The sequence below is a fragment of the Janthinobacterium sp. GW823-FHT06H09 genome (assembly GCF_058794735.1).
The window spans coordinates 1-55525 of sequence record NZ_JBXAHC010000012.1; the positions used below are offsets into that span (position 1 = coordinate 1).

General features: G+C 64.3%; 57 protein-coding genes (1 of these 57 cut by a window edge). 22 read left to right on the forward strand and 35 right to left on the reverse strand.

Annotated features, from left to right (window positions below; genetic code table 11):
- From AC1Q6X_RS20410 to AC1Q6X_RS20490, 17 genes are all read right to left on the reverse strand, one after another.
- On the reverse strand, positions 1 to 224 hold a 224-nt coding region (locus tag AC1Q6X_RS20410; RefSeq protein WP_492498257.1), incomplete at its 3' end, for a 5-deoxy-glucuronate isomerase.
- A complete protein-coding gene (gene iolE / locus AC1Q6X_RS20415; protein WP_492498258.1) occupies positions 221 to 1135 on the reverse strand; it encodes a myo-inosose-2 dehydratase in 915 nt (304 codons plus the stop codon). The genes iolE and AC1Q6X_RS20410, both read right to left, overlap by 4 nt.
- 1 nt (position 1136) lies before the next feature.
- Positions 1137 to 2966, reverse strand: a complete 1830-nt coding sequence (gene iolD, locus AC1Q6X_RS20420) for a 3D-(3,5/4)-trihydroxycyclohexane-1,2-dione acylhydrolase (decyclizing) (protein ID WP_492498259.1) — start codon at positions 2964 to 2966, stop codon at positions 1137 to 1139.
- A complete protein-coding gene (locus AC1Q6X_RS20425; RefSeq protein WP_492498260.1) occupies positions 2963 to 4909 on the reverse strand; it encodes a bifunctional 5-dehydro-2-deoxygluconokinase/5-dehydro-2-deoxyphosphogluconate aldolase in 1947 nt (648 codons plus the stop codon). Before AC1Q6X_RS20425 ends, iolD begins: the two co-directional genes overlap by 4 nt.
- Positions 4910 to 4921: 12 nt before the next feature.
- The gene (iolG, locus tag AC1Q6X_RS20430; RefSeq protein ID WP_492498261.1) at positions 4922 to 5911 is read right to left on the reverse strand and encodes an inositol 2-dehydrogenase; all 990 of its coding nucleotides are present in this window, start codon (positions 5909 to 5911) and stop codon (positions 4922 to 4924) included.
- A gap of 70 nt (positions 5912 to 5981) precedes the next feature.
- Positions 5982 to 7082, reverse strand: a complete 1101-nt coding sequence (locus AC1Q6X_RS20435) for a porin (RefSeq protein WP_083287339.1) — start codon at positions 7080 to 7082, stop codon at positions 5982 to 5984.
- Between the two features lie 110 nt (positions 7083 to 7192).
- Positions 7193 to 8026, reverse strand: a complete 834-nt coding sequence (locus AC1Q6X_RS20440; RefSeq protein WP_070290420.1) for an inositol monophosphatase family protein — start codon at positions 8024 to 8026, stop codon at positions 7193 to 7195.
- On the reverse strand, positions 8023 to 9108 hold the full coding sequence (locus AC1Q6X_RS20445) for an ABC transporter ATP-binding protein (protein WP_121670419.1): 1086 nt from the start codon (positions 9106 to 9108) through the stop codon (positions 8023 to 8025). Before AC1Q6X_RS20445 ends, AC1Q6X_RS20440 begins: the two co-directional genes overlap by 4 nt.
- Positions 9105 to 11279 (reverse strand): ABC transporter permease, encoded by a 2175-nt coding sequence (locus AC1Q6X_RS20450; protein ID WP_492498262.1) that lies wholly within the window; start codon positions 11277 to 11279, stop codon positions 9105 to 9107. The genes AC1Q6X_RS20445 and AC1Q6X_RS20450 overlap by 4 nt, the downstream gene beginning before the upstream one ends.
- A gap of 203 nt (positions 11280 to 11482) precedes the next feature.
- Entirely contained in the window at positions 11483 to 12502 is a 1020-nt protein-coding gene (locus AC1Q6X_RS20455; RefSeq protein ID WP_099410802.1) for an ABC transporter substrate-binding protein, read from the reverse strand.
- A gap of 247 nt (positions 12503 to 12749) precedes the next feature.
- Positions 12750 to 14036: an MFS transporter gene (locus AC1Q6X_RS20460; protein WP_070290424.1), complete on the reverse strand. Its 1287-nt coding sequence runs from the start codon at positions 14034 to 14036 to the stop codon at positions 12750 to 12752.
- A gap of 585 nt (positions 14037 to 14621) precedes the next feature.
- Positions 14622 to 14945 carry a thioredoxin family protein gene (locus AC1Q6X_RS20465; RefSeq protein WP_121670421.1) on the reverse strand — a complete coding sequence of 108 codons (324 nt, stop codon included), beginning with the start codon at positions 14943 to 14945 and terminating at the stop codon, positions 14622 to 14624.
- A gap of 18 nt (positions 14946 to 14963) precedes the next feature.
- Positions 14964 to 15659, reverse strand: coding sequence for a fumarylacetoacetate hydrolase family protein (locus tag AC1Q6X_RS20470; RefSeq protein WP_492498263.1), 696 nt, complete (start codon positions 15657 to 15659; stop codon positions 14964 to 14966).
- Positions 15660 to 15750: 91 nt separating this feature from the next.
- Positions 15751 to 17046, reverse strand: coding sequence for an MFS family transporter (locus tag AC1Q6X_RS20475; protein WP_492498264.1), 1296 nt, complete (start codon positions 17044 to 17046; stop codon positions 15751 to 15753).
- Positions 17047 to 17199: 153 nt separating this feature from the next.
- Positions 17200 to 18402 carry a 3-oxoadipyl-CoA thiolase gene (gene pcaF, locus AC1Q6X_RS20480; protein ID WP_492498265.1) on the reverse strand — a complete coding sequence of 401 codons (1203 nt, stop codon included), beginning with the start codon at positions 18400 to 18402 and terminating at the stop codon, positions 17200 to 17202.
- Positions 18403 to 18436: 34 nt separating this feature from the next.
- Positions 18437 to 19078 (reverse strand): 3-oxoacid CoA-transferase subunit B, encoded by a 642-nt coding sequence (locus tag AC1Q6X_RS20485; protein WP_492498266.1) that lies wholly within the window; start codon positions 19076 to 19078, stop codon positions 18437 to 18439.
- Between the two features lie 10 nt (positions 19079 to 19088).
- Positions 19089 to 19787 carry a 3-oxoacid CoA-transferase subunit A gene (locus AC1Q6X_RS20490; protein WP_034746807.1) on the reverse strand — a complete coding sequence of 233 codons (699 nt, stop codon included), beginning with the start codon at positions 19785 to 19787 and terminating at the stop codon, positions 19089 to 19091.
- Positions 19788 to 19952: 165 nt separating this feature from the next.
- Here AC1Q6X_RS20490 and AC1Q6X_RS20495 point away from each other — a divergent pair, with 165 nt between their 5' ends.
- The gene (locus AC1Q6X_RS20495; protein ID WP_121670424.1) at positions 19953 to 20780 is read left to right on the forward strand and encodes an IclR family transcriptional regulator domain-containing protein; all 828 of its coding nucleotides are present in this window, start codon (positions 19953 to 19955) and stop codon (positions 20778 to 20780) included.
- A gap of 17 nt (positions 20781 to 20797) precedes the next feature.
- On the opposite strand, the gene AC1Q6X_RS20500 is transcribed toward AC1Q6X_RS20495, so the two are convergent.
- From AC1Q6X_RS20500 to AC1Q6X_RS20515, 4 genes are read right to left on the reverse strand one after another with little or no spacing between them, the layout of a single operon-like run.
- Positions 20798 to 21655, reverse strand: coding sequence for a ChaN family lipoprotein (locus AC1Q6X_RS20500; RefSeq protein ID WP_492498267.1), 858 nt, complete (start codon positions 21653 to 21655; stop codon positions 20798 to 20800).
- A 42-nt stretch (positions 21656 to 21697) separates the two neighbouring features.
- Positions 21698 to 22129 (reverse strand): YeeE/YedE family protein, encoded by a 432-nt coding sequence (locus tag AC1Q6X_RS20505; RefSeq protein ID WP_230502148.1) that lies wholly within the window; start codon positions 22127 to 22129, stop codon positions 21698 to 21700.
- A gap of 8 nt (positions 22130 to 22137) precedes the next feature.
- Positions 22138 to 22563, reverse strand: coding sequence for a YeeE/YedE family protein (locus AC1Q6X_RS20510; RefSeq protein WP_492498268.1), 426 nt, complete (start codon positions 22561 to 22563; stop codon positions 22138 to 22140).
- A gap of 7 nt (positions 22564 to 22570) precedes the next feature.
- A complete protein-coding gene (locus AC1Q6X_RS20515; protein WP_034746789.1) occupies positions 22571 to 22924 on the reverse strand; it encodes an ArsR/SmtB family transcription factor in 354 nt (117 codons plus the stop codon).
- 333 nt (positions 22925 to 23257) lie between these two features.
- Between AC1Q6X_RS20515 and AC1Q6X_RS20520 the strand changes: the two genes are divergently transcribed.
- On the forward strand, positions 23258 to 23662 hold the full coding sequence (locus AC1Q6X_RS20520) for a PEP-CTERM sorting domain-containing protein (protein ID WP_409027864.1): 405 nt from the start codon (positions 23258 to 23260) through the stop codon (positions 23660 to 23662).
- Between the two features lie 71 nt (positions 23663 to 23733).
- Here the strand turns inward: AC1Q6X_RS20520 and AC1Q6X_RS20525 are convergent, their stop codons facing one another.
- Genes AC1Q6X_RS20525 through AC1Q6X_RS20540 form a run of 4 tightly spaced genes read right to left on the reverse strand, consistent with a single transcriptional unit; the run spans position 23734 to position 26477 of the window.
- Positions 23734 to 23913 (reverse strand): hypothetical protein, encoded by a 180-nt coding sequence (locus AC1Q6X_RS20525; RefSeq protein WP_121670428.1) that lies wholly within the window; start codon positions 23911 to 23913, stop codon positions 23734 to 23736.
- A complete protein-coding gene (locus AC1Q6X_RS20530) occupies positions 23910 to 24311 on the reverse strand; it encodes a DUF3224 domain-containing protein (protein ID WP_492498269.1) in 402 nt (133 codons plus the stop codon). The genes AC1Q6X_RS20525 and AC1Q6X_RS20530 overlap by 4 nt, the downstream gene beginning before the upstream one ends.
- Positions 24311 to 24898 (reverse strand): DUF1697 domain-containing protein, encoded by a 588-nt coding sequence (locus AC1Q6X_RS20535; protein WP_070221000.1) that lies wholly within the window; start codon positions 24896 to 24898, stop codon positions 24311 to 24313. Before AC1Q6X_RS20535 ends, AC1Q6X_RS20530 begins: the two co-directional genes overlap by 1 nt.
- Before the next feature lie 13 nt (positions 24899 to 24911).
- Positions 24912 to 26477: a sensor histidine kinase gene (locus tag AC1Q6X_RS20540; protein ID WP_099410792.1), complete on the reverse strand. Its 1566-nt coding sequence runs from the start codon at positions 26475 to 26477 to the stop codon at positions 24912 to 24914.
- Between the two features lie 207 nt (positions 26478 to 26684).
- Here AC1Q6X_RS20540 and AC1Q6X_RS20545 point away from each other — a divergent pair, with 207 nt between their 5' ends.
- Positions 26685 to 27023 (forward strand): hypothetical protein, encoded by a 339-nt coding sequence (locus AC1Q6X_RS20545; protein WP_070221004.1) that lies wholly within the window; start codon positions 26685 to 26687, stop codon positions 27021 to 27023.
- Positions 27020 to 27865 carry an HDOD domain-containing protein gene (locus tag AC1Q6X_RS20550; protein WP_121670431.1) on the forward strand — a complete coding sequence of 282 codons (846 nt, stop codon included), beginning with the start codon at positions 27020 to 27022 and terminating at the stop codon, positions 27863 to 27865. The genes AC1Q6X_RS20545 and AC1Q6X_RS20550 overlap by 4 nt, the downstream gene beginning before the upstream one ends.
- A 166-nt stretch (positions 27866 to 28031) precedes the next feature.
- On the opposite strand, the gene AC1Q6X_RS20555 is transcribed toward AC1Q6X_RS20550, so the two are convergent.
- Complete coding sequence (locus tag AC1Q6X_RS20555) at positions 28032 to 28358, reverse strand: hypothetical protein (RefSeq protein WP_034746769.1); 327 nt, start codon at positions 28356 to 28358, stop codon at positions 28032 to 28034.
- A 650-nt stretch (positions 28359 to 29008) separates the two neighbouring features.
- Here AC1Q6X_RS20555 and miaB point away from each other — a divergent pair.
- From miaB to AC1Q6X_RS20610, 11 genes are all read left to right on the forward strand, one after another.
- Positions 29009 to 30376: a tRNA (N6-isopentenyl adenosine(37)-C2)-methylthiotransferase MiaB gene (miaB, locus tag AC1Q6X_RS20560; protein ID WP_492498270.1), complete on the forward strand. Its 1368-nt coding sequence runs from the start codon at positions 29009 to 29011 to the stop codon at positions 30374 to 30376.
- On the forward strand, positions 30373 to 31437 hold the full coding sequence (locus AC1Q6X_RS20565; protein WP_034746759.1) for a PhoH family protein: 1065 nt from the start codon (positions 30373 to 30375) through the stop codon (positions 31435 to 31437). Before miaB ends, AC1Q6X_RS20565 begins: the two co-directional genes overlap by 4 nt.
- A complete protein-coding gene (gene ybeY / locus AC1Q6X_RS20570) occupies positions 31421 to 31891 on the forward strand; it encodes an rRNA maturation RNase YbeY (RefSeq protein ID WP_099410789.1) in 471 nt (156 codons plus the stop codon). Before AC1Q6X_RS20565 ends, ybeY begins: the two co-directional genes overlap by 17 nt.
- 171 nt (positions 31892 to 32062) lie before the next feature.
- A complete protein-coding gene (locus tag AC1Q6X_RS20575) occupies positions 32063 to 32488 on the forward strand; it encodes a DUF4259 domain-containing protein (RefSeq protein ID WP_492498271.1) in 426 nt (141 codons plus the stop codon).
- 117 nt (positions 32489 to 32605) lie between these two features.
- Entirely contained in the window at positions 32606 to 33484 is an 879-nt protein-coding gene (locus tag AC1Q6X_RS20580) for a CorC family transporter (protein ID WP_034746750.1), read from the forward strand.
- Between the two features lie 79 nt (positions 33485 to 33563).
- Positions 33564 to 35090 carry an apolipoprotein N-acyltransferase gene (gene lnt, locus AC1Q6X_RS20585; RefSeq protein ID WP_492498272.1) on the forward strand — a complete coding sequence of 509 codons (1527 nt, stop codon included), beginning with the start codon at positions 33564 to 33566 and terminating at the stop codon, positions 35088 to 35090.
- 146 nt (positions 35091 to 35236) lie between these two features.
- The gene (glyQ, locus tag AC1Q6X_RS20590; protein WP_070290459.1) at positions 35237 to 36151 is read left to right on the forward strand and encodes a glycine--tRNA ligase subunit alpha; all 915 of its coding nucleotides are present in this window, start codon (positions 35237 to 35239) and stop codon (positions 36149 to 36151) included.
- 37 nt (positions 36152 to 36188) lie between these two features.
- A complete protein-coding gene (glyS, locus tag AC1Q6X_RS20595; protein ID WP_492498273.1) occupies positions 36189 to 38291 on the forward strand; it encodes a glycine--tRNA ligase subunit beta in 2103 nt (700 codons plus the stop codon).
- On the forward strand, positions 38291 to 38878 hold the full coding sequence (gene gmhB / locus AC1Q6X_RS20600) for a D-glycero-beta-D-manno-heptose 1,7-bisphosphate 7-phosphatase (protein ID WP_083287342.1): 588 nt from the start codon (positions 38291 to 38293) through the stop codon (positions 38876 to 38878). The genes glyS and gmhB overlap by 1 nt, the downstream gene beginning before the upstream one ends.
- Before the next feature lie 16 nt (positions 38879 to 38894).
- Positions 38895 to 39635, forward strand: a complete 741-nt coding sequence (locus AC1Q6X_RS20605; protein ID WP_034746739.1) for a lysophospholipid acyltransferase family protein — start codon at positions 38895 to 38897, stop codon at positions 39633 to 39635.
- A 44-nt stretch (positions 39636 to 39679) separates the two neighbouring features.
- The gene (locus tag AC1Q6X_RS20610; protein ID WP_492419812.1) at positions 39680 to 40600 is read left to right on the forward strand and encodes a M48 family metallopeptidase; all 921 of its coding nucleotides are present in this window, start codon (positions 39680 to 39682) and stop codon (positions 40598 to 40600) included.
- A gap of 59 nt (positions 40601 to 40659) precedes the next feature.
- Here the strand turns inward: AC1Q6X_RS20610 and waaA are convergent, their stop codons facing one another.
- The 4 genes from waaA to AC1Q6X_RS20630 form a co-directional block, all read right to left on the reverse strand.
- Positions 40660 to 41937: a lipid IV(A) 3-deoxy-D-manno-octulosonic acid transferase gene (gene waaA, locus AC1Q6X_RS20615; protein WP_492498274.1), complete on the reverse strand. Its 1278-nt coding sequence runs from the start codon at positions 41935 to 41937 to the stop codon at positions 40660 to 40662.
- Between the two features lie 32 nt (positions 41938 to 41969).
- Positions 41970 to 42992, reverse strand: a complete 1023-nt coding sequence (gene waaC, locus AC1Q6X_RS20620) for a lipopolysaccharide heptosyltransferase I (RefSeq protein ID WP_492498275.1) — start codon at positions 42990 to 42992, stop codon at positions 41970 to 41972.
- Between the two features lie 4 nt (positions 42993 to 42996).
- Complete coding sequence (locus tag AC1Q6X_RS20625; protein WP_492498276.1) at positions 42997 to 44379, reverse strand: phosphomannomutase/phosphoglucomutase; 1383 nt, start codon at positions 44377 to 44379, stop codon at positions 42997 to 42999.
- A gap of 90 nt (positions 44380 to 44469) precedes the next feature.
- Positions 44470 to 44778 carry an H-NS histone family protein gene (locus AC1Q6X_RS20630; RefSeq protein WP_070290469.1) on the reverse strand — a complete coding sequence of 103 codons (309 nt, stop codon included), beginning with the start codon at positions 44776 to 44778 and terminating at the stop codon, positions 44470 to 44472.
- 410 nt (positions 44779 to 45188) lie between these two features.
- Here AC1Q6X_RS20630 and AC1Q6X_RS20635 point away from each other — a divergent pair, with 410 nt between their 5' ends.
- From AC1Q6X_RS20635 to AC1Q6X_RS20665, 7 genes are all read left to right on the forward strand, one after another.
- Positions 45189 to 46028, forward strand: a complete 840-nt coding sequence (locus tag AC1Q6X_RS20635) for a symmetrical bis(5'-nucleosyl)-tetraphosphatase (protein WP_070222106.1) — start codon at positions 45189 to 45191, stop codon at positions 46026 to 46028.
- Positions 46029 to 46121: 93 nt separating this feature from the next.
- Positions 46122 to 47042: an AraC family transcriptional regulator gene (locus AC1Q6X_RS20640; protein ID WP_070222108.1), complete on the forward strand. Its 921-nt coding sequence runs from the start codon at positions 46122 to 46124 to the stop codon at positions 47040 to 47042.
- 129 nt (positions 47043 to 47171) lie between these two features.
- Positions 47172 to 47726, forward strand: a complete 555-nt coding sequence (locus tag AC1Q6X_RS20645; protein WP_070222110.1) for a carboxymuconolactone decarboxylase family protein — start codon at positions 47172 to 47174, stop codon at positions 47724 to 47726.
- Between the two features lies 1 nt (position 47727).
- Positions 47728 to 48807, forward strand: a complete 1080-nt coding sequence (locus AC1Q6X_RS20650; RefSeq protein ID WP_492498277.1) for an acyl-CoA dehydrogenase family protein — start codon at positions 47728 to 47730, stop codon at positions 48805 to 48807.
- Positions 48804 to 49592, forward strand: coding sequence for an ABC transporter ATP-binding protein (locus AC1Q6X_RS20655; RefSeq protein WP_070310174.1), 789 nt, complete (start codon positions 48804 to 48806; stop codon positions 49590 to 49592). The genes AC1Q6X_RS20650 and AC1Q6X_RS20655 overlap by 4 nt, the downstream gene beginning before the upstream one ends.
- A 20-nt stretch (positions 49593 to 49612) precedes the next feature.
- Positions 49613 to 50857, forward strand: coding sequence for an ABC transporter substrate-binding protein (locus AC1Q6X_RS20660; protein WP_492498278.1), 1245 nt, complete (start codon positions 49613 to 49615; stop codon positions 50855 to 50857).
- Positions 50858 to 50859: 2 nt separating this feature from the next.
- A complete protein-coding gene (locus tag AC1Q6X_RS20665; protein WP_070222119.1) occupies positions 50860 to 51624 on the forward strand; it encodes an ABC transporter permease in 765 nt (254 codons plus the stop codon).
- On the opposite strand, the gene AC1Q6X_RS20670 is transcribed toward AC1Q6X_RS20665, so the two are convergent.
- The 5 genes from AC1Q6X_RS20670 to ruvX all read right to left on the reverse strand — a co-directional run.
- On the reverse strand, positions 51621 to 52367 hold the full coding sequence (locus tag AC1Q6X_RS20670) for a lysophospholipid acyltransferase family protein (protein WP_070290477.1): 747 nt from the start codon (positions 52365 to 52367) through the stop codon (positions 51621 to 51623). The genes AC1Q6X_RS20665 and AC1Q6X_RS20670 overlap by 4 nt on opposite strands.
- A gap of 147 nt (positions 52368 to 52514) precedes the next feature.
- Positions 52515 to 53816 (reverse strand): dihydroorotase, encoded by a 1302-nt coding sequence (locus AC1Q6X_RS20675; protein WP_409027851.1) that lies wholly within the window; start codon positions 53814 to 53816, stop codon positions 52515 to 52517.
- Between the two features lie 24 nt (positions 53817 to 53840).
- Positions 53841 to 54806, reverse strand: coding sequence for an aspartate carbamoyltransferase catalytic subunit (locus tag AC1Q6X_RS20680; RefSeq protein WP_034746695.1), 966 nt, complete (start codon positions 54804 to 54806; stop codon positions 53841 to 53843).
- Positions 54799 to 55323 (reverse strand): bifunctional pyr operon transcriptional regulator/uracil phosphoribosyltransferase PyrR, encoded by a 525-nt coding sequence (pyrR, locus tag AC1Q6X_RS20685; RefSeq protein ID WP_121670442.1) that lies wholly within the window; start codon positions 55321 to 55323, stop codon positions 54799 to 54801. The genes AC1Q6X_RS20680 and pyrR overlap by 8 nt, the downstream gene beginning before the upstream one ends.
- Before the next feature lie 39 nt (positions 55324 to 55362).
- Positions 55363 to 55525 carry the 3' end of a Holliday junction resolvase RuvX gene (gene ruvX / locus AC1Q6X_RS20690; RefSeq protein WP_227742041.1) on the reverse strand. 236 nt of this gene lie beyond the right edge of the window, so 163 of the gene's 399 nt are visible here — the last part of the coding sequence; the start codon falls outside the window, past its right edge; it ends in the stop codon at positions 55363 to 55365.

The following is a 55525-nucleotide window of genomic DNA, read 5'->3' on the forward strand; positions in this document are numbered from 1 at the left end:
GCGCGCTTGCCGATGCCTTCCCATATCTGCCCGCCCGCCTGCACCGTGACCGTGCCCGTCAGCACGACGAGGCACAGTTCGCGGCGGCCCGTCTCCAGCGTCAAGACCTCGCCCGCTGCCAGGCGGTGGGCGGCAAAGCCCACGTGCGTCCAGCCGGCCGATGCGGGCGTGACTTCCACAATCTTGCCGCCGGCCTTGCCTGCTTTGACCAGCAGCGGGCTCATGCCGCCTCCCGGCCCAGGCGCGGGATGGCCTCGACCAGGCGCGCCAGGTAATCGTGGCCCATCTTCGCGTATTGATAGCTGGGAGCGACGGCCGGGTCCTGCTCCGCTTCCACCACCAGCCAGCCCGCGTAGCCGTGCAGATACAGGCGTGTGAGGATGGCCGGAAAGTCGATGCAGCCGTCGCCCGGCACGCTGAAAGCGCCATTGATGACGGCCTGCAAAAAACTCCAGTGGCCATTGCGGGCCAGTTTCACCACGTTCGGGCGCACGTCCTTGCAATGCACGTGGCAAATCCTGTCGATATGTTTATTGAGCACCGCCAGCGCGTCGCCGCCGGCGAAGGTGATGTGGCCGGTGTCGAACAGCAAGCCAACCTCGGGACCCGTCAGGGCCATCAATTGGTCCACGTCGGCCGGCGTTTCCACGTAGGCGCCCATGTGGTGGTGATAGGCCAGGCGCACGCCGTGCGCCAGCAAGTGGGCGGCAAAGGCCGTCAACTTGTCGGCGTAGTCCTGCCATTGCTGCTGCGTCTGGAAGCGAGGGCGTTTGTACAGGGGGCGCGCTTCGCCCTGGATCGCGTCGGCCACTTCGCCGTAGACCATGACGGTGGCGCCGCTGTCGGCAAGTAAACGTAAATGCGATGCCACGGAAGCGATCTCTTCTTCCACCGAGCGGTGCGCCAGGCGGCCCGAATACCAGCCCGAGACGCAGGCCAGACCATATTTGCCCAGCACGGCGTTCAGGGCCGGGGCATCTTTCGGAAACTTGTTGCCCAGTTCAAAACCCACGTAGCCGATCTCGGCGCCTTCCTTCAGCGCCGTTTCCAGCGGCGTTTCGCCGCCCAGGCTCGGTAAATCGTCGTTCATCCACGAGATCGGGTTGATGCCGATACGTACATTCCAGGTAGTCATTTCAATTCCTTTGTTTCAGGCGATCGTTTTCATAACGGGCACGGGCAGCTTGCACGCCGGACTGGGTGGAGACCTCGGGCACGGCCACTTCCCACCAGCAGCCGCCCTTCTGCGTCGTGCGCGTGGCGTCCGTGTCGATGCAGATCAGGTACGTGCGCGAAGCTGCCCGGGCGCGCAGCATGGCCTGTTCCAGTTCGGCAATTGAGCCCACATGTTCGGACAGCGCGCCCAGGGATTGCGCATGCAGGGCGAAGTCGATAGGCGGGGCGCTGTCGGGCAGCATATTGTTGAACGAGGCATTGCCGCAGGCCTGCTGCAGGCGGTTGATGCAGCCGTAACCCCGGTTGTCGAGTACGACGATGATGAGTTTTTTGTCGAGCATGACGGAGGTGGCGATTTCCGAATTCATCATCAGATAGCTGCCGTCGCCCACCATGACGATGACCTCGGCTTCCGGCTTGGCCATCTTGACGCCGAGGCCGCCGGCGATCTCATAGCCCATGCACGAGTAGCCGTATTCCATGTGGTAGCCGCCCGGCGCCGACGTGCGCCACAGCTTGTGCAGTTCTGCCGGCAAGGTACCGGCCGCGCAGACGACGATGTCGCGGGTGGTGGAGTCGACTGCGGAACGCTGCACGGCACCGATGACTTCGCCGTCATACGGCAAGCCGGCCACCTCGCGTTTGCCGGTAATGGCCAGCACGGTGGCGCGCCAGGCGTTGCCTGCCTGCTGCGCGCGCTCCAGCCACTGGCCCGCGCTATTCCAGCTGCCCAGCAGCCGCGACAGGCCCTGCAAGCCCAGGGTCGCGTCCGCTTGTACACCCAGGCCGCGGCGTTTCAGCGCATCAAAGCTGTTGACGTTCAGGCTGAGCAGCTGCGCCTGCGCAAACAGGGAGTTCGACCCTGTCGTGAAATCCTGCAGGCGCGTGCCGACGGCCAGCACCACGTCCGCCTGCGCCGCCAGGCTGTTGGCGGCCGGCGAACCGGTGACGCCGATGGCGCCCAGCTGCAAAGGGTGGTCCCACGGCAAGCTGCTCTTGCCCGCCTGGGTCTCCGCCACGGGTATGCCATGGCGTTCGGCAAACGCCTGCAAGGCGGCGCCGGCCTGGCCGTACAGCACGCCGCCGCCGGCGACGATCAGCGGCTGTTTTGCGTTTTTCAACAGCAACGCGGCCTCTTCCAGTTCCTGCTCGACGGGCGGCACGGCGCGGAAACGCACGACTCTCGGTTCAAAGAAATCCACGGGATAGTCATGCGCCATCGTCTGCACGTCTTGCGGCAGGGACAAGGTGACGGGGCCGCAGGCGGCCGCGTCCGTCAGGGCGGCGATCGCGCGCGGCAAGGCCGTGAGCAATTGTTCCGGATACACGATGCGGTCAAAGTAGCGCGACAGCGGTTTGAAGGCATCGTTGACCGACACGCTGCCATCCGTGCCGTCTTCCAGTTGCTGCAGCACCGGGTCGGGCGCGCGCGAAACGAAGACGTCGCCCGGCAGCAAGAGCACGGGCAGGCGGTTGACGTGCGCCAAGGCGGCGGCGGTGAGCAGATTCGTCGCACCCGGACCGATGGAGCTGGTCACCGCCATCATGCGCCGGCGCATGTGCGCTTTCGCATAGGCGATGGCCGCATGCGCCATCGCCTGTTCATTGTGGGCGCGGTAGGTGGGAAATTGCTCGCGGTACTGGTACAGCGCCTCGCCCAGGCCCGCCACGTTGCCGTGGCCAAAGATGGCGAAGGCGCCGCCGAACAAAGGCTGACCATCCTCGGTACGCAATACCGACAGATAGCGCACCAGCGCCTGCGCCATGGTCAATCTGATGGTGGCGCTCATGCGGCACGCTCCAGGCGGTTGCGCGTGCGCTGCCACAGGGCAATCAGCTGCTCGAAATTGGCGCGCACGGCGGCGATCAGGCCCGCATCGTCGAGTTCGCCGGCCAGCCAGCGGCGGCTCGGTTCCTGGAAGATGGTGCGGCCCACCATGAAGCCGCGGCAAGTGGTGCTGGCACTGGCCTGCTCGAAACTGGCGGCCAGGGCGGCAATCGGCGCGTTCAAGCCCAGCAGCACCACGCCACGGCAATACGGATCGCGCTCATGCACGAGGGCATCGATGGCTTGCCATTGCTGGGCGGACATACTTTCCAGTTTCCACCATTCCGGGTAGATGCCGAGGTTGTACAGGCGTTTCACCGCGCGATACACGGTGTCGTCGTGCTGCGGCAAGGACTTGGCAGGAATAATTTCCAGCAGCAATTCATGGCCCGTGATTTGCGCCGCGTCGTACAAGCCCTTGATTTGCGCTTCCTGTTCCAGGCGGTTTTCCGGCGTATCGTCGGGATGCAGCTGCACCAGGCACTTGATCACGTGCTCCTTCGGCCACTGCGTCAAGCGCGACGCCAGCGAACGGCCCCAGTCGAACTGCAAGGGATTCGAGCCCGGCATCTCGACGGGACGGCCTATCCACCAGCCGCGCCCCGTCGCATCGTTGAGCGCGTCGACACCATAGCGGTCATCGATCAGCACGCCCGTGCCGCCCTGCAAGCCGCGCGCCGCTTCCGTCTGGCCCACGGCTTGCACGAACAGTTGCTTGAGCTTTGAAATCCGCGCTTCGTCGCTCACGCCCTGCTGGGCCAGCTCAAAGAATTGCGTGCGGTGATCGAACGCGAACACGCACAACTCATTCCACTGTTTGCGCGCCACCGTCGTGCGGTGCAGGCGCGACAAGGTCGCATCCTGGTCCGGCTGCGTGAGCTTTGCCGCATTGGCCAGGAAATAGTCGAGCTCGACGGGCGACGGCATGGCCGGCGCGCAGCCGTGGCGCGACACGACGAGGGCGCCGCAGCCGTTCGCGTAGCGGCAGCACGCTTCGTAATCCTCGCCGCGCAGCCAGCCTTTCAGGAAACCGGACAGAAAAGCGTCGCCCGCACCGAGCACGTTCAAGACTTCCACGCGCACGCCCTGATAGTTGAACGCCTGATCGAGACCGGCAGGAATGGCCGCCTCGATGACGGCGCAGCCCAGCGGCCCGCGCTTGACCACCAGGGTTGCACTGCTCACCTTGCGCACGGCGCGCAGGGACGCCATGATGTCGGCACCGCCGCCGGCGATCATGAATTCCTCTTCCGTGCCTACGATCAGGTCGAACTGCGGCAGGATCGCCTGCAAGTGCTTAGTGACGCCATCGTTCGAGACGAACCGCGTTTCGCCGTCCGCCTTGCCCGACAAGCCCCACAGCACAGGCCGGTAATCGATGTCGAGCACGGTGCGCACGTTGTTCGTGCGCGCCAATTTCAGAGCTTGCGTGCTGACGGCGTGCATGGCGCTAGTCGAGAAATGCGTGCCGGTGATTAATAACGCTTTGCTGGAAGCGACAAAGGCGGCGTCGACGCTGGACGCTTCGATGGCCATGTCGGCGCAATTTTCGCGATAAAAGATCAGCGGGAAGGTGTGCTTGTCCTTGATGCCCAGCATGACGAGGGCCGTGAGCCGCTCGCGGTCGATGCCGACGTGGCTGACGTCGCAGCCCTCCTGCGCCAAGGTATCGGTGAGGAAACGGCCCATGTGGTCATCGCCCACCTTCGACAGCATGGCGGACTTCAAGCCCAGCCTGGCCGTGCCGAAGGCGATATTGGCGGAAGAGCCGCCCAGGTATTTGGCAAAGCTCGTCGCGTCTTCCAGGGTGCTGCCGATCTGCTGCGCGTACAGGTCCACCGCCAGGCGGCCCAGGCAGATCACGTCGAGCGCGCGGCCCTGGGCAAATTCAGTCGTATTCTTCATGGCATTGTTTCCTTATGACAGTTGCACGATGCGCTGCTCGCGCCACGACACGGTGGCCGCTTCGGCCAGTTCCAGCGCCTTCAAGCCATCGTGGACGGTGGTGCGCAGCGCCGCGCCATGGGCAAAGGCGTCGAAAAAGTGCGCCATTTCGCTGGCGTAGGCGGCGCGGTAGCGTTCCAGGAAAAAGTCTTCCGGCTTGTCCACGCTGACGTTGACGGCACCATAGGCCGTCACTTCCGTCGGCTTGTGGTTGCCTGCCTGCAGCATGCCGGCGCTGCCCAGCACTTCGAAACGCTGGTCGTAGCCGTAGGCGGCGCGGCGCGTCGTATTGATCTGGCACAAGCGTCCCTTCGCCGTGCGGATGGTCACAGCCGTGCAGTCGAGATCGCCCGCCGCGCCGATGGCCGGATCGACCAGGCAGCTGCCCGTGGCATGCACGCTGACGGCTTCATCGTCGAGTATCCAGCGGAAGATGTCGAAATCGTGGATCAGCATATCCTTGAAGATGCCGCCCGACACCTGGATGTAGCTGACGGGCGGCGGGCCCGGATCGCGGCTGGTGACGATGAGCAACTCCGGCGTGCCGATTTCGCCCGCCGCGATGCGCTGCTTGACGGCGGCAAACGTGGGGTCGTAGCGGCGCTGGAAGCCGATCATGCACAGCACGCCCGCGTCCTTGACGGCAGCGGCGGCGGCGCGCGCGCGCTCCAGGGTCAGGTCGACGGGCTTTTCGCAAAAGATGGCCTTGCCGGCGGCGGCCGCGCGCACGATCAGGTCCGCATGCGTATCCGTGCTCGACGCGATCAGCACGGCCTTGACTTCCGGGTCGGCCTGCACAGCCTCCACGCTGGCGACGCTGGCGCCATGCAGGGCCGCCACTTCCGCCGCCGCGCCCGCATGCACGTCTACCACGTATTTCAGGCGCACGCCGGGCTGGCGTACCAGATTGCCGGCGTGAATGCGGCCGATGCGCCCGGCGCCGAACAATGCCACTTGAATCATTTCCATCTCCTTGATAGTCGGTATCGCTTGGCCCGGAAATGCACACGTGTGCAAATCCGGGCTAAAAAAGTTAAAACAGGTGGATGACGCCCAGCATTACACCGCTGAGCTTGGCACCCTTCTTGGTGGCGGCGAAGGCATTGCCGCCAAACGTGTAGTTGGCGTTCTTGTCGTTATTCGTTTGCGTGTAGTAGGCATACACGGTGCTGCGCTTGGACAAGTAATATTCGTAGCCCAGGGTCGCCTGCTTGGCGCCGCTGTCGTCGCCGCGCACCAGGGTGGTGGCCTTGATGGTCACGCTGCTGCCGTTGGGCGCGCTGCCCGACACGTCGCCTGCCACGCCGAAACGGCCGATGAAGGCACCGCCGCCCGCCTTGTAGGCGCCCGTGATGGTGAAGTAGTCGCGCTGCAAGTCGCCGCCGGCCACGTCATACACCATGCGGTTCCAGGCCACGCCTACGTCGCCGCCGCCGAAGTTGTAATTGCCCACGGCGCGGAACATCTTTTCGCTGAAGCCAGGACGCAAGTCCTTGTGCTTTTCATAGCCGACGGCGCCCTTCACGGGACCGTTTGCGTATTGCACGATGCCCGAATAGATGCGGTCGCCGTTCGATGCCTCGTTTTCGCTGGCGCGGTAAATCGTGGCGCTGAATCCCTGTACCACGGGCGTGCGATAGCTGACGGCGTTCGAACTGCGGCGGTTGAAGCCTTCGCCGCCCAGCTGCGAAATGTTGGCGTCATCCTGGATGCCTTCGCCCACGAAACGGTTGGTGTAGCCGTTGATCTGGCGGATCGGCGTGGCGAAGCGGCCCAGCGCGATGCGGCCATAGGCGGGGTTTTCCAGCCCGACAAAGGTATCCTTGCTATTGATGGCGCCCGTGCCATCGTCGAGCTTGGCATTGCCCTCGATCTGGAAGAAGGCCGTGTTGCCATTGCCCAAATCTTCCCTTCCCCGGAAGCCGATCTTCGAGGAATTGTCCGATACGCGCGATACCGACTCGCCATTCGGCGCCGTGGCCGAGCTTGACGTTTCGATACGGTCGAAGCCCGCGTGGATCCGGCCGTACACGACGACGCTCGATTCGGCCAGCACGCAACCTGGTGCGACCAGCAACAATACGGCGGCGATCTTGTTCAACTGCATGGTGCTCTTTTTCATCCCGTTTTTCATTTTGTCTCCTGCTTGTTTTTATGGTGGTGGATTACTCATGATGCTCAACAGCGTGTTGCCACTACATGCGTCCCTCGCCGGACGCCTGCCCTCCCTTTCAGTCAATGTGTTCAGGTACAACGCGGCAAGGCCAGCGCCGCCAGTTGCGGATACAAGCGGGGGCCGCCCACCAGGATGGGGTTGCCCTTTTCCAGGCCGTTATCTGCCAGGAAATCATTGCAGCGCCCGCCCGCCTCGTTGACGAGCACGATGCCCGCCAGGCAATCCCAGGAATTGATGTGCGGCTCGAAATAGCCGATCAGGCGCCCGGCCGCCACGTAGGCGATCATCAGTGCGCCGGAACCGTTGCGGATGAACATGCCGCCCTCTTCCAGCACGTCGAGCAGGAAGGGCAAAAAGGTATCGGTGCCCACGCGGTGCGAAAAGCCCACGCCCAGCACGCCGCCCTGCAGGCTGGCCACGTCGTTGACGCGCAGCCGCGTTTCGCCCGCCTTCGCCGTCACATGCGCGCCCTGCCCCAGGCAGGCGTGGAACAGCTCGTCCGCATTCGGGTCGTACACGGCGCCGATGGCGGGCTGGCCGTCGACCAGCACGCCGATCGACACGCACCAGGCCAGCATGCCGTTGACGAAACAGGCCGTGCCGTCGATGGGATCGATGACCCACACGCAGCGCGCGTCGGACGCGCCGCCGCCCCGCTCCTCGCCCACCACGGCGTCTTCCGGGAAGCGCTCGGCGATCTGCGCGCGCAGGAAATCCTCGACCATGCGGTCGGCGATGCTGACCATGTCCTGCAAGCCCTTTTCCTCGATCACCAGTTCCGTGCGGCGCTGGAACATGCCCAGCGCGATCTCGCCCGCCTGGCCGATGATGTGCCGGGCGTAGGCATAGCGTTCCAGGGTCGCCGCGTCGGCCAGTACCGCTGCCTGTGTCATATCTGTCATGCTTGTCCTCCAATGATGGCTGCGCCATGTTCGTGTACGGTCATGGCGACCGATGTGCCTTGCGTGAAAACCTGGCTCAAGTCGTGCGAGACGGCAAACAGTTCGCCGACCGGCGTCTCGAGCGTGTATTGCATTTCGCGTCCCAGGTAAGTGGCGCGCGCCACGCGCACCACCATGGCGCTGTCCGGCTGCGCGGGCGACAGCAGGATCGCTTCCGGACGCACGGCGAAACTCGCTTCGCCGCTGCGCTGGCTGCGGCATGGCAGGCGCAGCCGCAGCTTGCCCATGACGCAGACGGCCTTGCCGTCGGCCACCGATTCGATCACGCCATCGACGATGTTCGCGTTGCAGATGAAGTCGGCGACGAACTTGTCGGCCGGCGACTCGAACAGCTCGTGCGGCGTGCCCTTTTGCGCGATCACCTGGCGGTTCATGACGATGATCTGGTCGGAAATGGCCAGCGCCTCTTCCTGGTCATGCGTGACGTACACGGCCGTCAAGCCCAGCTTGACCTGAATGTCGCGGATCTCGTCGCGCACGCGGCGGCGCAGTTTCGTGTCCAGGTTCGACAGCGGCTCGTCCAGCAGCAAGACCTTGGGCTGCAGCACCAGCGAACGGGCCACGGCCACCCTCTGCTGCTGGCCGCCCGACAACTCGTTGGGGAAGCGCGCGGCAAAGTCGGCCAGGCCCACCAGGCGCAGGCTTTCCTGCGCCCGTTCCACGGCGCGCGGCTTGGTCTCGCCCGAGACGGTCAAGCCGTAGCACACGTTATCGAGCACCGTCATGTGCGGAAACAGTGCATAACTTTGGAACACCATGCTGACGTCGCGCTCGGCGGCGGAGGTCAGGGTGACGTCCTCGCCGGCCAGCAGGATGCGCCCGGCGCTGACGCGTTCCAGGCCCGCGATCAGGCGCAGGGTGGACGTCTTTCCGCAGCCGCTGGGGCCCAGCAGGGTGACCATGGTGCGCGGGGCGATCGTGAACGACACATCGTTCACGGCCAGGGCCTTGCCGTAGCGCTTGGTAACACCATCGAATTCCAGCGCAGCAAGCTCTGTTGCTTGGGTAGTAAAGTGGTTCATGCGTAGCTCTTTTCCAGGTTGGGAACGGCGGCCGGCAGCGTTTTTTCGGCGCTGACGCGGCGAAGGCGGCGCTTGCCGACCAACAAATGGATCAATTGGATGCACAGCAGGATGATGACGATCAGCACCGTGGCATAGGCGATGGCCGTGCCGTAGTTACCGTTCGACACCAGGCCGATGATGTAGGACGTGGCCATGTCGTAATCGGCGCTGACGAGGAAGACGACGGCCGAGATCGACGTGATCGAACGCACGAAGCCATACACGAGGGCCGAGGCGATGGCCGGGCGCAGCAGCGGCAGGATGACCTTGCGCATGGTGGTCCAGCTGCTGGCGCCCAGGGTGATCGACGCCTCGTCCAGGCTGCCGTCGAGCTGGCGCATGGCGGCGATGCCCGTGCGCAATCCCATCGGCATGTTGCGGAAGACAAAGCACAGGATCAGAATCGTCGCCGTGCCCGTCAATTCAATCGGCGCCGAGTTGAACGCCAGGATGTAGCTGATGCCGATGACGGTGCCGGGAATGGCAAAGCTGAGCATGGTGCCGAACTCGAACGCGCTCTTCAGGGCGAATTGCTGGCGCACCAGCAGCCAGGCCGACAGGATGCCGACAAAGGCCGTCAAGGGCGCGGCGATGGCCGAAATCGTCAAGGTGGTGAACAGCGACGGCCAGGCCTGGCCCGTCCAGTGCCAGCCGGCAGCGCCCGCCGTGATGCCGAAGGCGTCGATGTAATGGCGCAAGGTGAAGGCATTGTCCTGGCCCCAGTTGTTCACGAAGCCGCCCGCCACCACGGTGCCGTAGATCAGGGCCGTGAAGGCGAACCATGGCAGGGCGATGGTCCACAAGGTGGTTTTCAGGCGCGGGTTGAGCAAGGCGTGGCCGCCATGGTCGGCCTTGCCCGTCACCGTCACATACGATTTCTTGCCCAGCCACAGGTTCTGGATGAAGAAGGCGCCCACGGCAAACGTCAGCAGCACGATGGCCAAAGTCGCCGCGCGGCCCTGGTCGTTCGAGGCGCCCACCACGGAAAAGAAAATTTCCGTCGACAGCACGTGGAAGTTGCCGCCCAAGACCATCGGGTTGCCGAAGTCGGCCATGCTTTCGATAAAGCACAACAGGAAGGCATTGGCGATGCCGGGACGCATCAGCGGCAAGGAGACCTTGACGAAGGTTTGCCAGCTGCTGGCGCCCAGGGTGCCCGACGCTTCTTCCAGCGAGGGGCTGACGCCTTCGACCACGCCGATCAATGTCATGAAGGCGATCGGCGCAAAGGCCAGCATCTGCGACAGCCACACGCCCGTCATGCCGTACAGCCAGCGGCTTTGTTCGATGCCAAATAGTTCGCCGACGAGGCCCGTGATGGCGCCGTTGCGGCCGAACAGCAAGATCAGCGCCAGGCCCAGCACGAACGGCGGCGTGACGATGGGGAGAATCGTGATGGCGCGCATGGGGCGTACCCAGCGGCCATTCGTGCGTGTGACCAGCAGGGCGAACACGAGACCGAGGAAGGTGGCCGACACGCCCGTCAGCAAGGCCAGCGCCAGGGTGTTCCAGGCCACGCCGCAGCGGCCGGGACCGGCCACGCAATTGAGGCTCCAGATGCCGGGGTCGGCCAGGCGGCGCGCCAGGGCGGCGGCGCCCGTGCCGCCATCGTCCAGGGGCTGGCCGGCGCTGACCAGGATCAGCGCGACGGGGAACAGCACGAACAGGGAAATGAGGCAGATGATGAGGCCGATGGCGCCGGCCACGAAGGCGTCGCCGCCGCACACGCCGCAGGCGGCGGCGCCCGAGGTCAGCAGGAACAGCAGGCACAGCGCCAGCAGCAGCGCGCCGAAACCGAGGCCGGTGCCGGCGGCCAGCGGCCCCCAGCCCAGCCATGCCAGCCACAGCAGGCCCGCGCCGCCGAGGGCGATCTGGCCCAGGCCCAGGGTCTTGCGGTGGGGATTGCCGGCCACCAGCGCGGCGCTGGCGGCGATCAGGGCAAAGAACACGCCCAGCGGCCAGGCGCCGAACGACAGCACGTGCAACACGGCCGGTGCGCCACGTTCACTGAAGAACTGGCCGTCGCGCAGCCATTCGCCCGCGAACAGGCCCGCTTCCTGCTGCTGCCAGGGCAACAGGCACAACGCTGCCAAAGCGGCCAGCAGCCAGCCGTAAAATATCTTTTTCATGAGTTTCATCCAACTATGAACGTCTGAAATTCTGTTGCGCGGTGCGCTCTGTTTTCCAGACGTTTTGAACAATGTATATAGGTTTAACGCCTGCCAAAACTGTAGCGAGCGGCAGTGAGTTGCGGCCGAGACGCGCAGCTGTGCGCTAGCACAGTGAGCATCGCAGGCTGCAAATCGCGACGCGCAGTAAGTTTTGGCGCGCGTTAATTGCCGGCAGAATAAATCTGCGTGGTCCAGCGTTGCAGCAGGCGCTTGCGCGTGTCCGAGGCGCCATACTTGGCGAAGTCGTAGTTGATGGTCTTGATGTTTTCCAGGCGCGGCGAGGCGGCGGGAATGGTGGCGGCCGCGTTGGACGGGATCTGGAAGGCCAGCGCCTTGACGGCTTCGCTCTGCACGTCGGGACGCAGGGCGAATTCATAGAATTTCTTTGCCTGCTCCATGTTTTTCGCGCCCTTGACGATGCTCATCGAGCCGATCTCGTAGCCCGTGCCTTCGCAGGGCGGCAAGACTTTCACGGGAAAGCCGGCCACGGTGAGTTTCATCAGGTCATGCATGAAGCCGATGGCCACGCCCGCTTCGCCGCGGCCCACGTCCTCGCCCGGCGCCACGCCCGCGTTCGGATACTTGCTGACGTTCTGGCCCATTTTCGCCAGGAAATCGAAGGCTTCCTCTTCGCCGAACAGCTGCACCACGGTGGCCAGCGCGTTGTAGGCGGCGCCCGAGGAGTTCGGGTTGGCCATCTCGATCTCGCCCTTGTAGGCGGGCTTGACGAGGTCTTTCCAGCACTGGGGCGGCGGCAGGTTTTTCTTCTTCAGCACGTTTTCGTTGTAGGCCAGGCCCAGGATGCCGATGTAGATGCCGACGGTGCGGTACTTGGCCGTCTCGGCCTGCTTGAGCGCCCACGGCTGCAGCTTGGGCAGGGTGGGCGACTTGTATTCTTCCGTATAGCCTTCGGCGGCGGCCTGCAGGTGCGGGTCGCCCGTGCCGCCCCACCAGATGTCCGATTTCGGGTTCGACGCTTCGGCGCGGATCTTCGCGTAGGCTTCCCCCGCGCTCTTCCTGATCATCGATACCTTGATCTTGCTTTCCGCCTCGAAGCGGTTCTTCATCAGCTGGCACCATTCCATGTCGGCCGAGCACAGCACGGACAGGCGTTCCTCGGCGGCCATGGCCGTCATCGGCAGGGCCAGGCTTATAGCAATCGCAACATTGCGCATCTTCATCGTCTCACTCCAAGTTCGTTATCGTTGTGGTACTTCAGACCGCACCGCTATCTTGCGGTGTCACTGTCCCGGGATGTGCTTTGTAAGGCCTTGCACTGTATTGCACACGTGTGCACACCTTACCACCAGCCGATTTTGACTGTCAACAAGAATCTCGGCAGGCGTGCGGCGTGGCGTTTTACCGACAAAAAAAGCCGCCAGCTGGTTGCAGCTGGCGGCTTTCGGATGCTCCGGGGTCAGAGGCGTGTTACTGCCAGGCTTCCTTGCCCGCGCGCGGCTTGCCCACCATCAGCAGCGCACCCAGGGTCAGCACGGCCGCCAGCGACAGGTAATAACCCACGTACTGCAGACCGTAGTTGGTAGCCAGCCAGGTGGCGATGTACGGCGCCAGCGAGGCGCCCAGGATGCCCGCCAGGTTGAACGTGAGCGAAGCGCCCGTGTAGCGCACCTCGGGCGGGAACAGCTCGGACAACATCGTGCCCAGCGGTCCGTAGGTCATGCCCATCAAGCCCAGGCCGACAGCCATGAAGACGGTCACTTCCCACGTCACGCCCGAGCCGAACATCGGCGCGAGCACCAGGCCGAAGATGGCGATGGCGACGGAGACCCAGATCAGGGTGGCGCGGCGGCCGCGGCGGTCGGCCAGCACGGCCGAAAACGGTATCGTCAGGGCGAAGAACAGCACGGCAAACAGCTGCACGACGAGGAATTCCTTGCGCGTGAAGCCCAGCTTGGTCGTGCCCCAGCTCAGCGCGAACACCGTCATCAGGTAGAACAGCACGAAGGTGGCCAGGGCGATGATGGTGCCCAGGAACAGCATGCGGCCATGCTGGCGGAACACGGTGGCCACGGGCAGCTTGACGACTTCGTTCTTGTCGATGACTTTCTGGAAGTCCGGCGTTTCCGTGATCTTCAGGCGCACGTACAGGCCGACGATGACCAGCAGCGCGCTGGCGAGGAACGGGATGCGCCAGCCGTAGCTGAAGAACTGCTCATCGGTCATGGTTTCGCTCAGCAGCAGGAAGATGCCGCCCGACAGGAAAAAGCCGATCGGCGCGCCCAGCTGCGGGAACATGCCGTACCAGGCGCGTTTGCCCGGTGGCGCGTTCTCGGTTGCCAGCAGCACCGCGCCGCCCCACTCGCCGCCCAGGCCCAGGCCCTGGCCGAAACGGCACAGCGCCAGCAGCAGCGGCGCCAAGGTGCCGATGGCGGCATACGTCGGCAGCAAGCCGATGATGACGGTGGAGATACCCATGGTCAGCAGGGCCGCCACGAGAGTGGCCTTGCGGCCGATGCGGTCGCCGAAGTGGCCGAACACGGCCGAACCGATGGGGCGGGCGAAGAAGGCGATGGCGAACGTGGCCAGCGACTGCAGCACGGCGGCCGACGGGTCGCCGGCGGGGAAGAACAGTTTCGGGAACACCAGCACGGCGGCGGTGGCGTAGATATAAAAGTCAAAGAACTCGATGGTGGTGCCGATCAGGCTGGCGAACAGCACCGTGCCGGGGGAATTTTTCTTGGGGGGGGTGCTCATTTACTGCGCTCCTTGGGGAGGGTGTCTAAAGGCCATTCTCTGGATGTTTTTTCAGGCAGCAGCACAGCACGTTGTCTAGGCGCGCGGTTCACATATCATAGCTGTGCGCGGGCGTATTTGCTGCGAAATTGCTATTAAATTCGCAAACAAATTCCACGCCGCAACACGCCGTTGTTAACGGCAGACAACGGTGTACCAACGCGCGCTAACGCGCCGTGATCAGTGCTGATTTAGAGAAACAACGGTCGTGCGCCATCCGGTTACCCGGGGCACGGCAGGAAAGGCGTCAGGGGATGGGCGACGTGTATCAGGCCCGGCGTATCGCCAGGCATTCCGTACCAGACCCGCGCGTCGGCATCGCGGCATCGGTCATTTGTGGTGAGTCCTTGCCTGCGGCCCCTCCGGGTGGAGCGGGCCGGCGATGATCGCGCTGCATCACGCAGGATGCGGTTGATCTTGCTGTAAGCGGCTTATCATACGCGCAGTGCTGCGGTGCGGCAAGAAGTTGTGATGGAGCATGTACGGTGGTGTCGGCTTACGCTGCGCTAAGCCGACCTACGCCGACCTACGCCCACCTATACTGACCTACGCATCGATCAATGCAAAAGTCTGCTCGATCTCGCGGCTGTCGAGCGGGCGCACGAGGCGCGCCACTTCCTGGCCATCTTTCAGGAAAATCAGGGTCGGCCACAGTTTCACGCGGAATGAGCGCCCCAGCGCGCGGCCGGGGCCGTCTTCCACGCGAATATGCGCTACCGCGGGGTGCTGCGCCAACGCGGCGGCCAGCGGCGCTTCTGTGGCGCGGCAGTGGCCGCACCAGCCCGTGCCGAATTCCAGCAGGGCCGGCCCCGCCAGGGCGTCGATCTCGGCGCGCGTCGGTTGTGCTACGGAATATGTGTCGTTCATCATGCCGCCCTCCTTGTCCGCTCAGACCACTTTCACGCGCAGTTCGCCCAGGCCATCGATGGCGCCCACCAGTTCGTCGCCGCGCTGCACGGCAGCCACGCCGGCCGGCGTGCCCGTGTAGATCAGGTCGCCCGGCTGCAAGGTGAAATAGGTCGACAGGTCGGCGATGGTTTCGGCCACGTTCCAGATCAGCATATCGATGCTGCTGCTTTGACGCGGCTCGCCATTCACGTGCAGGGTGATGGCGGCGTGCTGGACGTCACCTGCCTGCGCGGCCGGCGTGATGGGGCCGATGGGCGCCGAGTGTTCGAAGGCCTTGCCCGTCTCCCACGGACGGCCCAGTTTTTTTGCCGCGCCCTGCACGTCGCGACGCGTCATGTCCAGGCCGATCGCATAACCCCACACGTGGCTCAACGCATCGGCCGCGCCGATATCGCTGCCGCCCTTGCCGATGGCCACCACCAGCTCCATCTCGTGCTGGAAATCCTGCGTCTGCGCCGGATACGGCAGCTCGCCCGTCGTGCCGGCTGGCACGGGCAGCACGGCGTCAGCCGGCTTCATGAAGAAAAACGGCGCCTCGCGGCCCGTGTGGCCCATTTCCTTGGCATGGTCGACATAGTTGCGGCCCACGCAATAGATGCGGTGGACGGGGAAAGTATCAACGCTGCCCGTGACGGGAACGCTGGGCTGGATCGGTGCGGGAATGACATACGACATGAAAACTCCTGATCGGCACGATAAAAAGGCGGCAATGAAAAAGGGACACCGCAGTGTCCCCCCACGCAGTGTCCCCCATTTTACGACAACGTTACTTCAGCAGTCCCGAGCGGCTCGGGTCCGGCATGCGGATGGCGACGATGAAGGAAATCAGGCACATGACGGTCACGTACCAATAGAAATACTCTTCCACGTGCCAGGCCTTGAACTGCAGCGCCACGTACTCGGCCGAACCGCCGAACATCGCGTTGGCGACCGCGTACGACAGGCCCACGCCCAGCGCGCGCACTTCGACGGGGAACATTTCCGCCTTGATCAAGCCGCTGATCGACGTGTAGAAGCTGATGATGGCCAGCGCGATGATAATCAGGCCAAACGCCGCGTACGGGCTGGAAATATCCTTCAAGGCATGCATGATCGGCAGCACGCACAGGGTGGCCAGGCCGCCGAAGAACAGCATCGAGGTGCGGCGGCCGATGCGGTCGGACAAGGCGCCGAACACCGGCTGCAGAATCATGTACACCAACAGCGCGCAGGTCATGACGGCGCTGGCCGTCTTGGTATCCATGCCGGCCGTGTTGACCAGGTATTTCTGCATGTAGGTGGTGAACGTGTAGAACACGAGCGAACCGCCGGCCGTAAAGCCGAGTACCGTGATAAACGCGCGCTTATGCTTGAGCAAACCGCGCAGGCTGCCCGCATCCTTGTCCTTGCGCTCGCTGGCGGTGGTCGTTTCCGTCAGGGATTTACGCAGGTTCAGCGAGACGAGGGCCGCCAGGGCGCCAAAGACGAACGGGATGCGCCAGCCCCAGGCGCGCAACTCTTCCAGGGTCAGGAGTTGCTGCAAGACCACCAGCATCAGCAAGGCCAGCAACTGGCCGCCGATCAGGGTCACGTACTGGAACGAGGCGAAAAAGCCGCGCTTGCCCGATTCCGACACTTCGCTCATGTAGGTGGCGCTGGTACCGTATTCGCCGCCCACGGACAGGCCCTGAAACAGGCGCGCCACCAGCAGCAGGAACGGCGCGAAGGCGCCGATGGTGTCATAGGTTGGCATGACGGCGATCATCAAGGAGCCGCCGCACATCATCAGCACGGAAATCATCATCGACTGGCGGCGGCCGTATTTGTCGGCGATGCGGCCGAACAGCCAGCCGCCCACGGGGCGCATGAGGAAGCCGGCGGCAAAGATGCCGGCCGTCTGCAGCAGCTGCGTGGTCGAGTTACCGGAAGGGAAGAAGGCGTGCGAGAAATACAGCGCGCAGAACGAGTAAATGTAGAAGTCGAACCATTCGACCAGGTTACCGGAAGAGGCGCCAATGATGGCCTTGATGCGCTGCTGGGAAGTCAGCTGCGCAACGTCATGCGGAGTATCGTGGGAAGTCATATCAATCTTCTTGTTCGTGTAAAAAAACCAATACCAGCCGGATTGCGCGGGCTGGTTTTGCATCATACGCCCTTGATCAAGGTCAAAAAGCCGCCCGGCATACGGGTTAATACGTACTGCCGGCAACTATTTTTCGCCATCAGGCGCTGCCGGTCAGACCCGTTCCAGCACCAGCGCGATGCCCTGGCCCACGCCGATGCACATCGTACAGAGTGCATAGCGCCCGCCCGTGCGGTGCAGCTGGTTGACGGCCGTCATGGCCAGGCGCGCACCGGACGCGCCCAGCGGGTGACCGAGGGCGATGGCGCCGCCGTTCGGGTTGACGCGCGGATCGTCGTCGCGCACACCCAGCTGGCGCAGCACGGCCAGGCCCTGGGCGGCAAATGCTTCGTTCAATTCGATGACGTCGAAGTCGGTCAGGGTCAAGCCCGTCATGGCCAGCACTTTCAGGGTGGCAGGTGCGGGGCCGATGCCCATGATGCGCGGCGCCACGCCGGCCGTGGCCATGGCCACGACACGGGCGCGCGGCGTCAGGCCAAAGCGGGCCGCGTTCGCCTCATCGGCCAGCAGCAGCGCCGCCGCGCCGTCGTTGACGCCGGACGCGTTGCCGGCCGTAATCGTGCCGTCCGCGCGCACGACGGGTTTCAGTTTGGCCAGGGTGTCGAGGGTGGTGGCGCGCGGATGCTCGTCGCGGGCGACGACGACGGGATCGCCCTTCTTCTGTGCAATGCTGACGGGACAGATTTCGCTGTCGAACACGCCCGCCTGCTGCGCCGCCAGGGCCTTGACCTGGCTGGCCAGGGCAAACGCATCCTGGTCCGCGCGGCTGATGCCGAAGTCGCTGGCCACGTTTTCCGCCGTTTCCGGCATCGAATCGACGCCGTACTGCGCCTTCATCAGCGGATTGATGAAGCGCCAGCCGATGGTCGTGTCTTCCATTTTCATGCCGCGCGAAAAGGCGCTGTCGGCCTTGCCCATGACGAACGGCGCGCGGCTCATGCTTTCCACGCCGCCGGCGACCAGCAAGCCCGCTTCGCCGCTCTTGATGAAACGGGCGGCGCTGCCGATGGCATCCAGGCCCGAGCCGCACAGGCGGTTCAGGGTGGCGCCCGGCACGCTGTCGGGCAATCCCGCCAGCAAGGCGGCCATGCGCGCCACGTTGCGGTTGTCCTCGCCCGCCTGGTTGGCGCAGCCGTACAGGACGTCCGTGACGGCCGTCCAGTCCACATTGGGGTTGCGCGCCATCAAGGCGCGGATGGGCACGGCGCCCAAGTCGTCGGCGCGCACGCCGGACAGGCCGCCGCCGTAGCGGCCGAAGGGCGTACGCTGGGCGTCGCAGATGTATGCGTGGGTCATGTTCTTTCCTCCAAGAAAGTGTATTGATGGTGAGTTAGCGCGCGTCCGTCAGCGGCACGGCCGTCAAGGCTTGTAACTGTTCAAAACTCAGGCCATCGGCCAGTTCGACGACGGTGGCGCCGGCGGGCCCCAGGTCGAGCACGGCCAGGTCGCTGTAGATGCGGCTCACGCACCCGATGCCCGTCAGCGGATAAGTGCAGGCCTGCACCAGCTTGCTTTCACCGCCCTTGGTCAGCAATTCCATCATGACCCAAGTTTTTTTCGCGCCGATGGCCAAGTCCATGGCTCCGCCCACGGCGGGAATGGCGTCGGGCGCGCCCGTGTGCCAGTTGGCCAGGTCGCCCGTGGCGGACACTTGAAACGCGCCCAGCACGCAGATGTCCAGGTGGCCGCCGCGCATCATGGCGAAGCTGTCGGCGTGGTGGAAATAGCTGCCGCCCGCCAGCAGGGTGACGGGCTGCTTGCCCGCGTTGATCAGGTCGTAGTCTTCCTCGCCCGGCGCGGGCGCGGGGCCCATGCCGATCACGCCGTTTTCGCTGTGCAGGATGATCTCCGCGCCGGCCGGCAAGTGATTGGCCACCAGGGTCGGCAAGCCGATGCCCAGGTTCACGACGGCGCCTTCGTTGATATCGGCCGCCACACGGGCCGCCATCTGGTCTCGATTCCATTTATGCATTTGATACTCCTCAGGCTGCTTTGAAGCCGGCGGGGCCGGTGGCCGTGCGCGGCACTTGCACGATGCGCTGCACAAACAGGCCCGGCGTGATGACGTGTTCGGGGTCGATGCTGCCCAAGTCAAGCACCTCGTGTACGGAAGCAATACTGACCTTGGCGGCCATGGCCATGATGGGACCGAAGTTGCGCGCCGTCTTGCGGTAGGTCAGGTTGCCCCAGCGGTCGCCCTGCTCCGCCTTGATCAGCGCGAAGTCGGCGTGGATGGGCGACTCGAACACATACATGCGCCCGTCGATCTCGCGCGTTTCCTTGCCCTTGGCCAAGTCCGTGCCATAACCGGTGGGCGTAAAAAAGCCGCCGATGCCGGCGCCGGCGGCGCGGATGCGCTCGGCCAGATTGCCCTGCGGCACCAATTCCAGTTCCAGCTTGCCCGCGCGGTACAGGGCGTCGAAGACGTGGGAATCGGCCTGGCGCGGGAACGAGCAGATGATCTTGCGCACTTGCCCGTTTTTCAGCAGGGCGGCCAGGCCCGTGTCGCCATTGCCCGCATTGTTGTTGACGATGACGAGGTCGCGCGCGCCTTGGGCGATCAGGCCGTCGATCAGCTCGGCCGGCTGGCCCGCGCCGCCGAAGCCGCCAATCATGACGGTGGCGCCATCGTGGATATCGGCCAGCGCATCTAGGACGCTGGAACGCAGTTTGTCGATCATTGCGGTCTCCTCCCAATCAAACTCATTAGTCATTTGTTCGTATATCGAACAAATATTCGCATTTAGAACTTATTCGTGAGAATATGCCTGATCGGGGCGCTTGTCAATTTGCCGTTTTCGCCAGCGCCATGGCTATAATTGCCACCTTGCCCCATTGGAATTGCCATGACCGCACGCAGCCGCACCTCCCTTTCCACCGAAGAAACCGTCGATGCCGACGGCGCGCCGCGTCCCGGCGACAGCTATGTGCAATCGTTCGCGCGGGGCCTGGCCGTCTTGCGCAGCTTCGGCGCGGACGCGCCGCAGCAGACTTTGAGCGAAGTGGCGGAACGGGCGCAGCTGACGCGCGCGGGCGCGCGGCGCATCCTGCACACCTTGCTGCATCTCGGTTATGTGGAAGCGGATGGACGGCTGTTCCGTTTGACGCCCAAGGTGCTCGACCTCGGTTACGCCTATCTGTCATCCTTGCCCGTGTGGACGCAGGCACAGCCGCTGCTGGAAGAATTGATGCAGACCTTGCGCCAGTCGTGCTCGGCCACCGTGCTCGACGGCGACGACATCGTGTATGTCGTGCGCCTGTCCGCGCACCGCACCATGTCGATCAACCTGGGCATCGGCAGCCGCCTGCCCGCCTACTGCACCTCGATGGGCAGAGTGTTGCTGTCGGGCCTGGCGCCCGACGCGTTGCGCGAACGGCTGTCGAAGATGGCGCTGCTGAAGATCACGCCGGCGACCAAGGTCGATATCGAGGTCTTGATGGAAGAGATTGCGCAAGTGCGGCGCCAGGGCTGGTGCCTGGTGCAGGAAGAGCTGGAACAGGGCTTGATCGCCCTGGCCGCGCCCGTGTTCGACCGGGCCGGCAAGGTGGTGGCGGCGATCAACGTCAGCGGCCAGACGGCGGGGCCGTCCGTGGCGCATCTGCTGGAACACAGCCTGCCGAAACTGCTCGACACGGCCAGCCGGGTCAGCGCCCTGGTGCGGGTGCAGCAGTAGAGATTATTTCTTGAACTTTATTTTTTAAACTTCGCGCACAAGTCCGGGCGCGGCTGCGCCGGCATCGTTTGCGTCAGGTCGAACGTGCCCTGGTAGCCGGCGACGCCCTGTTCCAGGTAGCCGATGCTGCGCAGGTTCAGTTGCGGGTCGGCCAGCTTCAGCCAGCGGGGCACGCCGATATCCTTGCGCACATGCGCATTGCCGGCGATCAACACCACGTCGCGCGGCGCCTGGTCGCGGATCAGCTTGGCCATCCAGATATCGCGCGCCACCTGGGCGTTGACGACACCGTTGATCATCATGTCGGGCAGCATATTGCAGCGGGCCGCCTGGGCTTCCTTCTTTTGCCCTTCCAGAATATCGGCCGGCACGGGCGCGGCCAGGTACGTGGCGACCATCGCGGGCGGCATGGACCACTGGATACCGTCGCGCACGATGCGCGAGGCATCGGCCGGCGACAGGTTGCCGGCGACCAGGGTCAGCTGGTAGCTGATGACGAGGTCCAGCACGGGCCGGTACAAGCTCCAGTCCCAGCGCGGCTGTTCCATCACGCGGATGATGCAATCGGGGTCGGCGCAATCGCGCGCGGCGCGCGTCAGCAAGGCCTGGTTTTCGCGATCAAACTGCTCCATGACGATCACGGGACGCCAGCCGGCCGCCAGCCGGCGCTGCAATTCCGCGACCCTCAGGCGGTGGCCTTGCGCATTGTCATGCACTTCGCCGAGCAGCAGCACTTGCGGATTGGGCAAGGTGTCGGCCACGGGCGCGGGAGGGGGCGGGGCTTCCTTCTTCAGCAAGCCGCCGCAGGCGGACAGCGCCAGCATGCTGCACAGCAGGGCGGCGCGCGCGCCGGCGCGGAAAATCACGGTCTTCATGTAAGCAGTATCCAGAGTGGCGATGCGCCAGATTGTACCGTCTCAGGCCGGCGAAGGTGCCTTGCGGCGCTCCAGCACTTCAAAGAGCAGCATGCCGGCCAGCATCGCGATCACAAACAGCCAGGCCTTCGGCTGGCCCGCCAGCAGCGACACGAGGGCGGGACCGGGACAGAAACCGGCGATGCCCCAGCCCGCGCCAAAGGCCAGGCTGCCCAGCAGCAAGCGCCGGTCGATGCGGCGCGACGCGGGCAATTGCATGGGCTCGCCCAGCAGCGAATTGCTGCGCCGGCGCGCCAGCCAGAAGGCGGGCAGGGCCACGCCGATGGCGCCGCCCATCACCAGCGCCAGCGACGGATCCCAGGCGCCGGCCAGGTCGAGGAAACCGAGCACCTTGGCCGGGTTGGCCATGCCGGAGACGATCAGGCCCAGCCCAAAGACGAGGCCACTCAACAGGGAAAGGATGAGCTTGCTCATAAGCTTGCTCACAGATGGCGCAACAGATACACGGTGAGGAAACCGGCCGCCATGAAGGCGATGGTGGCCGCCAATGAACGCGGTGACAGACGCGACAGGCCGCACACGCCGTGGCCGCTGGTGCAGCCGGCGCCATAGCGCACGCCCACGCCCACCAGCAAGCCCGCCGCGATCAGGGCCGGCGTACCGGCGTCGATCTGCACGGGCGGCAAGGCTCGCCACAACTGCCACAGCAGGGGCGTGCCGATCAGGCCGGCGAGAAAGGCGATGCGCCAGCCCAGGTCGCCACTGCGCGGGCGCAGCAAGCCGCCGACGATGCCGCTGATGCCGGCGATGCGGCCATTGAACAAGATCAATAGTGCCGCCGCCAGACCGATCAGCATGCCGCCTGCCAGCGCGGCCCATGGCGTGAAGTGTTGCCAGGCTATCGTCATGGCAGGATCAGTCGGCTTCGTCGTTGAACGGGGCGCGCGGCGCGCAAAATTGCGCGTACAGCACTTGCAGCACGGCCAGCACGGGCGCGCTGGCGACGCGGTAATAGATCTGCTTGCCGTCGCGCCGCGTGGCCACCAACATCTCTTCGCGCAGCACGCCCAGCTGCTGCGAGAGGGTCGGCTGGCCGATGCCCACTTTTTGCTCGAGGTCGCTGACGCAATGCTCGCCCTGCGATAGCTGGCACAGCAGCATCAAACGGTCGGCATTGCCCATGGCCTTGAGCAGCGAGCTGGCCTTGTAGGCCGAACCCCGCATGGCGTCGAGGTTGTATTCGGCGTGTTGTGTTGCGACTGTCTCCATCGTGCCCTCCCACAGGCGGTCATATTGAATAGCGTGCGATAAACAATATACTAATCAATATATTGTTTTCCTGCTGGCGATTCGCACAAAAAAACAACAGTGTTTTTCGGCGATAGCGTGCTTATGCAAAGTGTGCGGCAGCGATCATGTTTACGCTATCAAAATGACAAATATTCGTAATAAAGAGGAAATAAACGTATCAAAAATGTCACGATCTATGCTGTAATGGGAGAACAGCAGAAAAATCATGATACGCCCCCGTACAGGCGAATTGTCCGTCCATGCGCTAGCCGGTTTCGGCTGCGCCGCGCGGTGAACAACAGGGAGAGCACGATGAGAATCTATCAGCCGTTATGCGTGGCCTTGCTGGCGCTGTCGGCCAGCACGGGGAGCATGGCGGCAGTCAGCGACACGACGGCCGGCAAGCAGGAAGCCGGCGAACGCGTGACGATCGATGAAAGCATCAGCTTGAATAACAATCCTGGCTGGGAAACGCCGGACTTGCCGTATGCACGCCTGCTGGCCAGCAGCACCGCGACGGCGGCACCGCACTGGAGCAGCAGTGGCGCGCGCCATGCGGCCCTGGCGCCGCCCAGGCCCACGACGGCCGCGACCGCACAGCAAACCAGCGTACCGGCCGCCGTGCCGGAAGCGAGCATGTACTCGATGCTGCTGGTGGGATTGGGCCTGGTGGCCTTGAGCCTGCACGGCGAAAAACAGGAAAAATTCGACAACTGACGGCGCCTGCGCTGGCAAGTGCGCTGCTGCAAAACATTCCGCCTGGTGCGGAATGTTTTTTGATGGCGTCCTCATTTATCGAGCAGGCGGCAGACCCGTTCGATATTCCCCACCGGAATGCCCGACTTCAGGGCGCGCGCGATGCAGCCCGCCTTGTCCGGGCCCGAGGCGGACATGAGCACGAAGGCCGTCACCACCGCGCTGATGGCGACGAGCACGATCAAGACGCCCTTGACGATATCCCAGTTCATGGCGTCTCAACAATATCATACGTAAAATCATAATAATGCTTGCCCTCCTCGATGCGGATGGCCAGGCTGCCGGTGAGTCCTTGGAACTGGCCCGTGCCCGTATCGGGCACCACCGTCACGGACAAGGCGGGCGCGCCGCGCGTCATGCTGCCGCTGTGCTGCAAATAAAAACTGCCGTGGCGCCCGTCCAAAGTGCCTTCCACCCGTTCCAGCGCCACATAGCCTGCCGAACCGGTCACGCTGGCACGCGCGCTGAGCATCTCGCCCTGCGCGCTGGCGTCGAGGGCGCCGTGGTAGCGCTTGGCTAGCGACAAGCGTCCCAGCCCCGACTGCGCGGCCGTGTCAGACAAGGCTTCCGGACGGATGATGACGTCGAATGTCCCTGAAATGGAAGGCATCAGTGCTCCTTGGTAAATGAGGATATGGCTGCCGCATCCGCTCCGTTCAGCAGCGCATGCAATTTCTGCATGGTGGCCCAGTTGCGCGAGGTGACGCCGTCGCCCAGCAGCACACCGAGCGCCGCCACCACCTTGCTGGCCAGCACGCCATCGGGACACCAGGCATACGCGGCCCAGCGGCCCAGCGCCAGCGCTTCGGGCTGCCACGACTGCTGCAAGAGCGGCGTCAGGCGCTGCACGTCGGCCGGATTGTTCAGCACCAAGGTCAGCAGGCGTGCCGCATCGGTCGCCGGCGCCAGGGTGTTTTGTTCGACCAGTTCGGCAAACTGGCTGGCCGACAGCACCGTCACCCTGGCCGCCACGCCCAGTTTCAGCACCAGCGCTTCCTCGATGCGGGCAGCGGCCTCGGCCGGCGCCACCGCTCCCCCGTCATACACGACGTTGCCGCTGTTGAGTACCGTACGCACCTGCGCAAAACCGAGGTCGCCCAGCAGCTTGCGCAGGTCGGCCATGGCCACGCGCTTGGCGCGACCCACATTGATCCCGCGCAAAAGCGCCACTTGCTGACTGTTTTCTATCTGTGCCATGTCATCTCCTTGACTATGCCTGGCTGCTGGTGCTTTCCGGCAACGGCGTCACCGTGGGCAGGCGCAGCAGGAACGTCGCGCCCTGCCCCAAGGTGCTGCTGACCGTGATGGTGCCGCCAAACTGCTTGGCAATCAAGTTGAACACGATATTCAAGCCCAGCCCCGTGCCGCCCTGCCCGCGCCGCGTGGTGACAAACGGATCGAACACGCGGTCGAGCATGTCGGGCGCGATGCCGCGGCCGTTGTCGCGCACCTGCATGGCGATCGCGTCGCCGTCGCGGCGCACGCCGATATGGATATTGCCCGCCGTGTCCGCATCGAAGGCGTGCTCGACGCAGTTCAAGACCAGGTTGGTCAGCACCTGCGCCAGCGCACCCGGATAGCTGTCGAGCATGATGTCAGGCGGGCAATCGATATCGATGCTGATGCGCGTCTTTTTCAGGGTCGGCTGCAGGCTCGAGATCACTTCGCCGATATAGTCGCGCAATTCGAACAAACGGCGCGCCTCGCTGACCTGGTCGACGGCGATCTGCTTGAAGCTGTGGATCAGGTGTGCAGCCCGGTAGGCATTGTTCATGATCAGCCGCGCGCTTTCGCCGGCCGTTTCCAGGTAGCGCACGATGTCGGTCTTCTTCACGCTGCCGCCTGCCACCGCCGCGCTGATGTCATCGGTGGCTTCCTTCAGCACCGAGGCGCTGGTCAGGGCGATGCCGACCGGGGTGTTGATTTCATGCGCCACGCCGGCCACCAGGCTGCCCAGCGAGGCCAGGCGTTCCGATTGCAGCAACGATTCCTGCGCGCGGCGCAGCTCGTCCATGGCCTGCGCCGTTGCCTGCTGCGAACGGCGCGCCATGTCTTCCGCCTCGCGGCTGCCTTCGATGATGGACTTGAGCTTGCGCTGCACGGCATTGAAGCCGCGGATCACATCGCCCAGTTCGTCGCGCCGGTTTTCCGGCAGCTCTTCGACCTCGTCGCTGCCGCGCGTGGCCAGGTCGAACAAGCCGTCGCGCAACTGTTTCAGGGGCCCGAAGACGATGCGCAGGCTCAGCGCCAGGGCGCCCACGAGGATGATGTCAAGCAGCAACACTTCCAGTACCTTGCGCCGCACTTCGCTGCGCAAGGCCGCATCGATCTGCGCGCGGCTGAAATTGACGATGACCTTGCCGACAATCACCGGCTTGCCGCCCGAGGCCGCCGCCACGGCGTCGCGGAACACCAGCGGCGCCTCGACGGGCGTGCCGCCCATGGCCACGTCCGCCTCAAGCGGCACCAGCGTGCCGGCCGCGTCGCGCACCTCGCCGGCGAACAAACCGACCGAGGCGTCATAGACGCGGATGCCGACCAGTTCCGGCGGCAGCATTTCGGCCGCCACGATGCTGTCGACCTTGGATTTATCGAGGTCCCACAGGGCGGACGGCAAGCTGGTCTGCAAGCGCGTGAGCACGCCGCTGCGCAGGCGCGCGCTGCCCGATTCGAGTTCCTTGCTCAAGGTATATTGGGTATAGCTGCCGGAAATGCCCAGCACCAAGGTGACGATCACGACAAAAAGCAGGGTCAGCCGGACTTGGATACTCACCATCAATCAACACTCCCCGGGCCAGGCCAGCCGCCAGCCCGCGGCGCGGGCGCAGATACGTCAGCAATGCAAGGGCCTGATTCAAATGTACGGTATGACATGCTTATTGGCAAGATTTACAGCATTCCCAGTTTTGATAGAGACTTTGATGCAGGTTGAGACATTGCGTCATGGCAATGGTAATATCCCGCAATCATCTAAGGAGTCGTCATGGCGGTCACGCATCAACATCTACCCCTGGAACAAGTTCGTCCCGGCATGATCTTGTCGGATGTCTTGCTCGATGCGCATGGACAAGTGCTGTTGCCGCAAGGCGCGGTATTGACGGAAAACATGCTGGCTCTGATGCCCCGCCACAACATCGACATGCTGCCGATCCAGGCGCCGCCCCCGTCGCCGGAAGAAATCGCCGCGCAGCAGGCGGCCGACAGCGAACGGCTGGCCTACCTGTTCCGCAAGCATGACCCGGACGATCCCCTCGATGCGGCCACCACCTTGCTGCGCAACTATGTCACGGCTTACCGCCTGGGCACGGGAGAGGCCGCATGAGCACCCAGCTGACGCTCGACGATATCGTCGCCCACCTCGATGACCTGCCTTCGCTGCCCGCCGTCGTCATGGAACTGCTCAACAGCATAGACCAGGAAGACGTCGATATTTCCGTGCTGGCCAAAAAAGTGTCGTATGACCAGGCGCTGACGGCAAAAACCCTGCGCCTGGCCAACTCATCGCACTATGGCCTGCAAGTGAAGGCCACCACCATCCAGCAGGCGATCACTTACCTGGGCTTCCAGACCACGCGCAGCCTGATCACCTCGGCCGCCATCACGGGCTGCTTCCCGGAAGGCCGCTGCCCCGGTTTCGACGACAAGGCCTTCTGGCGCCATTCGGTGGCGACGGCCGCCTGCGCCAAGGTGCTGGCGCGGCAGATCCGTTTCAACCAGGATTACGCATTCACGGCTGGCTTGCTGCACAACATCGGACGGCTGGTGCTGGTCAGCAGCTTTCCCGCGCACTACGCGCAAGTCATCGCACACCAGGCCGCGCACGATTGCAGCCTGCTCGAAGCGGAGCAGGCCGTGCTGGGCGTGGACCACGTGCAGGCGGCCGTGGCTCTGGCCGAACACTGGAACTTTTCCGACACCATGCGCCTGGCGCTGGGCAACTACCTGCAGCCGGAAGCGCCGGGGGCAGGCTTTCTCGCGTCGCTGATCCACGTGGCCCATGCGATTGTCTGCGCGCTCGACCTGGCGCAGGCAGGCGACGACATGGTGCCGCGCGTCTCGCCGGTGGCCTGGGATGCGCTGGGCCTGGGCGAAGACACGTATCTGCAGCTGTTCCGCGAAACGGAACTGCGCTACGACGAAATCACCTCGGCACTGCTGAGCTAATCAAGATCCTCACGAGGCCGCAAACGCAAACGGCTCTCGCTGCGAAGCGAAAGCCGTTATCGGTACTGCGATACATCCATGTTACCCGGTCCATGCTGCCCGGTCCACGCCAGCCTGTTGCCGCCAGCAGCTACGCAAGCGGCACAGTCAGCGCGCAACCGCCACATCAGTGCGCGTAATTCGATTCTTGCGCATCGCCGCGGTCTTCCGCTTTTGGACGGCCCTGGGCGTCGGACAGACGATACTTGGTGCGGCGGTCGCCCATCAAGTCGCGCAGGTCGCGGATGCTCATGCCCGTCACTTCGTGCATGCGGATCAGCAGCGAGGCGCCGACCGGCAAGCGGTGGTGGCGGATCTTGCTGATGACCGGTGGCGCCACTTCAAGCAGGCGCGACAGGGCTGCATCATTCTTCAGCTGCATCTTGCTCAGCAGAATATCCAGCAGGTGGTTCGGGTTGTAACTCTCTTGCGATGCTAATGCATGATGTGCCATGATTTTTCCTCGTCTGGTGAATGTAGAAAATAATGCCGATACGAACTTAAGGCTGGCTTAGAGTGTTTAAATAAACGTCTTTCCAACTGATTCAGCCTTCCCCCGCCTTTTTCCTTATCGCACTGCCCGCACAGGACTCGCACAGCCACGCCCGGCCAACGTACGCAACTTGCCGCGTGAGTAAAAGCACTGCAACCCACCAAAATGAATTGCATATAAGACAATATACTAGTCCAAACACGCAGCATCTGCGCCTCGCGCAAACTTCCTGATTGTTAAATATCAATCAATCTGCTGGTTGGCTTGGCAACGATGCTATTTCAACACATTAGGATGCCAGCGGGCGCACACAAGGCTTTGCAGCAACTTGTTACAAATCAATGGTGCCGTACAGCAATAAATGCTTTTCAGCATCGCCGTTCCGGGCGCCTTGTTCACATCGCAACCTTGCCGGCAAGATCAGCACGACATGGCCCGTGCCGGCGATTTACGCTAAACTATGGCCTGAACTTGCAGCGAGCCTGCCACCGGGCAGCCAGAGGCGCCCGGCCGGTCATCCACCGCGCCCAACCCTGAGCGGCCCCCTGCGCCGCAGCATCCTGCCCACCCATCTTGTTTGCCGCCACATTTACCGATAAGCGCCCGACTCCATGCAGAAAAAAGTATTCATTAAAACCTTCGGCTGCCAGATGAACGAGTATGACTCGGACAAGATGGCCGACGTGCTGGGCGCCTCCGATGGCCTGGTGCGCACCGACACGCCGGAAGACGCCGACGTCATCCTGCTCAACACCTGCTCCGTGCGCGAAAAGGCGCAGGAAAAAGTGTTTTCCGACCTGGGCCGTCTGCGCGAGCTGAAACTGGCCAAGCCGCACCTCCTGATCGGCGTGGGCGGCTGCGTGGCCTCGCAGGAAGGCGACGCCATCGTCAAGCGCGCGCCGTATGTCGACATGGTGTTCGGCCCGCAAACCCTGCACCGCCTGCCGCAGATGATCGAACTGCGCCGCGCCAGCGGCGATGCGCAAGTGGACATCAGCTTCCCGGAAATCGAAAAGTTCGACCACATGCCGCCGGCCAAGGTGGAAGGCGCTTCGGCGTTCGTCTCCATCATGGAAGGCTGCAGCAAATATTGCAGCTACTGCGTCGTGCCCTACACGCGCGGCGAGGAAGTGTCGCGCCGCTTCGAGGACGTGCTGACGGAGGTGGCGGGCCTGGCCGCCCAGGGCGTCAAGGAAATCACCCTGCTGGGGCAAAACGTGAATGCCTACCGGGGCGCGATGGAAGGCGGCGAGATCGCCGACTTCGCCCTGCTGCTCGAATACGTGGCCGACATTCCCGGCATCGAACGCATGCGCTTCGTCACCAGCCACCCGAAGGAATTCACGCAGCGCCTGATCGACGCCTACGCGAAGATCCCGCAGCTGGTCGACCATCTGTACCTGCCGGCGCAGCACGGTTCCGACAAGATCCTCGGCGCCATGAAGCGCGGCTACACGGGCCTCGAATACAAGTCCATCATCCGCCGCATCCGCGCCGTGCGCCCGAACATGGCCATTTCGTCCGACTTCATCGTGGGCTTTCCTGGCGAGACGCAGGCCGACTTCGACGCCATGATGAAGCTGATCGCGGACGTGGGCTTCGACAACAGCTACAGCTTCATCTTCAGCAAGCGCCCCGGCACGCCGGCCGCCAGCCTGGAAGATGACACGCCGCACGACGTGAAACTGGCCCGGCTGCAGCAGCTGCAGGCGGCCATCGACGCCAATACGCGCAAATACAGCCTGGTCATGGTGGGCACGGTGCAAACCATCCTCGTCGAAGGCCGCTCCAAAAAGGATACAGACGATAGCGAGCTGCAAGGCCGCACCGAGAACAACCGCGTGGTCAATTTCGACGCCGGCCCGGACGGTTTGCAATTGATCGGCCAGCTGGTCGACGTGCGCATCACCGAAAGCCACTCCTACACCCTGCGCGGCGAACTTGTCGCCAGCGCCCCCGCATTGAAAAGAGCCAGTTGAAAACCAAAGCCCCGATACAGCCGCATTACTTCATCCCCGAGCCGCTCGACAACACGCGCCTGGCGCATCTGTGCGGACCGCTCGATGAAAACCTGCGCCAGATTTCCGCCGCCCTCGACGTGACGATTTTCCGCCGCGGCGAGAAATTCATCGTCGGCGGCAGCAACGCCGAGCGCGCCGTGGAAATCCTCGAACAGTTCTACGCCATCGCCAACAAGGTCGTGCCGCTGGAAGAAGTGCAACTGGCCCTGGTGGAACAGCGCGCGGGCCTGTCCGCCGCCTCGGAACACCACGCCAACGCGCCCGCCAGCACTTTTGTGGAACCGGACATCGCCAGCCCCGTGCTGAAAACGCGGCGCTCCGACCTGCGCGGACGCACGCCGCACCAGATCGCCTACCTGCGCGACATCCTCGAACACGACATCAGCTTCGGCGTCGGTCCGGCCGGCACGGGCAAGACCTACCTGGCCGTCGCCTGCGCCGTCGACGCGCTCGAGCGCGACGCCGTCAAGCGCATCATCCTGACGCGCCCCGCCGTCGAAGCGGGCGAGCGCCTGGGCTTTTTGCCGGGCGACCTGGCGCAAAAGGTCGACCCCTACCTGCGCCCCCTGTACGACGCGCTGTACGATTTGCTGGGCTTTGACCGCACGCAGAAGCTGTTTGAAAAACAGGTGATCGAGATCGCCCCGCTGGCCTACATGCGCGGGCGCACCCTGAACCACGCGTTTGTCATCCTCGACGAGGCGCAAAACACGACCGTCGAACAGATGAAGATGTTTTTGACGCGCATCGGCTTTGGCAGCAAGGCCGTGGTGACGGGCGACGTGACGCAGGTCGACCTGCACAAGAGCCAGACAAGCGGCCTGATCGACGCCGTGCACGTATTGAAAGACGTACGCGGTATCGGCTTCACGCAATTTAACAGCACCGACGTGGTACGCCATCCGCTCGTCGCGCGCATCGTCGACGCTTATGAAACGGCGCAGGCGGCCAATGCCGACGCCGCCCACCTGCCCTCCTTATTGAAACCAGCTGCCGCCAAAAATGTCCGAAAAAAATAAACTGTCCTTGTCCGTGCAATACCCGGATGCCCGCCTGGAAACCCTGATCACGCGCCCGAAAGTGCGCCGCTGGGTCAAGGCGGCCCTGTTCGCCCCGGCCGAATTCACCATCCGCTTCGTCGACGCGGAAGAAGGCCGCAGCCTGAACCGCGACTACCGCGAAAAGGACTACGCCACCAACGTGCTGACCTTCGCCTACAACGAAGGCGAAGAGTTGAATGACGACGAGCCGACGCGCGCCGACATCATCCTGTGCACGGACGTGCTGGAAAAGGAAGCGGCAGAGCAAAAGAAGAGCGTGGAAGAGCACACGGCCCATCTGATCGTGCACGGCGTGCTGCATGCGCAGGGCTACGACCACATGGATGACGAGGAAGCGGCCGAGATGGAAGGGCTGGAGACGGAGATCCTGGCCAAACTCGGCATTGCCGATCCGTACGCGGACCCAAAATAAACCGCGCAGATTGGGGCGGTCGGTAGGTCGGGTAGGTCGGGTTAGCCCGCAGGGCGTAAGCCGACAACATCCGTCAACGTAACCGGAGCACCACAGTGTCAGATTACGCTGCGCTAATCTGACCTGCGTCTGACCTACATCCAAATAGCGCCAACGTACACACAAGGACACATGATGGGCACCTGGGCACTTGACGCCTTCGGCAACGACTACGCCATGGATTGGGCGCAGGATTTGCACGAATATAAAACCCTGGAACTGGTCGAGACAACGCTCGACAACGTCATCGACAGCCAGGAAGCGGAACTGGAAGCGCCGTTCGCCGCCGAGGCGCTGGCCGCGCTGGAAGTGATCGCGCGCCTGCTGGGCAAGCCGGGCGAGGACGACCCGGCCACGGCCGAGGTTGACGAATGGGTGGCCGCCTGCAGGAAGAAAGTCACGCCGCCGCTGCTGGAAAAGGCGCGCCTGGCCTTCGACAAGATCACGGCCGAAGCGTCGGAACTGCGCCAGCTGTGGCAGGACAGCGAACACTTTGCCGACTGGCAGGCCGACGTGGCGCACTTGCGCGCGCGCGTGCTGGGCCCGGAAGCGGCGTAAAAGATCGCGCAACGGCGCACTTCAACGTATTAAATTTGCATCAAAAGCGGGGAAATCCGGTATTCCCCCACTTTTGGTGTATCCTATATCCCTTCGCAACAACGGCTCACGCCTCCTATGCCCGAGCACCCTAGTGGCGTCAGAACTGACGTCAAGCCCCACCGGTCACTGTTTGAACGCCTGACCGCACTCATTTCCCCCGAGCCAGAGAACCGTGCAGAATTGCTCGAAGTTCTACACGATGCGCATGAACGCAAGCTGATCGACGCCGACGCCCTGTCGATGATCGAAGGCGTGTTCCAGGTGTCGGATCTCTGTGCGCGCGACATCATGATTCCCCGTTCGCAAATGGATGTCATCGACATCAGCAAGCCGATCGAGGAATGGATGCCGGAAGTCCTGTCGACCGCCCACTCGCGCTTCCCCGCGATCGAAGGCGAGCGCGACAAGGTCATCGGCATCCTGCTGGCGAAAGACTTGCTGCGTTATTACGCAGAAGAAACTTTCGACGTGCGTGACATGCTGCGCCCCGCCATCTTCATCCCCGAATCGAAACGCCTGAATGTGCTGCTGCGCGATTTCCGCGCCAACCACAATCACATGGCCATCGTCGTCGATGAATACAGCGGCGTCGCCGGCCTGATCACCATCGAAGACGTGCTGGAACAGATCGTCGGCGATATCGAGGACGAATACGACTTCGACGAAGCGGAGGACAATATCCTCTCGCTCAAGGAAGGCCAGTTCGGCCCCCGCTGGAGGGTCAAGGCGCTGACCGAGATCGAACAGTTCAACGAAGAAGTGGGCAGCCACCTGGTCGACGACGACGTCGACACCATCGGCGGCCTGGTCTCGAAGTACCTGGGCCGCATGGCGCACAAGGGCGACATCTTCGACTTGGGCAATTTGCGCTTCGAGGTGCTGCGCGCCGATGCGCGCCAGGTGCACGTGCTGCTCGTCGAGCGCCTGCCCAATGTGCCGGAACTGGAACTCTGACATGCGCGTGCTGTAAATGCGTTTCAGACGCGCCGACCCCAACGCCCCCGCCAAACCGCCCCGCAGCACTTGGGCGCGCATGCTGACTGCCTTTGTTGCCGGCGCAGTCGCCGTGCTGGCGTTCGCCCCTTTCGGCTACTGGCCGCTGCAAATCCTCAGCCTGGGCGTGCTGTTCTACCAGGTGCTGCGCGCGGCAAACGTCAAGGCCGGTGCACTGATCGGCTGGGCCTACGGCTTCGGCTGGTGCGCGGCCGGCACGCACTGGCTGTATATCTCGATGCACCGCTATGGCGACATGGCCGCGCCGATCGCCGCCATCGCCGTGGCCTTGCTGGCACTCTTGATGGCCATCTACGTGGCCCTGGCCATGGGCGCGGCCGCCTGGCTGCGCCAGCGCTGGGTGCTGTCCCTGCCCGCCATGACCTTGCTGGTGCTGCCCGCCACGTGGACGCTGTTCGAATGGACGCGCGGCTGGCTGTTTACGGGTTTCCCGTGGCTGGCCACCGGCTACGCCCACAATGCCAGCCCGCTGGGCGGCTTTGCCCCCATCGTCGGATCGTACGGCCTGGGCTGGCTGGCGGCGCTGTCCGCCGGCGCCCTGCTGCTGCTCGTCCACCCCCTGCACCGCACGCGCTGGAGCGCGCTGGGCGGCGTCATCGCTCTGTACGCGGCCGGCGTTGGCTTGCAATACGTGAACTGGACCCACCCGGTCGGGCGCCCCATCACCGTGCGCCTGTTGCAGGGCAATGTGCCGCAGCAGCAGAAATTCGACCCCGGCTTCGTGCTGGGCGCCCTGCAGATGTACCAGAGCGCCATCACCAGCACGCCGGCCGACCTGATCGCCACGCCGGAAACGGCCGTCACCGTGCTGCCGCACCAGCTGCCGCCCGGCTATCTCGATAGCCTGGCGACGTATGCGCAGCAGACGGGCAGCACGATCCTGGTCGGCATGCCCGTGCTCGACGAGCAGCAGCGCTTCTACAATGCGGCCCTGGGGATTTCCCCCAATGGCGCGGGCGGTCCCTACTACCAGTACCGCAAGCACCATCTGGTGCCGTTCGGCGAATTCGTGCCGCCCGGCCTGCACTGGTTCGTCGCCATGATGGCCATCCCGCTGGGCGACATGGGCCGCGGCGCCGAGGTGCAGGCGCCGCTGCAGGTGCGCGACCAGCTGGTGCTGCCGAATATCTGCTACGAAGACTTGTTTGGCGAGGAAATCGCCGGCCAGCTGGCCAGCGCGCACCGCCATGGCAAGCAGTCGGCGTCCGTGCTGCTCAATATCTCGAACCTGGCCTGGTTTGGCGACTCGATCGCCATTCCGCAGCATCTGCAGATTTCGCAGATGCGCAGCCTGGAAACGGGTCGCCCGATGCTGCGCTCGACGAACACGGGCGCCACCGCCGTCATCGACGGCAAGGGCGTGGTGCAAAGCCTGCTGCCACTGGAACAGCAAGCCACGCTGGCGGCCAAGGTGCAGGGCATGGGCGGCATGACGCCATACATTCTGTATGGCAACAAACTGGTGCTGGCCCTGGCCGCGCTGGCCCTGCTGACGGCCTTTCTGCTGTCGCGCGCCGCCCGCCGTGGCCGCGCCGCGCAGCAATAAGCGGCCGATATTGCCCGAAGAGTCACAGTGGGCCCGTAAAAACCGCTAAAATTAGCAAAACCCCGGCCCGGACGCGCTTGTTAGCGGCGTGCGGGCTTCAAGCAAACCTTAACAGCGCGCAGTCTCCCGCGCGGCGAACTCATACGATGCTCACATTTCAACAAATTATCCTGACCTTGCAAACCTATTGGGACAAGCAAGGTTGCGCCCTGCTCCAGCCTTACGACATGGAAGTCGGCGCCGGCACCTTCCACACCGGTACCTTCCTGCGCGCGATCGGCCCGGAACCGTGGCGCGCCGCGTATGTGCAGCCGTCGCGCCGCCCGAAAGATGGCCGCTATGGCGAAAACCCGAACCGTATGCAGCACTACTACCAGTACCAGGTCGTGTTGAAGCCGGCGCCGGAAAACATCCTCGACCTGTATCTGGGTTCGCTGGCCGCGCTGGGCCTGGACTTGAAGCAGAATGACGTGCGCTTCGTCGAAGACGACTGGGAAAGCCCGACCCTGGGCGCCTGGGGCCTGGGCTGGGAAGTCTGGCTGAACGGCATGGAAGTGACCCAATTTACCTACTTCCAGCAAGTGGGCGGCCTCGATTGCAAGCCCGTGCTGGGCGAGATCACCTACGGCATCGAACGCCTGGCCATGTATCTGCAGGGCGTGGAAAACGTGTATGACCTGGTATGGACCGAGTGGGAAGAAAACGGTATTACGAAAAAACTGACCTACGGCGACGTCTTCCACCAGAACGAAGTGGAGCAATCGACCTACAACTTCGAGCACGCGAATACGGACCTGCTGTTCGAACAGTTCGGCAACTACGAAGCGGAAGCGAAGCGCCTGATCGAACTGCAACTGACCCTGCCCGCCTACGAGAAGATCATGAAGGCCTCGCACAGCTTCAATATGCTCGACGCGCGCGGCGCCATCTCGGTGACGGAACGCGCCGCCTACATCGGCCGCGTGCGCACCCTGTCGCGCCTGGTGGCGCAAGCGTATTACGACTCGCGCGAACGCCTCGGTTTCCCGATGCTGCCCGCCGCAGACCAAGCCGCCGCCTAATTCGAGCCTCCACACCGCCGTACCTGACAAGAACACCATGAACCAAACACTGCTCATCGAACTGCTGACCGAAGAACTGCCGCCGAAAGCGCTGGCCAAACTGGGCGCCGCCTTCACGGCCGGTATCGTCAACGGCCTGAAATCGCGCGACTTCCTGGAAGCCGACAGCGTTGCCACCAGCTACGCCTCGCCGCGCCGCCTGGCCGTCTCCATCACCAACGTGCGCGAAGTCTCGCCCGACAAATCGATCCGCGAAAAAGTCCTGCCCGTCTCCGTGGCGCTGGACGCGAACGGCAACGGCACGCCGCCGCTGGCCAAGAAACTGGCCGCGCTGGGCTTCCCCGATCTGACGGTGGCCGAGCTGGAACGCGCCGCCGACGGCAAGGCGGAAAGCTTCTTCTACACCTACACGGCGCCGGGCAGCCAGCTCGCCACAGGGGCGCAGGCCGCATTGACGGAATCGGCCGCCAAGCTGCCGATTCCAAAACTGATGAGCTATCAGCGTCCGGACGGCACCACCGTGCAGTTCGTGCGCCCGGCCCACAGCCTGATCGCCCTGCACGGCATCAATATCCTGCCGTTGACCCTGCTGGGCTTGACGGCCGGCCGCACCACCCTGGGCCACCGCTTCCTCACCGACGGAGAACCGATCACCATCGCGCACGCGGAAAACTATGCGCCGTCGCTGATTCTCAACGCCAGCGTCATCGCCAGCAACGAAGAACGCAAGGAGCGCATCCGCGCCCAGCTGCTGGACAAGGCCGGCACCGACCAGGTGCTGATGCCCGAAGCGCTGCTCGATGAAGTCACGGCCCTGGTCGAATGGCCGGTCGTGTATGAGTGCCACTTCGAGGAAGAATTCCTGGCCGTGCCGCAGGAATGCCTGATCCTCACGATGCAGACGAACCAGAAATATTTTGCGCTGACGGACAGCGAAGGCAAGCTGCGCTCGCGCTTTTTGATCGTCTCGAACATCGAGACGGACACGCCCGAGCACATCATCGGCGGCAACGAGCGCGTCGTGCGCCCGCGCCTGTCCGACGCCAAGTTCTTCTTCGAGCAAGACAAGAAGAAAACGCTGGCATCGCGTCTGCCGCTGCTGGCCAACGTCGTCTATCACAACAAGCTGGGCACGCAAGCGGCCCGCACAGAGCGCGTCAAGTCGCTGGCCGGCGCCATCGCCGCCAAGCTGGGCTACGACGTGGCACTGGCCGAACGCGGCGCCCTGCTGGCCAAGGCCGATCTGCTGACCGACATGGTGGGCGAATTCCCCGAACTGCAAGGCATCATGGGCACGTACTACGCGCGCCATGACGGCGAACCGGAAGAAGTGGCGCTGGCCGCCTCCGAACACTACCAGCCGCGCTTTGCCGGCGACAGCCTGCCATCGACCGCCACCGGCACCGCCGTGGCCCTGGCCGACAAGCTCGAAACCCTGGTCGGCATCTGGGCCATCGGCCTGGCGCCGACAGGCGACAAGGACCCGTTCGCGCTGCGCCGCCACGCCCTGGGCGTGCTGCGCATGCTGCTGGAAAAACGCCTGCCCTTGTCGATCCAGGGCTTGCTGTTTGACGCCGCTGCGCAGTTCGCGTCGGTGCCAGGCTTCAAGGACCCCGTCGCGGATGTGACCACCTTCATGCTGGACCGCCTGCGCGGCATCCTGCGCGAGCGCGGTTTCTCGCCGAATGAAATCGAAGCCGTCGTGGCGCAGAATCCCGACCGCCTGGACGACATCGTGCAGCGCCTGGAAGCCGTGCAGGCGTTTGCCGCGCTGCCGGAAAGCGCCTCGCTGGCAGCGGCCAACAAGCGCATCACGAACATCCTGAAAAAGAACGAGGAAGCCGTGAGCCAGGTCGCCGCCGGCGGCGTCAACGTGGCGCTGCTGCAGGACGAGGCGGAGAAAAAACTGGCCGCCGCCGTCTCGCGCGTGCAGCCGGAAGTCGATGCGGCCTTCGCCAAGGGCGACTTCACCAGCACCCTGCAAACCCTGGCGCAGCTGCGCGATGACGTCGATGGCTTCTTCAACGACGTGATGGTGATGGCCGAGGATGTCGCCCTGCGCAACAACCGCCTGGCCTTGCTGTCGTCCTTGCACGGCATGATGAACCGCGTGGCCGACATTTCCAAGCTGGCGGCATAATGGGCACTCCGGCGCTGAAACTGATTATTCTCGACCGCGACGGCGTCATTAATCATGACTCGCCGGACTTCATCAAGTCGCCGGCCGAATGGCTGCCCATCCCCGGTTCGCTCGAAGCGATAGCCCGCCTGAACCAGGCCGGCTATCGCGTCGTAGTCGCCTCGAACCAGTCCGGCATCGCGCGCGAATACTTCGACATGACGGTGCTCAACGCGATCCACCAGAAGATGCACACCCTGGCGCAGCAGGTGGGCGCCGATATCGACGCCATCTTCTTTTGCCCGCATGCGGGCGCGGACAATTGCGACTGCCGCAAGCCGAAACCGGGCATGTTCCATGAAATCTCGCAGCGCTACAACACCAGCCTGCGAGGCGTGCCCACCGTCGGCGATTCGCTGCGCGACCTGCAGGCCGGCTTCATCAGCGGCTGCGTGCCCTACCTGGTCTTGACGGGCAAGGGCGAAAAAACCAACGAGACGGGTGGCCTGCCGCCCGGCACTCAGGTCTTCCCCGACCTGGCCGCCGTCGTGAACCACCTGCTCAAGGCGCCCGCCGCACCGGCGCCCACCGTGGCATTCAGTATCTAATCTTCGGAGAACCGCATTGCGTAATATTTCCCTGTTCCTGCGATCACTGCTGTTCATGATCATCATGATCGTGGCCACCATCGTCTGGGCCTGCGTGTGCTTTTTTGCCGCGCCATTGAGCTACAACAAGCGCTATTGGGTCACCTCGCGCTGGAATGTGTTTATCCTGTGGTGCGCCAAGGTCATTTGCGGCATCCGCTATGAAGTCAAGGGCGCCGAGAACTTCCCGGACGCGCCGGCCATCGTGCTGTCGAAGCACCAGTCGGCATGGGAAACCATCTTCTTGCTGCCAAGCCTGCCCCGTCCGCTCGTGTATGTGTTCAAGAAGGAGATCCTGTACATCCCCTTCTTCGGCTGGGCCATGGCGCTGCTGCGCATGATCCCCATCGACCGCAAGCAGGGCAAGCATGCGTTCAAGAGCGTGGTCGCACATGGCAAGCGCCGGCTGGCCGATGGCCAATGGATTATCATGTTCCCTGAAGGTACCCGCATTCCCGTGGGCCAGGCGGGCAAGTACAAGAGCGGCGGCACGCGTCTGGCCATCGCCACGGGCGCCGTGGTGGTGCCGATTGCGCACAATTCAGGCGAGTGCTGGCCCAAGCAGTCATTCCTCAAACGCCCGGGACTGATCACCGTCTCGATAGGCAAACCGATTTCGCCGGAAGGGCAAACCCCGGACAGCATGATGCAACAGGTGGAAAATTGGATAGAATCAGAAATGCGCGTCATTTCGCCTCACGCCTACAACGCTGGCTAGACGGCATCAGCGCGGTCATCCAGGAGCCGACACTGCGCCAGCAGATGAAGACCATCAAGGTCGGCGACCAGCAACTGGATTTGTTCGCGCATGACGTCTCGACCAGCACGCCCCCGGCGGTGCGCCCCACGGCACCGCCAGCGCCGCCCGTGGCGCCACCGGTAGTGGCGCCCGCGCCGCCCATCGTTCGCCCTGCCCCGCCTCCCCTGCCTTCCCCGCCACGCACCGCCGATGGCCCGCCGCTGCGCCAGCTGCAGCTGGGCAGCCACCTCGTCGAATTCGCCCTGCGCCGCTCCACGCGCCGTTCCATCGGCTTCATGATCGACGATAACGGTTTGCGCGTCACCGCGCCCAAGCGCGTCACCCTGGCCGAAATCGACAACGCCATCCGCGCCAAGCAAGGCTGGATCGTCTCGAAACTGCTGGAACGGGGCGAGCGCAAGGTGCAGCGCCAGCAGCGCCCGCCCGTGGCATGGGTCGATGGCGCCGTGCTGCCCTACCTCGGTGGCGAGATCACCTTGCGATTGCACCAGGCGCCGCGCCACCGCGCCAGCTTTCAGCGCGATACCAATGAGCTGCACGTGTGGGTCACGCCCACGGGCAGCGAGCAGCAATTGAAGGAAAAAGTGAAGGGCTGGTTCCAGCACGAGGCGCGCCAGCTGTTCGAAGCACGGCTGGACCTGTATGCGGACAAGCTGGGAGTGCGCTACGATTCGCTGTCGCTGTCGTCGGCCGGCACGCGCTGGGGCAGCTGCACCATCGAGCGCAAGATCCGCCTGAACTGGCGCCTGATCCACTTCGCCCTGCCGCTGATCGATTACGTCGTGGCGCACGAACTGTCGCACCTGCTGGAAATGAACCACAGCCCCCGCTTCTGGGCCACCGTGGAATCGATCTATCCCGATTACGATGGGGCCAAGCAGGCATTAAGGAAGCGCTCGCAAGAACTGCCGGTGTTGTTTTAACGGTACTCCGACCAAACGGCGCAAAGCTGGGGTCAGACCCGGCGGGTCTGACCCCGGAATTAAACCAACAATAAAGGTTGAATCGCCGCGATGGTGCGCGGCGTGGCGCCCCGGTGCTGGTTGGCAAAGGCCAGCGCCTTTTGACCCATCGACGATAAACGCGCGGTATCCTGCAGCAAGGCAGATGCCTGCGCCATCAGCGCATCGGCATCCGCCACCAGCGCGGCGCCGCCGGCGGCAATCGCCTGCTCGGTGACCAGCGCGAAATTGAAGGTGTGCGGGCCGATCAGCACGGGCTTGCCCAGGGCCGCCGGTTCGATCAGGTTTTGCCCGCCCAGCGGCAGCAGGCTGCCGCCAACGAATGCGCAATCGCAGGCCGCGTAATATGCAAACATCTCGCCCATCGAGTCGCCCAGCAGCACCTGCGTGCCCGCCGCAACGGTATCGTCCTGCGCCAGGCCGGACCTGCGCTGCACGGCCAGGCCGTGCGCCGCGATCAATTTTTCCACCTCGTCGAAGCGCTGCGGGTGGCGCGGCACGATCAGCAGCAGCGCATGCGCCGGCAAGCTGGCGCGGATATATGCATCGAGGATCAGCTGCTCTTCGCCTTCGCGCGTGCTGGCGCACAGCAGCACGGGGCGCGCACCGATGGCGGCGCGCAGCGCTGCCCCCGTCGCCAGGGCCGCCTCGGGCACGACGACGTCGAACTTGATGCTGCCCGTGACCACCACGTCCTGCACGCCCAGCTGGCGCACGCGATCGGCATCGTCCTGCGTCTGCGCCGCCACCAGGGTGATGCCGCGCGCCGCATCGGCAATCAGCTTGCCCAGACGCTGCGCCTTGCCCAGCGAACGCTGCGACAAGCGCGCGTTGGCCAGCACCACGGGCACTTTGTAGCGAGTGCATTGGTGGATCAGATTCGGCCACACTTCCGTCTCCATCAGGATGCAGATGCGCGGGGCGAAATGGCGGATGAAACGGGCCGGCATGGCGCCCGTGTCGTAGGGCAGATAGCTTTGCACGAGGCGCGCGCCGTGTTTGGCGAACAGCGCCTTGCCCGTCGCGCGCCCCGTCGGCGTCATGTGCGTGAGGACGATGCGGCACCTGGGCCAGGCGGCCAGCAGCGCATCGATCAGCGGCTCGGCCGCGCGCGTCTCGCCAACGGAGACGGCGTGCAGCCAGATGGTGTCTGTAGCCGTTGTCGGCTGGCGGCCGTAAAAGCCCAGGCGCTCGCCCCAGTGCTGGCGGTAGCCGGGTTCCTGGCGTCCGCGCAGCCACAGCCGCGCCAGCACCAGGGGCAAGGCCAGCCACCAGGCAAGGGTATAAAGAAGTCGCATGATTGTTGAATGTTAAGGTCAGGCGGTTGAAGTCAGGCGGGAGGATGCTCGGCCAGCAGGCGTTGTGCCGCGGCCAGCACTTCCGGCACGCCGGGCGGCGTACCCTTGTCGCCCAGGTTGATGATGTTCGGCGACCAGTTGCCTTCCGTTTTCCACAGCGGAGAATCGGCATAGATTTCCACCGTCGGGCGCACGAAGGCGGCCGCGATATGCGTCAGGCCCGTGTCGACGCCGATCACCAGCGCCGCGTGGCGCGCCAGCAGGGTGGCGTCGTCCATCGACAGTTTCGGCAGCACGCGCGCGTTCGGCAGAGCGGCCGCCAGTTGTTCGGCTTCCGCCTTTTCCCTGGGCGAACCCCAGGGCAGCAAAATCGGCATCGGTGCCAAGGCACGGCCCAGGGCGATCCAGTTTTCCGGCGCCCATTTCTTGGCGTCGCGCGCCGTACCGTGGAAATACACGCAGCAGGGAGCCTCGCCCATCCAGTCCGGGCGCGGCTCGTTGCGCGAGACTTCCGGCAAGCCGAAATCGGCCGGCGTGTCGACCGTGTAGCCGAGTGCAGCGGCAGCGACCAGGCGGCCGCGCGCTACCGCATGCGTGCGCGGGTCGAGCGAAATGCTTTTGGTGTGGAACAGGCGCGAGATGCCTTCGTAGCCGGAGCCTTCGCTGCCATTGGCCAGGCCGACCTTCTGTCCGCCCGGCGCCAGGCGCGCGGCGCCCATGATGATGCCCGTCTTGAGCAAGCCCTGGGTATCGAACACATAATCGTAGCGCGTCTGGCGCAGGCTGCGGAAGAAGGCGGCGATTTCCGCGCGCGTCTCTTTCTTGCCCAGGCTCTTGCGCCAGCGCCGCAGCGCGAACGGGAAAATGGTATTGACGCGCGCGTTCAGGCGCACCAGGCTGGTGTAGCCCTCTTCAACCACCCAGTCGATGGTCGCGTTCGGGAAATGGCGGGCGATGTCCGCCACCATCGGCAGGTTATGCAGCACGTCGCCCAGCGAGGACACGCGCACCAGCAGGATTTTCAAGGGCGCCTGTGCGCCAGGTTGAGCGGCCATGCTGTCAGAACGGCAGCACGGCGTCAGGCTTGGCGGCCAGGATCACGCTCTTGAACTGTCCCTGGATGCGCGCCAGGGCTGCCGGCGTTTCCGCTTCGAAGCGCATGACGATTACTGGCGTGGTGTTCGACGAGCGGGCCAGGCCGAAGCCGTCCGCGTATTCCACGCGCAAGCCGTCGATGGTGATGATCTGTTCATTGCCGGGGAAGACGGCGTCGCGGCGCAGCATGTCCATCAGCGCGACGTTCTCGCCCTCCTTCAGCTCCAGGTGCAGTTCCGGCGTGCTGTCGGACTGCGGCAGGGAATTCAGCAAAGCCGACGGATCCGCTTCGCGCGTGAGGATTTCGAGCAGGCGCGCGGCCGAATACATGCCGTCGTCGAAACCGTACCAGCGGTCCTTGAAGAAGATATGGCCGCTCATTTCGCCGCCCAGCGGCGCACCCGTTTCGCGCAGCTTGGCTTTTACCAGCGAGTGGCCCGTCTTGTACATCAGCGGTACGCCGCCATGCTTGCTGATCCACGGCGCCAGGTGGCGCGTGCATTTCACATCGTACAAAATCTGCGCGCCAGGATGGCGGGTCAGCACGTCGGCCGCGAACAGCATCATCTGGCGGTCAGGGTAGATGATCTGGCCATCCTTGGTGACCACGCCCAGGCGGTCGCCGTCGCCGTCGAAGGCGATGCCGATTTCGGCATCCGTCTCGGCCAGGCAGCGGATCAGGTCCTGCAGGTTTTCCGGGTGCGCCGGGTCCGGATGGTGGTTCGGGAAGTGGCCATCGACTTCGCAGAACAGTTCGATGACTTCGCAGCCCATGCCGCGGAACAGGTCGCCCGCGAACGCGCCGGCCACGCCATTGCCGCAGTCGACGGCGATCTTGATCGGGCGCGCCAGCTTGACGTCGCCCAGGATGCGCGCCAGGTAGGCGGCGCGGATATCGTGCGTGGCATAGGTGCCCGGCTTGGCACTGGCGCTGCCGTCGTGCGCGACAATGCTGTGGTACAGCGCCTGGATCGCTTCGCCGTGGATCGCTTCACCGGCCAGCACCATCTTGAAGCCGTTGTAGTCGGGCGGATTGTGGCTGCCCGTGACCATGATGCCGGAGCGCGTGTCGAGCACATTCGTGCCGAAGTAGACCATCGGCGTGGCCACCACGCCCAGGTCGATCACGTCGACGCCCGCCGCTTGCAAGCCCTGCGCCAGCGCCGCCGTCAATTCCGGTCCCGACAGACGGCCGTCGCGGCCGATCACGACCCGCTGCTCGCCCTTGGCCAGGGCGGCCTGGCCAAATGCCTGACCGATCTTGTGGGCCACGCCGGCATCGAGGGTTTTAGCGATGATGCCGCGAATATCGTAGGCCTTGAAGATCGTTCTGGACAATGGGAGCATGGTGTGGCCGGTATAAGTAGGGTCAATAAGGTGCCTGGCAAGGTGCAGCGCGCGGCTGGCGGCTTGCCACTACGCCAAGAGTATACCGAATTATACGCGCAGCAGATCGATCGACTTGCCCGATTCCACCCACTGCCTGACCCACAGCGGCTGACGGCCACGGCCTGTCCATTGCTCGGCCGCATTCTCAGGATGGCGGTAACGCACCGCGACTTTGCCCGTGCGCGGGTGCAAGCCATCGAGTATCAGCTGTTTCAGCGGAATACCGGCTTGCTGCGCGATGGCCATGATCTGTTCGCGCGCCTTGTTCAAGTCTTGGCGCTCGCGGCTGTTCAATTCCTGTTTGACATTATCTTCCAGTTTGCGCAATTCCAGCATCGTCATCGTAGACAGATCCATTGGTACATCCTTTATATTCATTTAAATAATAAAATCACGTGGAATATACTACATTGCATAAATATCTGTGCACCAACGCATAATCCATCATCAATTGAATCACGGCCCTCGATTTATTTGGCGGGCCAACATTAAGATTAAATGAAGAATATACCGGACGCACGCATGAAAAATGAATAACCATGAATTAAATGGCATTCCCGCGTGCCTGAACGGCATGCCGGCGGATTAGTATTCCTATACGGCAGCGTGACATACCGCTGAATCAAATTCCCATGCGGCATAATCGGCGCCCGCGTTTTTCTTCCCGCCGGCCATGCGCGCAATCGGGCACCTGCCAGAAATGCCCCAACGCCAAAGGGCGGGCATGCTTATAATGCAGGCGCGTAGTTCACTTCACCCCGGCACATATGAAAACTTACTTTATCGGCGATCTGCAAGGCTGTCATGCACAAACCGTCGAATTGATCGAACGGATCCAGGCGGCAGCGGGCGGTCCGTACCGCCTGCTGTTCGCGGGTGACTTGATCAATCGCGGCCCGGCCTCGCTGGCCACCCTGCGCCACGTGCACGCCCTGGCGCAGCAAGGCCTGGCCGACAGCGTCCTGGGCAACCATGACTTGCACTTGCTGGCCGTGGCCAACGGCATCCGGCCCGAGCATGCGTCCGACACCCTCGCCGACATCCTCGATGCACCCGACCGCGAGGAGTTGATCAACTGGCTGCGCCAGCGGCCACTGGCACTGGAACACGATGGCCATGTGCTCGTGCATGCAGGCTTGCTGCCGCAATGGAGCGCGGCCCAGGCCCTGTCCCTGAGCGGGGAGGTATCCGCCATGCTGCGCAGCGACGATTGGGTGGCGTTCCTGCGCACCATGTACGGCAACGAGCCGGCCGCCTGGCGCGACGACCTGCAGGGCGCCGACCGGCTGCGCTGCATCGTCAACGCCATGACGCGGCTGCGCTTTTGCACGCCGGACGGCGTGATGGATTTCAAGATGAAGGAAAGCGGCAGCCCGCCGCCAGGCTCCGGCCTGCTGCCCTGGTTCGACGTGCCGGGCCGGCGCAGCGCCGGCGACACCATCGTCTTCGGCCACTGGTCGGCGCTGGGACTGCTACTACGGCCGCACCTGATCGGACTCGATAGCGGCTGCGTCTGGGGCGGGAAACTCTCGGCCGTGTGCCTGGAAGACCGCTCGCTGCTGCAAGTCGACTGCCCCGCGTTCCAGCAGCACAGCGGCAAGCAGTAAGCGCCAAGCTTGGCGCGCATATGCTTAGTCGAAATCGGTCGTTGGCCTTGCCGCGTCTGGCCCGTATGATGGAGCTTTTGCCTTTGCGATCCCATGCATCCTGATACCGACAGACTGGCGCGCTGGCTGCTCGGCAGCCTGGAACTCGACACCGCCGTCCTGCATGTGGGCCAGTACTGCGGCCGCTGGCGCGCTTCCACGGCGGGCCGGGAACTGGGCAGCTTTCACCTGGTGCTCGATGGCCATTGCTACTTGCACCTCGACGGCGCGGCGCCCATTGCGCTCGGCCCGCGCGACGGCGTCTTCCTGCTGCGCGACTTGCCGCACTTCCTCAGTCCCCACAGCGATCCGCTGCAGGCGGCGAGCGCGCAAGCGATGCTGCCGCTGCAAACGCCCACGCAGCAGCCGGCGACGGCGCTGGCCTGCGGCTTCTTTCAATTTCGCGGCGCCCTCTCCGCGCTGATCGTCGACTCGTTCCCGCCGTATCTGCTGATACGCGGCGACGCGCCCGCCTTCAGCGCCGCCGCCGCGCTGTTCGACCTGATCCTCGCCGAAGCAGGCGGCGATCCGGAGCAACCGTCGCCGCTCATCGCGCGCCTGGTCGAGCTGCTGTTCTTTTACCTGATCCGCCATGTGGCGCAGGGCGAGCAGGTGGCGGCCGGCCTGCTGTCGCTGCTGCACCAGCCCGCATTTTCGCCACTGCTCGAACGCATGCTCGACGCCCCTGCCGACGACTGGTCGATCGAGAACATGGCCAAGGCAGCGTGCATGTCGCGCGCCAGCTTCTGCAAGCATTTCGCCAGCGCCAGCGGCCACTCGCCGGCCCAGTTCCTGCTCCTGCTGCGCATGAAGATCGCCGCGCGGCGTCTGCACGACGGCGTCTCCGTCGAACGCGCCGCCGAACTGGTGGGCTACCGCTCGCACGCCGCCTTTACGCGCGCCTTCAAGCGGGTCACGGGCGAGCAGCCGGGCGCCTACCGGCGCGACCAGCGATTGCGCCAGCTGGCCAGCTAAGAGCCTGCCGGAATCAAGGATCACACAATCGCAGACGAACGAGCACAAAAGGACGACGCTGACGTCTGTTGCGTGCACGGCATGGCCGATATAATGACCGGGTGACTTACTAACTTAGCAAGGTACCCCATGTCCCGTCTGACGCTGCACACTCTCGATACCGCCCCGGCCGACAGCCGCCCCTTCGTGGAAAAGGCCATCGCCAACAATGGCTTCCTGCCCAATCTGATCGGCGTGCTGGCCAATGCCCCGCTGGCACTGGAAACCTATCTGACCGTCTCCGGCATCAATGCGCGCGCCAGCCTGACCCTGATGGAGCGCGAAGTGGTGCAGATCACGGCCGCGCGCATCCATGGCTGCGATTTCTGCATCGCCGGCCATAGCGCCATCTCGCTGAAAAAAGCGGGCCAGACACCGGACACGGTGCGTGCCCTGCAGCACGGCCAGCCGACGGGCGATACGAAGCTCGACGCCGTCGCCGCCTTCGCCACGGCCGTCATCGCCACGCGCGGCGCCGTCAGCGACGCCGAATATCAAGCCTTCCTGGCCGCCGGCTACAACGAACAGCAGGCGCTCGAAGTCGTGCTGGGCATCAGCCTGGCCACCCTGTGCAATTTCTCCAACAGCCTGGCCGGCACGCCAGTCAATCCGCAATTGACCCCCTACCTGCCTGGCGCCGTCTGACATGGCGAACCTCACTCACTGGCTGCACATGCATGCCGACCAGCTCGACCAATCGCCGGAGCTGGCTGAAACCGTATTGCCGGCATTGGCCGGCGACAAGCTGCTGGCCATCGGCGTACCGCAGGAACACGGCGGCGCGGGCGGCGACGTGCGCGACGCCATCGACGCCATCGCCAAAGTGGCCGAGCAATCGGTGACGGCGGCCTTTGTCTTCTGGGGCCAGCGCTGCTTCATCGAATTCCTGCTGCAAAGCGAGAACCGCGCACTGGCCGAGCGCCGTTTGCCCGGCCTGCTGGCCGGCACGCAGGCAGGCGCCAGCGGTCTGTCGAACGCGATGAAATTTTTGTCCGGCATCGAACAGCTGCAAATCACGGGCGCGCGCCACGATGACGGCTTGCTCGTCGACGGCGGCCTGGCCTGGGTGACCAACTTGCGCAAGGCCGGCTTTGTCGCGGCGGCCGCCGTGGCGCCCGACGACGGCGCGCCCCCCGTCATCGTCGCCTTCGACAGCGGCACGGCGGGCGTCAAGCGCAGCGATGACCTGGACCTGATTGCCCTGCGCGGCAGCAATACGGCTTCCGTCAAGCTGGCGCAGGTGCACATCCCCGCCGCGGACATCATCAGCGACAACGCGCCGGCCTGGCTGCCGCAGGTGCGCCCATCGTTCCTCGGCATGCAATGCGGCCTGTCGATCGGCCTGGCGCGCGCCAGCCTGGCAAAGGCGGCGCAAATCTCGGCCGGCTCGCGCAACCAGCTCACGCCACGCATCGAAGCGCTGCAAGCGACACTGAAAAGCGCCGTCGCCACCTTGCTGGCCGGCGTGCACGATGGCCGCTTCAAGACGCAGGCGCCGGCCATGTTCCGCCTGCGCATACAGCTGGCCGACGTGCTGCAGCAGGCGCTGATGCTGGAACTGCAAGCCATGGGCGGGCGCGCCTACCTGAACGCCGAACAGCAGGGCTTTGCCCGCCGCTGGCGCGAATCATCGTTCATCCCCATCGTCACCCCCAGCCTGACGCAGTTGCAATCGGCCTTGCAGCTGTTCGACAGCCAGCAGGCGGCAGCGGGAGCCCCGGCATGAGCGTTGCTGATTGGGCCTTGCAGGCGCAGGACCTGAGCTTTTCCTATGCGGGCAGCACGCCCGTGTTCCAGCACGTCTCGCTGGGCGTGCGCAAGCGCGAGATCGTCTGCCTGCTGGGCGGCAGCGGCTGCGGCAAATCGAGCCTGCTGCGCGTGCTGGCCGGCCTGCAGCCGCCATCGACGGGCGCCATTCAATTCCTCGATGCGCCCATGCGCGAACCGGACCCGCGCAGCGCCCTCGTGTTCCAGCAGGCGAGCCTTTTGCCCTGGCTGAACGTCACGGGCAACGCGGGTTTCGGTCTGGATTTCAAGCACCAGCCGCAGCTCACGCGCGCAGCGCACGAGGCGCGCGTGGCGCAAGCCATCGAAGCGGTGGGCCTGAAGGGCCGCGAAAAACTGTATCCGTCCGCGCTGTCGGGCGGCATGGCGCAGCGCGTGGCGCTGGCCCGCGCGCTGGCGCGCGAACCGGAACTGCTGTTCGCCGACGAACCGTTTTCCGCCCTCGACGCCATCACCCGCGCCGAGATGCAGTCGCTGCTGGTCGACGTGGTGCACCGCTGGCACACGGCCGTGCTGCTGGTCACGCACGACATCGACGAAGCCATCCTCGTCGCCGACCGCATCCTGCTCATGGGCGGCAAGCCGGGCAACATCGTGCGCGAATGGCCCGTCGCCATCGACCAGCCGCGCATCGGCCACAGCGCCGACGTGATCGCCCTCAAGATGGACATCCTCGACGCCCTGCAAGCGCTGCAACAGCAAGATCAGGCCCACGCCGCCCACTAATGCACTTTATTGGAACCTTCATGTCCCTCCCACACGATAACAAACCTCTGCATATCTGCGCCTCCTCCGATTGCGACTGCGGCCTGACGCGGCGCGACTTCCTGCGCATGTCGGCCCTGGCCACGGCCAGCGTCGCCTCTCCCCTGCTGTTCGCCGGCGACGCCATGGCCCAGCAAGGCCCGAAAGGCGATGACCAGCCCGTAAAAATCGGCTACCTGCCGATCACCGACGCCACCCCGCTGCTCGTCGCCCACGCCCGCAAGCTGTTCGAGGCGGAAGGCTTGCAGGCGGAAACGCCGCGCCTGTTCCGCAGCTGGGCGCAGATCATCGAAGCGTTCGTCGCCGGCCAGGTCAACGTCATCCACCTGCTGTCGCCGGCCACCCTGTGGGTGCGCTACGGCGCCAAGTTCCCCGCGAAAGTCGTCGCCTGGAACCACGTCAACGGCTCCGCGCTGACCGTGGCCAACGACATCAACAAGGTCTCCGACCTGGGCGGACGCACGGTCGCGATTCCATTCTGGTACTCGATCCACAACATCCTGCTGCAGCAGATCCTGTCCTCGAATGGCCTGACGCCGGTCACGCGCGCGCGCAACGCGGCCATCAAGCCGAATGAAGTCAACCTGATCGTGCTGGCGCCGGCCGAAATGGTCTCGGCCCTGGCCAGCAAGTCGATTGCCGGCTACATCGTGGCCGAGCCTTTCAATGCGGCGGCGGAAAACGCCGGCATCGGCAAGATCCTGCGCTTCTCGGGCGACGTGTGGAAAAACCATGCGTGCTGCGTCACCTTCCTGTCCGAGCGCGACATCAACACGCGCCCGGAATGGGCGCAAAAGGTCACCAACGCCATCGTCAAGGCGCAGTTGTGGACGCGTTCGAACCAGGTCGATACGGCCAAGCTGCTGTCGAACGTGGGCGAGCACCGCTACACGCCGCATCCGCTGCAGGTGCTGACGAAGGTGCTGGCCACCACCGATTACGCCGGCTATGAAAAGCAGGGCCTGATCGTGCACAAGAACTGGCAGCAGCGCCGCATCGACTTCCAGCCCTATCCATTCGCCTCGTACACGGAAGAACTGGTGCGCGCCATCGGCCGCACCAAGGTGGAGGGCGATACGCGCTTCCTGGCGAATCTCGATCCGAAATTCGCCGCGCGCGACCTGGTCGATGACCGTTTCGTGCGCAAGGCCATCACGGCAGTCGGCGGACCGGCCGCCTTCGGCTTGCCGGCCAATCTGCTGCGCAGCGAAACCGTGGCGGTCTGACGATGGCAAGCAAGTTGTTCACGAAGTTCGGCCTGCCCCTGGTGGGGCTGGCCTGTGCCTTGCTGCTGTGGTCCATGGGCGTGACGGCGCTGGAGAAATCCACGCCGATCGCCACCGCCTTCGCGCCCTTGCCCACGGCGCTGGCGTTCAGGGAGATGCTCGGTGGTTCCGATATCTGGCTGCACGTGGTCTTGAGCCTGCAAAGGGTCGCCGTGGGCCTGGGGCTGGCCATCGTAATCGGCGTGCCGCTCGGCGTGCTGGTGGCCATGTCGAAGAGCTTTTCCGGCGCGGCCATGCCGCTGTTCCAGCTGCTGCGCATGATTTCGCCGCTGTCGTGGATGCCGATCGCCGTGATGGTGCTCGGCGTCGGCGACGCGCCCGTATACTTCCTGCTGGCGTTCGCGGCCGTCTGGCCCATCCTGCTCAATACGGCGGCCGGCGTGGCGCGGCTCGACCCGAACTGGCTGCTGCTGGCGCGCAGCCTGTCGGCCACGCGCAGCGAGATCGTCTTCAAGGTGATTTTGCCGGGCATCACGGCCGATATCCTGACGGGCGTGCGGCTGGCCATCGGCATCATCTGGATCGTGCTGGTGCCGGCGGAAATGCTGGGCGTATCGGCCGGCCTCGGCTACTTCATCCTCGACACGCGCGACCGCCTCGCGTATTCGGAGCTGATGGCCGCCATCGTGCTGATCGGGATGTTAGGTTTCATCCTCGACTACCTGGCCCGCGCCGCGCATGCGCGCTGGCTGCACGTCAAAAACTAGGCCGCCTTTTCCAGCGGCAGCGCAGCGGCCACGGCCGCCTGCGTTGCCGCCGCCAGCTCACGCCGGTGCGCGTCGGCCGTCGCCACTGGCGCCAGACAGGTCAGGCGCGCCGTGATCGGCGGGCCGCTCAGGATCGCCACCATGCTTTGCGCAAAGCTCATGTCGCCGATGAAGTCGACGGCGTGATGCAAGGCCCCCTTGTCATCCACGTACACGAGCGCGAACGGCTGCACCGGCACTTGCGCGTCGATGGCCGCCTCGAACAGGTTGGCGTGAAACGGCAGGATCTGCCCTTGCGCGGCGGTCGTGCCTTCGGGGAAAAACGCAATGCGTTCGCCCGCCGTCAATTTGTCCACCAGGCCCTGGAAGATCAGGCGCAGGTCGCGCTTGCTGCCGCGCGAAATGAAGATGGTGCCGGCGCGCCCCGCCAGCCAGCCGAGGATAGGCCAGGCGCGGATTTCCGCCTTGGCGACGAAACGGCAAGGGTGGACGGCATTGATGACGAAGATGTCGAGCCACGAGACGTGGTTCGCCACCATCATCGCATGGTCGAGTGCCGGCACGCTGTCCGCCGGCTGCGCCACGTGCACGCCGCAGATGTCGAGCAGCTGCGTCGACCAGCGGCGGATGCGCCGGTTGCGCCCTTCCAGGTCCAGCCAGGGAAAGAGCACGGCGCTCTTGGCCATGCCGCAGCTCAGGTGAATGGCGATGCGCGCGAGGCGGTAGGTAAGCAGAAGTTTCAAATGACACCAAGGTTGGAAGCAAAGCCATGCAGCTGCGTAGGTCGGCTTGGCAGCGCCCGCGAGGCGCTGCGTAAGCCGACAGGAGCCGCCATGGACTTGTCGGATTACGCGTACCGCTACTCCGACCTACGGCTCCGATACAAAAAATTAACGCTGAAACGCCACCTGTCCGGCAACGATGGTCGCCTTGACGATGCCGCTCAGCTCATAGCCGAGGAAAGGCGTGTGCTTGCCCTGGCTGGCCAGCGACGCCGACGACACGGTCCAGCGCGCGGCGGGATCGAAGACGCAGATGTCGGCCGCTTCGCCCACGGCCAGGCTGCCGGCCGGGATGCCGGCGACACGCGCCGCATCGGACGTGACCTTGGCCACGGCGCGCGCCAGCGGACGCTCGCCCGTTTGCGGCTGGTTCAAGGCGTAGTCGTCGGCCCATTTCAGGGCCAGCGACAGCAGCAGTTCCAGGCCCGTGGCGCCGGGCGACGCTTCGCCGAACGGCAGCAGTTTTTCATCGTCGTCGACGGGCGTGTGGTCCGAGCACATGGCGTCGACCGTGCCGTCGAGCAGGCCGGCGCGGATCGCATCGCGGTCGCGCTGGCTGCGGAACGGCGGCGTGACGCGCGCGTTCGGATCGAAGAAACCGATGTCGGCGTCCGTCAGGTGCACATGGTGCACGCCGACGTCGCAGGTGACGGGCAAGCCTTCGGCCTTGGCGGCGCGGATCAGTTCCAGGCCCGCCGCCGACGAGATGCGGCACAGGTGCACGCGCGCGCGGCTGGCGCGCATCAATTCGAAAATCGTGTGCAGGGCGATGGTTTCGGACATCACGGGCACGCCGGACAAGCCCAGGCGCGACGCCAGCGGGCCGCTGTGGGCGATGCCGCCACGGCCGATGTGCGGGTCTTGCGGGCGCAGCCAGACCGTGTAGCCGAAGGTGTTCGCGTATTGCATGGCGCGCAGCAGCACGGTGGTGTCCTCGATCGGCTCTTCCGCCTGCGCGAAGCCGATGCAGCCCGCTTCCGTCAGTTCCGCCATTTCCGTCAGCGACTTGCCCTTCAAACCCATGGTCAGCGCGCCCAGCGGGTGCACGTGGGCCTTGTTCTGCGTCTTGGCGCGGTATTTCAGCATCTCCACCAGGCCCGGCTCATCGAGCACGGGGTCGGTGTCGGGCGGGCAGACCAGGCTCGTGACGCCGCCCTGCAGCGCCGCCTGCAGTTCCGATTCCAGGGTCGCCTTGTATTCGTAGCCCGGCTCGCGCAGGCGCGCGGACAGGTCGACCAGGCCGGGGGAAACCACCAGGCCGGCCGCGTCAAACGTGGTGTCGGCGGTGAAGCCGGCCGGGGCGCTGCCCACGGCCAGCACCTTGCCGTCGGCGATAAACAGGTCTTGCAAGCCATCGATGCCGTTGGCAGGGTCGATCAGGTGGCCGTTCTTGATATGTAGTGTCGTCATGCTCGCTTACTCGTCCTTGGGCTATCAGCCCTGATTACCAGCCAAAATACTCATTACCGCCATGCGCACGGCGATACCGAAGGTCACCTGCGGCAGGATCACCGCCTGCGGACCGTCGGCCACGGCCGAATCGATTTCCACGCCGCGGTTCATCGGGCCCGGGTGCATGACGATGGCATCCGGCTTCGCCAGCGCCAGGCGTTCGGGCGTGAGGCCATAGCTCTTGAAGTATTCCTGCGCCGACGGCAGCAGCGCGCCGCTCATGCGCTCATTCTGCAGGCGCAGCATGATGATCACGTCCACGCCCTTGAGGCCTTCATCCATGTTGGTGAAGGTGCGCACGCCCATCTGTTCCAGGCCGCCCGGCAGCAGGGTGTGCGGGCCGATGGCGCGCACTTCCGGCACGCCCAGAGTGGTCAGCGCATGGATGTCGGAACGGGCCACGCGGCTGTGCAAAATGTCGCCCACGATGGCCACCGTCAGGTTGGTGAAATCCTTCTTGTAGTGGCGGATCGTGTACATGTCGAGCAAGCCCTGGGTCGGGTGCGCGTGGCGACCGTCGCCCGCGTTGACCACGTGGACGTGCGGCTGCTTGGTGTCGATCAGGTGCTTGGCGATCAGGTAGGGCGCGCCCGACTGCGCGTGGCGCACGACGAACATGTCGGCGTGCATGGCCGACAGGTTGTCGATGGTGTCGAGCAGCGATTCGCCCTTGCTGGCCGACGAGGCCTGGATGTTCAGGTTGATGACGTCGGCCGACAGGCGCTTCGAGGCGATTTCGAAGGTGGTGCGGGTGCGCGTGGAGTTTTCAAAGAACAGGTTGAAAACGCTCTTGCCACGCATCAGCGGCACCTTTTTCACGTCGCGGTCGGAAATGCCGACGAACGAGGAAGCCGTGTCGAGGATATGGTTGACGATAGACTTCGGCAAGCCTTCGATCGTCAGCAGATGTTGCAGTTCGCCGTGTTTATTCAGTTGCGGATTAAGCATGGTTGTTATCTATGGTGAGCGTGAATTTTCCATCGTCGGCTTGCTTCAGGACCAGGGCCTGGCCCGGCGGCACGGCAGTGAAGGCGGCCACGAAATCGGCGGCCACCGGCAGCTGGCGTTCGCCGCGGTCGACCAGGGCCGCCAGCATGATCTTGGCCGGGCGGCCATAGTCGAACAATTCGTTGATGGCCGCGCGCGTGGTGCGGCCCGTGTACAGCACGTCGTCGACCAGCAGGATGGTGGCGCCGGCCACGTCGAAGCTGATTTGCGTCGGCTTGACGTCCGCATGCAAGCCCTTCTGGGCAAAGTCGTCGCGGTAGAAGGACACGTCGAGCACGCCCAGACGGTCGAGCAGATTCAGATCGCGCGCCAGGCGTTCAGCCAGCCAGGCGCCGCCCGAATGGATGCCGACGATGGCCACGTTGGGGATGCCCGTCAGGCCGCTCCGCACCTGCTGCAGCAAATCTGCATACAGGGCCTCGGCGTCGAGTTGGGAAGGATTCGCAGGATGCGGCATAGAGTTCTTAATCATTCAGGGAGGGAGTCTAGGGTCAGATTAATAATTCGCGTCGAAATACTGTTGCAGGATGATGGCGGCGGCGCGGTCATCGATCACTTCGCCGCGCTTGGCGGCGATCACGGCCGAGGAATAGCGCTCGTCGACCAGTTCCACGGGCAGGTTGAAGCGGCCATGCACCTGGTTGGCGAAACGGCGGCAG

Bases quoted from the DNA above. Each gene is read 5' to 3' on its own strand.
- iolE (WP_492498258.1), bottom strand. From the start codon at position 1,135: ATGACTACCTGGAATGTACGTATCGGCATCAACCCGATCTCGTGGATG.
- iolD (WP_492498259.1), bottom strand. From the start codon at position 2,966: ATGAGCGCCACCATCAGATTGACCATGGCGCAGGCGCTGGTGCGCTAT.
- AC1Q6X_RS20425 (WP_492498260.1), bottom strand. From the start codon at position 4,909: ATGAAGAATACGACTGAATTTGCCCAGGGCCGCGCGCTCGACGTGATC.
- iolG (WP_492498261.1), bottom strand. From the start codon at position 5,911: ATGATTCAAGTGGCATTGTTCGGCGCCGGGCGCATCGGCCGCATTCAC.
- AC1Q6X_RS20435 (WP_083287339.1), bottom strand. From the start codon at position 7,082: ATGAAAAACGGGATGAAAAAGAGCACCATGCAGTTGAACAAGATCGCC.
- AC1Q6X_RS20440 (WP_070290420.1), bottom strand. From the start codon at position 8,026: ATGACAGATATGACACAGGCAGCGGTACTGGCCGACGCGGCGACCCTG.
- AC1Q6X_RS20445 (WP_121670419.1), bottom strand. From the start codon at position 9,108: ATGAACCACTTTACTACCCAAGCAACAGAGCTTGCTGCGCTGGAATTC.
- AC1Q6X_RS20450 (WP_492498262.1), bottom strand. From the start codon at position 11,279: ATGAAAAAGATATTTTACGGCTGGCTGCTGGCCGCTTTGGCAGCGTTG.
- AC1Q6X_RS20455 (WP_099410802.1), bottom strand. From the start codon at position 12,502: ATGAAGATGCGCAATGTTGCGATTGCTATAAGCCTGGCCCTGCCGATG.
- AC1Q6X_RS20460 (WP_070290424.1), bottom strand. From the start codon at position 14,036: ATGAGCACCCCCCCCAAGAAAAATTCCCCCGGCACGGTGCTGTTCGCC.
- AC1Q6X_RS20465 (WP_121670421.1), bottom strand. From the start codon at position 14,945: ATGATGAACGACACATATTCCGTAGCACAACCGACGCGCGCCGAGATC.
- AC1Q6X_RS20470 (WP_492498263.1), bottom strand. From the start codon at position 15,659: ATGTCGTATGTCATTCCCGCACCGATCCAGCCCAGCGTTCCCGTCACG.
- AC1Q6X_RS20475 (WP_492498264.1), bottom strand. From the start codon at position 17,046: ATGACTTCCCACGATACTCCGCATGACGTTGCGCAGCTGACTTCCCAG.
- pcaF (WP_492498265.1), bottom strand. From the start codon at position 18,402: ATGACCCACGCATACATCTGCGACGCCCAGCGTACGCCCTTCGGCCGC.
- AC1Q6X_RS20485 (WP_492498266.1), bottom strand. From the start codon at position 19,078: ATGCATAAATGGAATCGAGACCAGATGGCGGCCCGTGTGGCGGCCGAT.
- AC1Q6X_RS20490 (WP_034746807.1), bottom strand. From the start codon at position 19,787: ATGATCGACAAACTGCGTTCCAGCGTCCTAGATGCGCTGGCCGATATC.
- AC1Q6X_RS20495 (WP_121670424.1), top strand. From the start codon at position 19,953: ATGACCGCACGCAGCCGCACCTCCCTTTCCACCGAAGAAACCGTCGAT.
- AC1Q6X_RS20500 (WP_492498267.1), bottom strand. From the start codon at position 21,655: ATGAAGACCGTGATTTTCCGCGCCGGCGCGCGCGCCGCCCTGCTGTGC.
- AC1Q6X_RS20505 (WP_230502148.1), bottom strand. From the start codon at position 22,129: ATGAGCAAGCTCATCCTTTCCCTGTTGAGTGGCCTCGTCTTTGGGCTG.
- AC1Q6X_RS20510 (WP_492498268.1), bottom strand. From the start codon at position 22,563: ATGACGATAGCCTGGCAACACTTCACGCCATGGGCCGCGCTGGCAGGC.
- AC1Q6X_RS20515 (WP_034746789.1), bottom strand. From the start codon at position 22,924: ATGGAGACAGTCGCAACACAACACGCCGAATACAACCTCGACGCCATG.
- AC1Q6X_RS20520 (WP_409027864.1), top strand. From the start codon at position 23,258: ATGAGAATCTATCAGCCGTTATGCGTGGCCTTGCTGGCGCTGTCGGCC.
- AC1Q6X_RS20525 (WP_121670428.1), bottom strand. From the start codon at position 23,913: ATGAACTGGGATATCGTCAAGGGCGTCTTGATCGTGCTCGTCGCCATC.
- AC1Q6X_RS20530 (WP_492498269.1), bottom strand. From the start codon at position 24,311: ATGCCTTCCATTTCAGGGACATTCGACGTCATCATCCGTCCGGAAGCC.
- AC1Q6X_RS20535 (WP_070221000.1), bottom strand. From the start codon at position 24,898: ATGGCACAGATAGAAAACAGTCAGCAAGTGGCGCTTTTGCGCGGGATC.
- AC1Q6X_RS20540 (WP_099410792.1), bottom strand. From the start codon at position 26,477: ATGGTGAGTATCCAAGTCCGGCTGACCCTGCTTTTTGTCGTGATCGTC.
- AC1Q6X_RS20545 (WP_070221004.1), top strand. From the start codon at position 26,685: ATGGCGGTCACGCATCAACATCTACCCCTGGAACAAGTTCGTCCCGGC.
- AC1Q6X_RS20550 (WP_121670431.1), top strand. From the start codon at position 27,020: ATGAGCACCCAGCTGACGCTCGACGATATCGTCGCCCACCTCGATGAC.
- AC1Q6X_RS20555 (WP_034746769.1), bottom strand. From the start codon at position 28,358: ATGGCACATCATGCATTAGCATCGCAAGAGAGTTACAACCCGAACCAC.
- miaB (WP_492498270.1), top strand. From the start codon at position 29,009: ATGCAGAAAAAAGTATTCATTAAAACCTTCGGCTGCCAGATGAACGAG.
- ybeY (WP_099410789.1), top strand. From the start codon at position 31,421: ATGTCCGAAAAAAATAAACTGTCCTTGTCCGTGCAATACCCGGATGCC.
- AC1Q6X_RS20575 (WP_492498271.1), top strand. From the start codon at position 32,063: ATGATGGGCACCTGGGCACTTGACGCCTTCGGCAACGACTACGCCATG.
- AC1Q6X_RS20580 (WP_034746750.1), top strand. From the start codon at position 32,606: ATGCCCGAGCACCCTAGTGGCGTCAGAACTGACGTCAAGCCCCACCGG.
- lnt (WP_492498272.1), top strand. From the start codon at position 33,564: ATGCTGACTGCCTTTGTTGCCGGCGCAGTCGCCGTGCTGGCGTTCGCC.
- glyQ (WP_070290459.1), top strand. From the start codon at position 35,237: ATGCTCACATTTCAACAAATTATCCTGACCTTGCAAACCTATTGGGAC.
- glyS (WP_492498273.1), top strand. From the start codon at position 36,189: ATGAACCAAACACTGCTCATCGAACTGCTGACCGAAGAACTGCCGCCG.
- gmhB (WP_083287342.1), top strand. From the start codon at position 38,291: ATGGGCACTCCGGCGCTGAAACTGATTATTCTCGACCGCGACGGCGTC.
- AC1Q6X_RS20610 (WP_492419812.1), top strand. From the start codon at position 39,680: ATGAAGACCATCAAGGTCGGCGACCAGCAACTGGATTTGTTCGCGCAT.
- waaA (WP_492498274.1), bottom strand. From the start codon at position 41,937: ATGCGACTTCTTTATACCCTTGCCTGGTGGCTGGCCTTGCCCCTGGTG.
- waaC (WP_492498275.1), bottom strand. From the start codon at position 42,992: ATGGCCGCTCAACCTGGCGCACAGGCGCCCTTGAAAATCCTGCTGGTG.
- AC1Q6X_RS20625 (WP_492498276.1), bottom strand. From the start codon at position 44,379: ATGCTCCCATTGTCCAGAACGATCTTCAAGGCCTACGATATTCGCGGC.
- AC1Q6X_RS20630 (WP_070290469.1), bottom strand. From the start codon at position 44,778: ATGGATCTGTCTACGATGACGATGCTGGAATTGCGCAAACTGGAAGAT.
- AC1Q6X_RS20635 (WP_070222106.1), top strand. From the start codon at position 45,189: ATGAAAACTTACTTTATCGGCGATCTGCAAGGCTGTCATGCACAAACC.
- AC1Q6X_RS20640 (WP_070222108.1), top strand. From the start codon at position 46,122: ATGCATCCTGATACCGACAGACTGGCGCGCTGGCTGCTCGGCAGCCTG.
- AC1Q6X_RS20645 (WP_070222110.1), top strand. From the start codon at position 47,172: ATGTCCCGTCTGACGCTGCACACTCTCGATACCGCCCCGGCCGACAGC.
- AC1Q6X_RS20650 (WP_492498277.1), top strand. From the start codon at position 47,728: ATGGCGAACCTCACTCACTGGCTGCACATGCATGCCGACCAGCTCGAC.
- AC1Q6X_RS20655 (WP_070310174.1), top strand. From the start codon at position 48,804: ATGAGCGTTGCTGATTGGGCCTTGCAGGCGCAGGACCTGAGCTTTTCC.
- AC1Q6X_RS20660 (WP_492498278.1), top strand. From the start codon at position 49,613: ATGTCCCTCCCACACGATAACAAACCTCTGCATATCTGCGCCTCCTCC.
- AC1Q6X_RS20665 (WP_070222119.1), top strand. From the start codon at position 50,860: ATGGCAAGCAAGTTGTTCACGAAGTTCGGCCTGCCCCTGGTGGGGCTG.
- AC1Q6X_RS20675 (WP_409027851.1), bottom strand. From the start codon at position 53,816: ATGACGACACTACATATCAAGAACGGCCACCTGATCGACCCTGCCAAC.
- AC1Q6X_RS20680 (WP_034746695.1), bottom strand. From the start codon at position 54,806: ATGCTTAATCCGCAACTGAATAAACACGGCGAACTGCAACATCTGCTG.
- pyrR (WP_121670442.1), bottom strand. From the start codon at position 55,323: ATGCCGCATCCTGCGAATCCTTCCCAACTCGACGCCGAGGCCCTGTAT.